Source organism: Blautia sp. AF19-10LB (assembly GCF_003461245.1).
Taxonomy (GTDB): Bacteria; Bacillota; Clostridia; order Lachnospirales; family Lachnospiraceae; genus Blautia_A; species Blautia_A intestinihominis.
In genome coordinates this window covers 1-57,671 of record NZ_QTWS01000003.1, presented here as the reverse complement: position 1 = coordinate 57,671, position 57,671 = coordinate 1, and the positions used below count along the sequence as shown (strand labels likewise).

55 protein-coding genes and 3 pseudogenes (1 of these 58 running past the window's edge) are annotated in these 57,671 nt (G+C 40.3%); 48 read left to right on the top strand and 10 right to left on the bottom strand.

The window, feature by feature from the left end; translation table 11 throughout:
- The 20 genes from DWX28_RS03115 to DWX28_RS03020 form a co-directional block, all read left to right on the top strand.
- Positions 1-693, top strand: the 3' portion of a protein-coding gene (locus tag DWX28_RS03115) for an ABC transporter permease (protein WP_022213809.1). 243 nt of this gene lie to the left of the window's left edge; 693 of the gene's 936 nt are visible here — the last part of the coding sequence; its start codon lies beyond the left edge, outside the window; its stop codon occupies positions 691-693.
- A gap of 175 nt (positions 694-868) precedes the next feature.
- On the top strand, positions 869-2,413 hold the full coding sequence (locus DWX28_RS03110; RefSeq protein ID WP_022213810.1) for a YjjI family glycine radical enzyme: 1,545 nt from the start codon (positions 869-871) through the stop codon (positions 2,411-2,413).
- Positions 2,414-3,256, top strand: a complete 843-nt coding sequence (locus tag DWX28_RS03105; RefSeq protein WP_022213811.1) for a YjjW family glycine radical enzyme activase — start codon at positions 2,414-2,416, stop codon at positions 3,254-3,256.
- Between the two features lie 74 nt (positions 3,257-3,330).
- Complete coding sequence (gene deoD / locus DWX28_RS03100) at positions 3,331-4,041, top strand: purine-nucleoside phosphorylase (RefSeq protein WP_022213812.1); 711 nt, start codon at positions 3,331-3,333, stop codon at positions 4,039-4,041.
- Positions 4,042-4,221: 180 nt separating this feature from the next.
- On the top strand, positions 4,222-4,887 hold the full coding sequence (gene deoC, locus DWX28_RS03095; protein WP_022213813.1) for a deoxyribose-phosphate aldolase: 666 nt from the start codon (positions 4,222-4,224) through the stop codon (positions 4,885-4,887).
- Positions 4,888-4,915: 28 nt separating this feature from the next.
- Positions 4,916-5,338: a cytidine deaminase gene (locus DWX28_RS03090; RefSeq protein ID WP_118251875.1), complete on the top strand. Its 423-nt coding sequence runs from the start codon at positions 4,916-4,918 to the stop codon at positions 5,336-5,338.
- Positions 5,339-5,547: 209 nt separating this feature from the next.
- Positions 5,548-6,033 carry a YbaK/EbsC family protein gene (locus tag DWX28_RS03080; protein WP_118251822.1) on the top strand — a complete coding sequence of 162 codons (486 nt, stop codon included), beginning with the start codon at positions 5,548-5,550 and terminating at the stop codon, positions 6,031-6,033.
- Entirely contained in the window at positions 5,978-6,709 is a 732-nt protein-coding gene (locus DWX28_RS03075) for an alpha/beta hydrolase (protein WP_118251821.1), read from the top strand. The genes DWX28_RS03080 and DWX28_RS03075 overlap by 56 nt, the downstream gene beginning before the upstream one ends.
- 106 nt (positions 6,710-6,815) lie before the next feature.
- On the top strand, positions 6,816-7,310 hold the full coding sequence (locus DWX28_RS03070) for an RNA polymerase sigma factor (RefSeq protein WP_118251820.1): 495 nt from the start codon (positions 6,816-6,818) through the stop codon (positions 7,308-7,310).
- Entirely contained in the window at positions 7,294-8,058 is a 765-nt protein-coding gene (locus tag DWX28_RS03065; RefSeq protein WP_118251819.1) for a zf-HC2 domain-containing protein, read from the top strand. The genes DWX28_RS03070 and DWX28_RS03065 overlap by 17 nt, the downstream gene beginning before the upstream one ends.
- 101 nt (positions 8,059-8,159) lie before the next feature.
- Entirely contained in the window at positions 8,160-9,491 is a 1,332-nt protein-coding gene (locus tag DWX28_RS03060) for an MATE family efflux transporter (protein WP_118251818.1), read from the top strand.
- A 15-nt stretch (positions 9,492-9,506) separates the two neighbouring features.
- The gene (locus tag DWX28_RS03055) at positions 9,507-9,932 is read left to right on the top strand and encodes a MarR family winged helix-turn-helix transcriptional regulator (RefSeq protein WP_118251817.1); all 426 of its coding nucleotides are present in this window, start codon (positions 9,507-9,509) and stop codon (positions 9,930-9,932) included.
- Between the two features lie 103 nt (positions 9,933-10,035).
- Positions 10,036-10,491, top strand: a complete 456-nt coding sequence (locus DWX28_RS03050) for an amino acid permease (protein ID WP_022213823.1) — start codon at positions 10,036-10,038, stop codon at positions 10,489-10,491.
- On the top strand, positions 10,484-10,834 hold the full coding sequence (locus DWX28_RS19795; RefSeq protein ID WP_022213824.1) for a serine hydrolase: 351 nt from the start codon (positions 10,484-10,486) through the stop codon (positions 10,832-10,834). Before DWX28_RS03050 ends, DWX28_RS19795 begins: the two co-directional genes overlap by 8 nt.
- Before the next feature lie 35 nt (positions 10,835-10,869).
- Positions 10,870-11,688 (top strand): hypothetical protein, encoded by an 819-nt coding sequence (locus DWX28_RS03045; protein WP_243002311.1) that lies wholly within the window; start codon positions 10,870-10,872, stop codon positions 11,686-11,688.
- Between the two features lie 115 nt (positions 11,689-11,803).
- The gene (locus DWX28_RS03040) at positions 11,804-13,375 is read left to right on the top strand and encodes an AAA family ATPase (protein WP_022213826.1); all 1,572 of its coding nucleotides are present in this window, start codon (positions 11,804-11,806) and stop codon (positions 13,373-13,375) included.
- Between the two features lie 46 nt (positions 13,376-13,421).
- Positions 13,422-13,712 (top strand): hypothetical protein, encoded by a 291-nt coding sequence (locus DWX28_RS03035; RefSeq protein ID WP_158565274.1) that lies wholly within the window; start codon positions 13,422-13,424, stop codon positions 13,710-13,712.
- Positions 13,713-13,721: 9 nt separating this feature from the next.
- Positions 13,722-14,549: a TrmH family RNA methyltransferase gene (locus DWX28_RS03030; RefSeq protein WP_022213828.1), complete on the top strand. Its 828-nt coding sequence runs from the start codon at positions 13,722-13,724 to the stop codon at positions 14,547-14,549.
- 86 nt (positions 14,550-14,635) lie between these two features.
- Positions 14,636-15,940 carry an MATE family efflux transporter gene (locus tag DWX28_RS03025; RefSeq protein WP_022213829.1) on the top strand — a complete coding sequence of 435 codons (1,305 nt, stop codon included), beginning with the start codon at positions 14,636-14,638 and terminating at the stop codon, positions 15,938-15,940.
- Positions 15,927-16,856, top strand: a complete 930-nt coding sequence (locus DWX28_RS03020) for an AEC family transporter (RefSeq protein ID WP_022213830.1) — start codon at positions 15,927-15,929, stop codon at positions 16,854-16,856. The genes DWX28_RS03025 and DWX28_RS03020 overlap by 14 nt, the downstream gene beginning before the upstream one ends.
- A gap of 97 nt (positions 16,857-16,953) precedes the next feature.
- Here the strand turns inward: DWX28_RS03020 and DWX28_RS03015 are convergent, their stop codons facing one another.
- Positions 16,954-17,595, bottom strand: coding sequence for a GDSL-type esterase/lipase family protein (locus DWX28_RS03015; protein WP_022213831.1), 642 nt, complete (start codon positions 17,593-17,595; stop codon positions 16,954-16,956).
- 108 nt (positions 17,596-17,703) lie between these two features.
- A pseudogene (locus DWX28_RS03010) lies at positions 17,704-17,907 on the bottom strand (UTRA domain-containing protein); the annotation flags it as partial.
- Between DWX28_RS03010 and DWX28_RS20490 the strand changes: the two are divergent.
- A pseudogene (locus tag DWX28_RS20490) lies at positions 17,906-18,325 on the top strand (alpha-amylase family glycosyl hydrolase); the annotation flags it as partial. The pseudogenes DWX28_RS03010 and DWX28_RS20490 sit on opposite strands and share 2 nt — an antisense overlap.
- A gap of 2 nt (positions 18,326-18,327) precedes the next feature.
- Here the strand turns inward: DWX28_RS20490 and DWX28_RS03000 are convergent.
- Positions 18,328-18,912, bottom strand: coding sequence for a manganese efflux pump MntP (locus DWX28_RS03000; protein ID WP_022213832.1), 585 nt, complete (start codon positions 18,910-18,912; stop codon positions 18,328-18,330).
- Between the two features lie 402 nt (positions 18,913-19,314).
- Between DWX28_RS03000 and DWX28_RS02995 the strand changes: the two genes are divergently transcribed.
- Positions 19,315-20,097, top strand: coding sequence for a ZIP family metal transporter (locus DWX28_RS02995; RefSeq protein ID WP_022213833.1), 783 nt, complete (start codon positions 19,315-19,317; stop codon positions 20,095-20,097).
- Between the two features lie 93 nt (positions 20,098-20,190).
- Here DWX28_RS02995 and DWX28_RS02990 read toward each other — a convergent pair whose 3' ends face one another.
- Positions 20,191-20,484, bottom strand: a complete 294-nt coding sequence (locus DWX28_RS02990) for a hypothetical protein (protein ID WP_022213834.1) — start codon at positions 20,482-20,484, stop codon at positions 20,191-20,193.
- A 406-nt stretch (positions 20,485-20,890) separates the two neighbouring features.
- Here DWX28_RS02990 and DWX28_RS02985 point away from each other — a divergent pair, with 406 nt between their 5' ends.
- From DWX28_RS02985 to DWX28_RS02965, 5 genes are all read left to right on the top strand, one after another.
- Positions 20,891-22,612, top strand: a complete 1,722-nt coding sequence (locus DWX28_RS02985) for a S8 family peptidase (RefSeq protein ID WP_022213835.1) — start codon at positions 20,891-20,893, stop codon at positions 22,610-22,612.
- A 195-nt stretch (positions 22,613-22,807) separates the two neighbouring features.
- Positions 22,808-23,155, top strand: coding sequence for a TnpV protein (locus DWX28_RS02980; RefSeq protein WP_118251815.1), 348 nt, complete (start codon positions 22,808-22,810; stop codon positions 23,153-23,155).
- A gap of 111 nt (positions 23,156-23,266) precedes the next feature.
- Positions 23,267-25,105 carry a DNA primase family protein gene (locus DWX28_RS02975; protein ID WP_243002310.1) on the top strand — a complete coding sequence of 613 codons (1,839 nt, stop codon included), beginning with the start codon at positions 23,267-23,269 and terminating at the stop codon, positions 25,103-25,105.
- Between the two features lie 196 nt (positions 25,106-25,301).
- A complete protein-coding gene (locus DWX28_RS02970; RefSeq protein ID WP_186855957.1) occupies positions 25,302-26,246 on the top strand; it encodes a ParM/StbA family protein in 945 nt (314 codons plus the stop codon).
- Complete coding sequence (locus DWX28_RS02965; protein ID WP_055146809.1) at positions 26,243-26,695, top strand: hypothetical protein; 453 nt, start codon at positions 26,243-26,245, stop codon at positions 26,693-26,695. The genes DWX28_RS02970 and DWX28_RS02965 overlap by 4 nt, the downstream gene beginning before the upstream one ends.
- A gap of 51 nt (positions 26,696-26,746) precedes the next feature.
- On the opposite strand, the gene DWX28_RS02960 is transcribed toward DWX28_RS02965, so the two are convergent.
- Positions 26,747-26,980 (bottom strand): helix-turn-helix domain-containing protein, encoded by a 234-nt coding sequence (locus DWX28_RS02960; protein WP_015540886.1) that lies wholly within the window; start codon positions 26,978-26,980, stop codon positions 26,747-26,749.
- Positions 26,981-27,461: 481 nt separating this feature from the next.
- Here DWX28_RS02960 and DWX28_RS20230 point away from each other — a divergent pair, with 481 nt between their 5' ends.
- The 10 genes from DWX28_RS20230 (at position 27,462) to DWX28_RS02905 (ending at position 40,299) form a co-directional block, all read left to right on the top strand.
- Entirely contained in the window at positions 27,462-27,596 is a 135-nt protein-coding gene (locus tag DWX28_RS20230; RefSeq protein ID WP_015540887.1) for a hypothetical protein, read from the top strand.
- A gap of 511 nt (positions 27,597-28,107) precedes the next feature.
- Positions 28,108-28,488: a plasmid mobilization protein gene (locus DWX28_RS02945; protein WP_172733519.1), complete on the top strand. Its 381-nt coding sequence runs from the start codon at positions 28,108-28,110 to the stop codon at positions 28,486-28,488.
- A complete protein-coding gene (locus DWX28_RS02940) occupies positions 28,437-29,678 on the top strand; it encodes a relaxase/mobilization nuclease domain-containing protein (RefSeq protein ID WP_186855956.1) in 1,242 nt (413 codons plus the stop codon). The genes DWX28_RS02945 and DWX28_RS02940 overlap by 52 nt, the downstream gene beginning before the upstream one ends.
- Before the next feature lie 13 nt (positions 29,679-29,691).
- Positions 29,692-30,297: a DUF6040 family protein gene (locus tag DWX28_RS02935; protein WP_118251871.1), complete on the top strand. Its 606-nt coding sequence runs from the start codon at positions 29,692-29,694 to the stop codon at positions 30,295-30,297.
- 248 nt (positions 30,298-30,545) lie between these two features.
- Positions 30,546-30,785 (top strand): helix-turn-helix domain-containing protein, encoded by a 240-nt coding sequence (locus DWX28_RS02930; RefSeq protein WP_118251812.1) that lies wholly within the window; start codon positions 30,546-30,548, stop codon positions 30,783-30,785.
- Positions 30,772-32,088, top strand: a complete 1,317-nt coding sequence (locus DWX28_RS02925; RefSeq protein WP_158565273.1) for a DNA cytosine methyltransferase — start codon at positions 30,772-30,774, stop codon at positions 32,086-32,088. The genes DWX28_RS02930 and DWX28_RS02925 overlap by 14 nt, the downstream gene beginning before the upstream one ends.
- Entirely contained in the window at positions 32,081-33,136 is a 1,056-nt protein-coding gene (locus DWX28_RS02920; RefSeq protein ID WP_118251810.1) for a DNA cytosine methyltransferase, read from the top strand. The genes DWX28_RS02925 and DWX28_RS02920 overlap by 8 nt, the downstream gene beginning before the upstream one ends.
- A complete protein-coding gene (locus DWX28_RS02915; protein WP_118251809.1) occupies positions 33,136-36,378 on the top strand; it encodes a type ISP restriction/modification enzyme in 3,243 nt (1,080 codons plus the stop codon). The genes DWX28_RS02920 and DWX28_RS02915 overlap by 1 nt, the downstream gene beginning before the upstream one ends.
- A gap of 171 nt (positions 36,379-36,549) precedes the next feature.
- On the top strand, positions 36,550-38,538 hold the full coding sequence (locus DWX28_RS02910; protein WP_118251808.1) for an ATP-dependent nuclease: 1,989 nt from the start codon (positions 36,550-36,552) through the stop codon (positions 38,536-38,538).
- A gap of 15 nt (positions 38,539-38,553) precedes the next feature.
- Positions 38,554-40,299: a UvrD-helicase domain-containing protein gene (locus DWX28_RS02905; protein WP_118251807.1), complete on the top strand. Its 1,746-nt coding sequence runs from the start codon at positions 38,554-38,556 to the stop codon at positions 40,297-40,299.
- Positions 40,300-40,387: 88 nt separating this feature from the next.
- Here the strand turns inward: DWX28_RS02905 and DWX28_RS02900 are convergent, their stop codons facing one another.
- On the bottom strand, positions 40,388-40,948 hold the full coding sequence (locus DWX28_RS02900; protein WP_118251804.1) for a helix-turn-helix domain-containing protein: 561 nt from the start codon (positions 40,946-40,948) through the stop codon (positions 40,388-40,390).
- A gap of 643 nt (positions 40,949-41,591) precedes the next feature.
- Here DWX28_RS02900 and DWX28_RS02895 point away from each other — a divergent pair.
- The 4 genes from DWX28_RS02895 to DWX28_RS02880 all read left to right on the top strand — a co-directional run bounded on the left by DWX28_RS02895 (position 41,592) and on the right by DWX28_RS02880 (position 46,829).
- Positions 41,592-41,837 (top strand): DUF6870 family protein, encoded by a 246-nt coding sequence (locus DWX28_RS02895; protein ID WP_118251799.1) that lies wholly within the window; start codon positions 41,592-41,594, stop codon positions 41,835-41,837.
- A 113-nt stretch (positions 41,838-41,950) separates the two neighbouring features.
- Positions 41,951-43,624: a recombinase family protein gene (locus DWX28_RS02890; protein WP_118251794.1), complete on the top strand. Its 1,674-nt coding sequence runs from the start codon at positions 41,951-41,953 to the stop codon at positions 43,622-43,624.
- A complete protein-coding gene (locus DWX28_RS02885) occupies positions 43,625-45,280 on the top strand; it encodes a recombinase family protein (protein WP_118251792.1) in 1,656 nt (551 codons plus the stop codon).
- Entirely contained in the window at positions 45,273-46,829 is a 1,557-nt protein-coding gene (locus DWX28_RS02880; protein WP_118251789.1) for a recombinase family protein, read from the top strand. Before DWX28_RS02885 ends, DWX28_RS02880 begins: the two co-directional genes overlap by 8 nt.
- Positions 46,830-46,918: 89 nt before the next feature.
- On the opposite strand, the gene DWX28_RS02875 is transcribed toward DWX28_RS02880, so the two are convergent.
- Positions 46,919-47,344, bottom strand: a complete 426-nt coding sequence (locus DWX28_RS02875; protein WP_118251786.1) for a hypothetical protein — start codon at positions 47,342-47,344, stop codon at positions 46,919-46,921.
- A gap of 221 nt (positions 47,345-47,565) precedes the next feature.
- On the opposite strand from DWX28_RS02875, the gene DWX28_RS02870 reads away from it, so the two are divergent.
- The 4 genes and pseudogenes from DWX28_RS02870 to DWX28_RS02855 form a co-directional block, all read left to right on the top strand.
- Positions 47,566-48,489 (top strand): ABC-three component system protein, encoded by a 924-nt coding sequence (locus DWX28_RS02870; protein ID WP_118251783.1) that lies wholly within the window; start codon positions 47,566-47,568, stop codon positions 48,487-48,489.
- Between the two features lie 32 nt (positions 48,490-48,521).
- Entirely contained in the window at positions 48,522-48,770 is a 249-nt protein-coding gene (locus DWX28_RS02865) for an ABC-three component system middle component 6 (RefSeq protein ID WP_118251780.1), read from the top strand.
- Positions 48,757-50,511 (top strand): DUF2326 domain-containing protein, encoded by a 1,755-nt coding sequence (locus DWX28_RS02860; protein WP_118251778.1) that lies wholly within the window; start codon positions 48,757-48,759, stop codon positions 50,509-50,511. Before DWX28_RS02865 ends, DWX28_RS02860 begins: the two co-directional genes overlap by 14 nt.
- A 395-nt stretch (positions 50,512-50,906) precedes the next feature.
- Positions 50,907-51,578 (top strand): annotated as a pseudogene (locus DWX28_RS02855) (transposase); the annotation flags it as partial.
- A gap of 99 nt (positions 51,579-51,677) precedes the next feature.
- On the opposite strand, the gene DWX28_RS02850 reads toward DWX28_RS02855, so the two are convergent.
- Positions 51,678-52,532 carry an AraC family transcriptional regulator gene (locus DWX28_RS02850; protein ID WP_330417593.1) on the bottom strand — a complete coding sequence of 285 codons (855 nt, stop codon included), beginning with the start codon at positions 52,530-52,532 and terminating at the stop codon, positions 51,678-51,680.
- Between the two features lie 444 nt (positions 52,533-52,976).
- On the opposite strand from DWX28_RS02850, the gene DWX28_RS02840 reads away from it, so the two are divergent.
- Entirely contained in the window at positions 52,977-54,155 is a 1,179-nt protein-coding gene (locus tag DWX28_RS02840; RefSeq protein ID WP_118251766.1) for an MFS transporter, read from the top strand.
- Positions 54,156-54,406: 251 nt separating this feature from the next.
- Here DWX28_RS02840 and DWX28_RS19790 read toward each other — a convergent pair whose 3' ends face one another.
- Positions 54,407-54,775, bottom strand: coding sequence for a hypothetical protein (locus DWX28_RS19790; protein WP_243002308.1), 369 nt, complete (start codon positions 54,773-54,775; stop codon positions 54,407-54,409).
- A gap of 56 nt (positions 54,776-54,831) precedes the next feature.
- On the bottom strand, positions 54,832-55,425 hold the full coding sequence (locus tag DWX28_RS19785) for a hypothetical protein (RefSeq protein ID WP_243002306.1): 594 nt from the start codon (positions 55,423-55,425) through the stop codon (positions 54,832-54,834).
- Between the two features lie 120 nt (positions 55,426-55,545).
- Here DWX28_RS19785 and DWX28_RS02830 point away from each other — a divergent pair, with 120 nt between their 5' ends.
- The gene (locus DWX28_RS02830; RefSeq protein WP_255420395.1) at positions 55,546-56,103 is read left to right on the top strand and encodes a zinc ribbon domain-containing protein; all 558 of its coding nucleotides are present in this window, start codon (positions 55,546-55,548) and stop codon (positions 56,101-56,103) included.
- Between the two features lie 369 nt (positions 56,104-56,472).
- The coding region (locus tag DWX28_RS02825) for a methylenetetrahydrofolate reductase C-terminal domain-containing protein (protein ID WP_199611787.1) at positions 56,473-57,671 on the top strand (1,199 nt) is incomplete at its 3' end.

The window sequence follows — 57,671 nt, the reverse complement described above, 5'->3', positions numbered from 1 at the left end:
GCATTTGTATGTATTTCCTGCCACGCAGACCAGACGATCGCCGGTACAGCGATCAACTTCCTGGGACCTGGACTTGCACTGTTTCTCTGCAAGGCAATGTATAATAACTCATCAGATACACCGGCTATGGACCCAAGCTGCAAGCTTCCGAAGCTGTTTGAGGGTGTCTTCCCGACAGGTTCATTCTGGAACAACGTATTAAATGTTTACGCAGTAGCGTATCTGGTATTCATTCTTGCATTTGTGTGCTGGTTTGTATTTTACAAGACAAAATTCGGAGCACACCTCCGTGCAGTCGGAGAACATCCGGAAGCATGTGAATCTCTGGGAATCGATGTTTACAAAGTTCGTTATACCTGTGTGATCCTGTCAGGATTTTTTGCAGGACTTGGCGGCGCATTCGTAACTCTGGCAACCATCAACCAGTTCCGTCCAAGCGTTATTGTAGGACAGGGATTTATTGCGATCGCAGCTGTAATCTTTGGTAAATTCTCACCGGAGGGCGCAACAAAGGCATGCCTTCTGTTTGGTCTCTGCAGTGGTATCAAATCTCTGGCAGCACAGAGCAATGTGGTATCCCCGAACCTGATTTCCATGATTCCATATGTGGTAACGATCATTGCACTGGTACTGTTTGTTGGTAAGGCTCACACACCGGCAGCCAACGGAAAGATTTTTGTAAAATCCAAATAAACGGTACAAGTGGAGCAAAGAGTGCTGTAAAAGACTGAAAACAGTTTTTGCAGCACTTTTTTTGACAGCAAAAAAAGACATTTGTTCTTTTTTGTTTACAGGAAATATGGTATAAATAAGATAAGACAACTGAGGGAAAATAATAGTTTTTTATAGTATTTTAGGAGGAATTACTATGCGTGACATTTCTATGGAAAGAGTCAATGAAACAAGAAAAAACATTCTGGAAATTATAGAGAGCGCAACGCTGACTCATGAACAGAAGCTGACCTGCCTTGCAAATCAGGCAGATTCTCTGATGGAAGTACTTGATCTTCCGGAAGGACTGGATGAGCTTCTGAATGTACCGATCGACCGCAAATGTATCTGCGACCTGTCTGAAGGACATGCGCCGATGCGTCCGCGTTACATTATCCCGGATTATGCGAAATTCCTGAAAGAAGGAAGCAAATTCTTGCAGCTCGATCCGCCGACCGATCTCTATGAGGCACTGAACAGCCTGATGATCTTTTATAAACATGTACCGAGTGTTACCAATTACCCGGTTTACGTAGGACAGCTGGATGAATTACTGGAGCCATACATCGATACCGTCGATGAAGCTCAGGCAAAAAAGATGCTGAAGCTGTTCCTGACACAGATGGACCGCACGATCCTCGATTCCTTCTCACATGCAAACATCGGACCGAGAGAGACCAAGGCAGGACGTCTGCTTCTGGAAGCTGAGAAAGAACTGGAAAATGCAGTTCCGAACTTAAGCTTCAAATATGACGAAGACATTACTCCGGATGATTTTGCTCTCAAAGCGATCGACTGTGCAATGCACAGCGCAAAACCAAGCTTTGCCAACCACAAGATGTTCAAGAGCGAGCTTGGTGAGAATTATGTGATCGCCAGCTGCTACAATGGCCTTCTGCTTGGCGGCGGTGCGTATACCCTCTGCCGTCTGGTCCTTGGAAACATTGCCAAGAGAGCAAAGAACATCCAGGATTTCAAAGAACGTGAACTTCCATATGTACTGGATATCATGGCTCGTTACATGGATGCAAGAATCAAGTTCGAGGTAGAAGAGAGCGGATTCTTTGAGAATAACTTCCTGGCAAAAGAAGGATTTATCCACAGAGATCGTTTCTCCGGCATGTATGGTCTGGTAGGTCTTGCTGACTGTGTCAATATCCTTTTCGAAAAAGAAGGTCTCAAGGGACGTTTCGGACATGATGAAGCAGCCAATGATCTGGGTGTGGAGATCATGGAGATCATCAAGGAATTTAATCTGAACCACAAGAATAAATATTGTGAAGGAACCGGCGGACATTTCCTCCTTCATGCACAGGTAGGACTTGCTGAGGATGAGAATGTAACTCCGGGAACACGTATCCCGATCGGCGAGGAACCGGAAGAACTGATCGATCAGCTCAACGTGCTGAGAAAGTTCCACAAATACTTTACTTCAGGAACCGGCGATATCTTCCCGATCGATATGACTGTTCATCGCAATCCGGAGTATGTACTGGATATCATCAAGGGCTCCTTCAAGATGGATCTTCGTTACCTGTCCTTCTATTCCAGCGACAGCGATGTGATCCGTGTCACAGGATATCTTGTAAAACGTTCTGAACTTGAGAAACTTGCAAACGGAGAGGCTGTTCTGCAGGATACCACAGCTCTGGGGCTTGGTGCTGCAAGAAACGGACATATCCTGGAGAGAAAGGTACGTTAAATGAAAGCAGTAGTGAACCGGATCATCCCGTTCAGCAGTGTGGATGGTCCGGGTAACCGGACGGCAGTGTTCCTGCAGGGATGTAATATCAACTGCAAATACTGCCACAATCCGGAAACAAGGAAATTATGTGTACAATGCGGTACCTGTGTGAAACAGTGCCCGGCAGGTGCACTGTCTTTTGATGAGAATGGCAAAGTGGCGTTCGATCCATCGAAATGTGTACAGTGTGATACCTGCATCCACGTCTGTCCCAACGACAGTTCTCCGAGAACCTTTGAGATGACACCGGAAGAAGTCTATGCAAAAGTTAAGAAGCAGATTCCGTTCATCCGAGGTCTTAGTGTTTCAGGGGGAGAGTGCATGCTCTGGCCGGAGTTCCTGACAGAGTTGTTCCGCCTGGCAAAGAAGGACGGACTGGGGACACTGATCGACAGCAACGGCATGATCCCGTTTGAGGATTATCCGGAACTGATGGAAGTATCAGACGGCGTAATGCTGGATATCAAAGCGTTTGAAGCTGCCGAGCACAGGAAGGTCACCGATTTTACAAATGAAATGGTGTTGAAGAATGCTGTATATCTGGCAAAAACTTCCAAGCTTTATGAAGTAAGAGCGGTCATCGTACCGGATCTTTATGATACAGAGAGAAGTATCCGTGAGATGGGAGATTTTCTTGCACCATATCTCAAGATCAACGATATCCGCGTAAAGATCATTGCATACCGTCCGATGGGAGTCAGGGAGCAGTATTCGCATTACCAGGTTCCAAACCAGGAGTATCTGGCTTACCTGGCTGATATATTAAGGGAAAAAGGATTTCAGCACATTACGCTGATCTGACGGATTATAAATATCCGCCTAATCTGGGGAATGATATTACAGCAAAAACGAAATTAATATAAAGGAGGAGTAAGATGACAAATATTCCAACTGCACACAACAGTGCCAAAGCAGGAGATTTTGCAAAAACTGTACTGATGCCGGGAGATCCGCTCCGTGCAAAATATATTGCAGAGACATATCTGGAGAATCCAAGACAGGTGAATGCTGTCAGAAACATGTTCGGATATACAGGAACCTATAAAGGAAAGGAAATTTCTGTTATGGGAGGCGGTATGGGGATGCCGTCTATCGGAATCTATTCTTACGAGCTGTTCAATTTTTATGATGTAGATCAGGTCATCCGTATCGGTTCTGCCGGAGCTTTCCAGGACAACATCAAACTGATGGATGTGGTGATCGGTATGGGTGCCTGCACAGATTCCAATTATGCGTATCAGTATGGCCTGCCGGGAACTTTCGCACCGATCGCAGATTACGAACTGCTGAACAGAGCTGTAGAGACTGCGAAACGTCAGGGCACGAATGTGGTTGTAGGTAATGTTCTGTCTTCCGATGTATTCTACAATGCCATGAGCAATGTAAACGACCTGTGGCGCGATATGGGCGTGCTGGCAGTGGAGATGGAAGCAGCGGCATTATATATGAATGCTGCCAAAGCAGGAAAGAAAGCACTCTGCATGCTGACAATTTCGGATCATCTGTATACGGGAGAATCCTTAAGTGCCGAGGACCGTCAGCTTGGATTCGGCAAAATGATGGAAATTGCACTGGAACTGGCATAATGAATAATAAGAGTTACTGTTCACAGGTAGTATCTCGCGAGGTGTTTTGCCATGAATATGGCAAAATCCCGAGATATACAGGGCAAAATTCCATCACCGTAGGTGATGTGGAATGGATTTTGACCAAGTTACTGTGAACGGAGTGAACAGTAACTAATAAGAATGGAGAATAATAAAAACATGGATGTAAAAGAAATTTTAAAACACGTAGATCATACTTTACTGACACAGACTGCTACATGGGAAGAGATCAAACAGATCTGTGACGACGCAATCAAATATGGAACAGCCTCCGTCTGCATTCCGCCTGCATATGTAAAACAGGTCAAAGAATATGTGCAGGACAAAATGGCAGTCTGCACTGTTATCGGTTTCCCGAACGGATACATGACTACAGCAACAAAAGAATTCGAAACAAAAGATGCTCTGGCAAATGGTGCAGATGAGATTGATATGGTCATCAACATCGGCTGGGCAAAAGACGGCAAGTTTGACGCGATCGAAGAAGAGATCCGCACTCTCAAAAAAGTCTGCGGTTCCAAGATCCTCAAAGTGATCATCGAGACCTGCCTTCTGACCGATGAAGAAAAGATCAAAATGTGTGAGGCAGTTACCAAAGCAGGAGCAGATTATATCAAAACCTCTACCGGATTTTCCAAGGCAGGTGCGACTTTTGATGATATCAAACTGTTTTCCGAGCACATCGGCCCGAATGTAAAGATGAAAGCAGCCGGAGGAATCTCTTCTCTGGATGATGCAGAAAAATTCTTAAGCCTTGGAGCAGATCGTCTCGGCACAAGCCGTATTGTCAAAATCATCAAAAACGAAGAAGCTACAGGCTATTAAGAAAGAGTTGAGCAGAAATATGAAGAAAATGGAACAGAAACAGATTCAGGAACTGATCGAAAAAGCGATCGGTATGATGGATTATTCTTATGTACCGTATTCACATTTTCATGTAGGTGCGGCATTGCTGGCAAAGAACGGTAAGGTTTATGGCGGCTGTAACATCGAAAATGCGGGATACACACCAAGTAACTGTGCGGAGAGAACTGCATTTTTTAAGGCAGTCAGTGAAGGCGTAATGGAGTTTGACGCTATCTGTGTGGTTGGTGGTATGAATAAAATTATGAAAGAATACGCAGCTCCATGTGGTGTTTGCCGCCAGGTTATGATGGAATTCTGCAATCCTGAAGAATTCCAGATTATTCTCGCAACCAGCAAGGACCAGTATGAGATTTTCACGCTGAAAGAACTTCTTCCGCTTGGATTTGGTCCAGATAATCTGAATAAATAAAAAAGCTGGAATAAAAATCCACGGCGTGATTGACGAAAACGCTTCAACGTGGTATACAGATAGAGTGACAACTGTAAGGAATAAAATACAGATGTCACTCTATTTTTGATTTTAAGAAACTTGGCGTGATCCCCGGTGGGTTCCGTCTGCCAGATGGCCATTATGAGGATATCATTCCACATTATTATGTACTGTAAAAGGAGGACATCATGTCATTAAAAAGAGCAGAAGAATATCTGGAAAATAAGGGATTTCTGGATCATGTGATCGAACTTGAGGAATCCACAGCAACGGTTGCGATGGCAGCAGAAGCACTCGGTGTAGAGCCGGGAATGATCGCTAAGACGATGTCCTTTTTGCAGGGAGAAAATGCGGTTCTGATCCTCACAGAAGGCACTGCAAGAGTCGATAATCGTAAGTATAAAGATACCTTTCATGTCAAAGCAAAAATGATCCCGTTCGATCAGGTAGAGGAAGTGATCGGACATGCCCCGGGCGGCGTGTGCCCGTTTGGAATCAACGATGATATTGAGGTTTATCTGGACGAAAGCTTAAAGAAATTTGACACCGTATACCCGGCAGCAGGCAACGACCACAGCGCAGTAAAACTCACGATCCCGGAACTTGAACAGGTCGCAGATGCAAACGGACAGGAAGCGTCCGGTCGTTGTGATCTGCCCGGGCGGTGGTTATGAAATGACCTCCGACAGAGAGGCAGAATCAATCGCCATGCAGTATCTTGCAAGAGGATATCATGCGGTGATCCTGCGCTACAGTGTAGCTCCGGCGAGGTATCCGCTGGCGTTAATGCAGCTTGCAAAAACGGTCGCATATTTAAGAGAACATGCAGGAGAATTCCATATTGATACGGACAAGATCATCCTCCAGGGCTTTTCTGCGGGAGGTCATCTGGCAGCGAGTCTTGGCGTATTCTGGAGGGAAAAATTCATCTCAGAAGCTCTGCATACAGATGCGGAAATGGTGAAGCCAAATGGAATGATCCTCAGTTATCCGGTCATTACATCTGGAAAATTTGCGCATATGGGTTCTTTTGAAGCTCTGCTCGGAGAGAACAGTAATGATTCGGAAAAGAGAAAAAAACAGTCCCTGGAATTCCAGGTAACAGAGGATACTCCGCCGACTTTTCTGTGGCATACCGTTACAGATGATACCGTTCCGGTTGAGAATTCCATGCTGTTTTTTGAAGCATTGCGCAAACACAGAGTACCCGTAGAACTGCATCTATATCCGTCAGGCGGTCACGGCCTCAGTCTCGCAAACGAAGAAACCAGCCACGAAGATGGCGGCTGCATCCAGCCAGAATGCCAGTCATGGATAGAACTTGCGTGCACGTGGATTGGGAATTTATAAAAGAGAAAAAGGTGTTCCATAGATCGGAATGCCTTTTTCTTTTGTGAGATTTTTTGTAACGTTTCTGATACATACATCGTCATATATGTGAAGGAGGAAAACACCAATGCTGAATATTCAGGAGATATACGAACAATATTTCACCATCGTATACCGTTATCTGCTTTCGCTTTCGCATAATACCCATATCGCAGAGGAACTCACACAGGAAACATTCTTCAAAGCCCTGAAAAAAGTCGACGATTTCAGAGGCGACTGTGACCTGCGAGTGTGGCTTTGTCAGATCTCCAAAAACACATATTATGACTATCTGAAGAAAAATAAAAAGTATGCACCGGAATCTCAGGAAGAAACAGAGGATACTTTTGTACCGGATCTGCTTCAGAATTTTTCGGATAAAGAAACGGCATTTCAGGTTCACAAAGTACTGCACAGACTTGCAGAGCCGTACAAAGAAGTCTTTTCCCTTCGTGTGTTCGGAGAACTGTCATTTACCACAATCTCCTCGCTGTTTGGCAAAAGCGAAAGCTGGGCAAGAGTCACTTATCACAGAGCATGTAAGAAGATCAGGGAGGAATTAAACCATGAAGATCACCTGTAATATCATAGAAGACCTACTTCCGCTTTATGTGGACGATATGGTCAGTGAAGACAGCCGCCAGCTTGTAGAAGAACATCTCAAGACGTGTCCCGCCTGCAGAAAGATGCAGGAAGAAATGATGAGAGAAAATCGTCTGACAGCCACCGCGAAAGGAAACAATTTGACACAGACAAACAAAACAGAGGCAGAACCACTCCGAAAGATCCGCCGAAAGATCCGTAAGAAACGGATTGCATCTGTCCTTCTGGCGGTCATTCTCGTAGTGGCAGCAGGCGGAATCGGACATTACTGGTACTATGACAAAGAGAATTATATTTCCTGGGACGAGGCAGATATTTCCGTAAAAGACGGGAAAGTATATTCTACAGTCAATCCACTGGGACGGATGAAATCGATTCTGTCGGTGGATCAGAAAAACATGTTCTATATGCTGTCAGAAACCATGTGGACCCGCAAAGAATACCCATCCGATCCGAATACAGAAAATGAGCTTTGGAATCTGCAGGATTTTCAGGAAGCATATGAGCGCGGAGCGGACGAATCTACAGATGAAACCTCGTTTCCAACAGGGATTGAACATGTCTATTATGTTGACCCGGAGAATGTAAAAGAAACTTTTGCACTTTGGGATTACCAGGATGAACCAGAGAAAGCGCAGCAGAAAGAAGAAGTGCTCGCAGCGAAATGTCATTTGATCTGGAGCGCAGATAACACGGAATCAGTGGATGCAGAAAGCACGGCGAAATAGGAATTGTTTGTGAATGTATAAAATTCTTCTTGCATTATGTACGAAATCGTACTATGCTATCAAGTACGATTTCGTACATTTTTTATATCAGGAGGATTTTTATGCATATTGAATTATCGGAGCATTTCACTTACAGCAAACTGCTCCGCTTCACATTCCCATCCATCATTATGATGGTGCTGACCTCCATCTATGGTGTTGTAGATGGATTTTTTATCTCAAACTTTATCGGCGCAGAGCCTTTTGCTGCGGTCAACATTGTCATGCCGTTCCTGATGATCTTCGGTGCGGTCGGATTTATGATTGGAACCGGAGGCAGTGCCCTCGTTGCCTACACTCTGGGCGTTGGCGATAAGAAGAAAGCGAACGAGATCTTTTCTCTGCTTGTTTATCTGCTGGTCGGTCTGGGACTTCTGTTTACCGTAATTGGTGAGATCTTTGTCGGACCGATCTCGCAGTTTCTGGGTGCAGATGCCGAAATGCTCCCATATTGTGTGACTTACGGCAGGATCCTGATGCTTGCCCTTGTTCCGTTTATGCTTCAGAATGTATTTCAGAGTTTTCTTGTCACAGCGGAGCGTCCGCAGCTTGGACTTGTTACAACATTGGTATCTGGTGTGTTAAACATCGTGCTGGATGCATTATTTATCGCAGTATTTCGATGGGGAGTGGCAGGTGCCGCATCTGCTACAGCACTCAGCCAGACGATCGGCGGCATTGTACCACTGACCTTTTTTATCATGTCAAGGAGCAGTAAACTTCGTCTTGGAAAAACACATATGGATCTGCGTGCGATCACAAAAGCCTGTACAAACGGTGCTTCCGAGTTTATGACAAATGTGTCTATGTCAATCGTAAATATGCTGTATAACTGGCAGCTGATGCGAATGCTCGGCACAAATGGTGTTGCGGCATATGGCGTGATCATGTATGTGAACTTTATTTTTCTGTCTATTTATATCGGCTATTCGATGGGAAGCGCACCGATCGTAGGCTACCATTATGGCGCAGGAAACAGAAACGAACTGAAGAATCTCTTCAAAAAAAGCCTCAGGATCATTCTGGTCATGAGCATAGTTCTGACCATAGCGGCAGAACTTCTGGCAAGACCGCTGTCGATGATCTTTGTAAGCTACGATACGGAACTTTTGGAAATGACAACCTATGCATTTGCCGTATATTCCATTTCCTTCCTTGTTTCAGGATATAATATCTATGCCTCATCGTTCTTCACGGCATTGAACGACGGATTTACTTCCGCGATGATTTCTTTTGGAAGAACGCTGATTTTTGAAGTGATCTGTGTTCTGGTACTTCCGATCCTGTTCGGACCATATGGGATCTGGTATGCAGTGATCGCGGCAGAAATTTTTGCACTGATCCTGTCGATCTTCTTCCTGATGCGCAACAGGAAAAAATACGGTTATATTTGATGGGAGGCGTAGTTCATGGAATCAAGATTTAAAGAATGGGTTTATATTGAAGGTCTGATGCAGAGTGCCTACCATGAGTCTGCACTCAAGATGAATCTCTCAGACAGTGAATTCTGGATTTTGTATGTTTTTAATTTTCATCAGGAAGGCTGCAACCAGAGCGTTCTCTACAAAGAAGCCTGCCTGACAAAATCCACCGTAAATTCAGCAATCCGCAAGATGGAGCAGAAAGACCTCCTCTACCTTACCCCAGGAGAAGGCCGCAATACAATGGTCTTCCTCACCGAAAAAGGCCGTAAACTGATGGAAGACACCGTCTACAAAGTCATCCAGATCGAAAACACGATCTACGATACCTGGACACCTGAGGAACAGAAACTTTTTATGAAACTCAACTGTGATTTCGCCGAGAAACTGCGGGATAAAATAAACGAACTTTGATAGCAGGGGCTGCCATATGGCAGTCCTGTTTTGACAACTCTAAGCTGCCTGTTTACAACAAACAAAAACTACGATAAAATATTCTTCTAAGAGCAAAGTTGAGGTGGCTGGTGTAGAGACGATTCTTCCGGCAGCACAGGCAATCCTGCCGTCCGTAGTCTACAAGATTTTTATGATCGGTGGACCGATTATGGCAATCATCACAACACTGAACGGAGTATTCAATGATGTCAGATATCCAATCGCACAGGCTGCAAAGGATGGCTGGCTTCCAAAAGGAATCCTGAAGGAAAATCGTTTTGGTGCACCATTTCTGATCTATACATACACATTGATCGTAGTACTGCTTCCGATCATTTTTGATATGAGCATCGTAACGATCACAAATATTTTCCAGGTGATCACATTTTTTATGAACGTAACAGTTGTATATGCGATCTCACGTCTTCCGCAGAAATATCCGGATGCCTGGAGCAAAAATAAATTCCATCTTAAAAAAGGCGGTATCCGTATTGAAACATCTATCTGGCAGCCGTCTGAAGAGGAGAAAAATGACTGATACATTTACAAGAACTGAACTTAATCCAATAAAACTGGCAGAAATGCTGGAAGAACTTGAGAATACAGTTGAACTGCACAGTATATCTGTTCGCTACAAAGGCGAGACTGTTCTGGAAGGAGCCTGGGCACCTTTTTCACTGAATGATCCGCAGATGATGCATTCCCTGTCAAAGATCGGAACCAGTATCTGTGTTGGTTTTGCTGTAGACGAAGGAAAACTTCATCTGGAAGATCATCTTCTGGATTATGTGAGAGAAGAGTTACCGGCGGCGTATGATGAAGCACTGGAAGATATTACAATTTATGATCTGCTTACCATGCAGGCAGGATCAACTGGCTGACAAGTCCGGAAGGACACAATACCGGCGGATGGGGAATGTATCTGACTGCGCCGCAGATTTCCGCACTGGCACAGCTTCTGCTTCAGAAAGGAAACTGGAAAGGCGGGCAGCTTGTACCATCCTGGTGGATAGAAGAAATGGGAAAACCGAGAGTAGAAATTCCGGGAGATGAAAAGAAAGCACTGACACATTATGCTTATCACATAAAAGCAGGAAAAGAAATCTTTGCGGCCGAGGGAGCATTTGGTCAGTATCTGATCTGTTTCCGTGATCTTCCGGTGGCAATTGGAATCACAGCAGGTGCGAGAGAATATTTTGCCGCAGATATCTGTCTGAAATATATAAAGGAAGCAGTTTCTGAACCATGCAAAGAGGAACAGCTGGAAGCAGCAGAGAAAGCACTTCGGACCAAGATAAACAGCCTGTCACTTGTACAGCCGGAAGGTGCATTTCGAACTGCCAGACAGGAGGCTGCAAGATTATTTGATCGCAAGATTCTTTTTACAGAAAATCCACGAAAGATCGAGAGCGCAGTGCTTACGAAAGAGGGATATAGAATTAAGATTGAAGCTGTGATCGACGGCGAACAGAAAGTGCTTTATGCTGGCTACAAAGCATGGAAATGTAATGATCTTTACCCGTCTGATTTTACAAAAAGATATCACAGCGTGGCTTATGCAATGGATGCAGAAGCACTGTATCTGTCCGTAGGACTTATAAATACTTCCTATAAAGAAGAATATTGTCTGTGGGTAAATTCAGAAGACAAAGTTATTGCAACCTGGCGTCCAAACGTAACTTATCTCCCGGAAGAACCGGATATGGTCTGGAAATTTACCGGAACCTTCGAATAAAAAATTAAAATACAGATCCGCAGAAATTGTGGGTCTGTATTTTTTTCACAAATCATAGAATCCAGCACGGCTTTGTGGTAAGATAAAACAAAAAGCAAGAAAGGACTGCACCAGAATGGGAAATTATCTGAATCCGGATAACAGTAAATTTCAGAGAGCTGTAAATTCTGATATTTATGTGGATAAAACAGGGTTGATAAAATATACAAATCGTGTGATAAATACCATGCAGGCATATGTCTGTGTCAGTAGACCGAGACGTTTCGGGAAATCTATGGCGGCAGATATGCTGACTGCGTATTACAGCAGAGGCTGTGATTCCAGAGAGTTATTTGCAGGTCTGGAAATTGCGGAAGACAAAAATTTTACCAGATATCTGAATAAATATGATACAATTTTTCTTAACGTGCAGGAATTTTTAAGCCGAAGCGCTAATGTGCAGGAACTGCTTACCAGAATAAAACAGAGAGTGATCCGAGAACTTGCAAGACTGTATCCGGATGTGGAGTTGTTTGATCCGGAAGATCTGGCAGAGACCATGCAGGATATTTATGCAGAAAGTAAATGCCCATTTATTCTTATTATAGATGAATGGGATTGCATTTTTCGAGAATTTAAGAATGACAAAGAAGCACAGGAGAAATATCTGGATTTTTTGCGTGATTTGATCAAAGACAAAAGTTATATCCATCTTGCATATATGACGGGGATTCTTCCTATCAAAAAATATGGCACACACAGTGCGCTGAATATGTTTGATGAATTTTCTATGATAGACCCGGGACCATTGGCTTCTTATGTTGGTTTTACAGAAGCGGAAGTAAAAAAACTCTGTGAAGAGTATCATATGGAACTTAGTGAGATCAGAAACTGGTATGATGGATATTCTTTTGAGGAAGTTTCTTCTGTATACAGCCCCAAATCTGTAGTCAGCTGTATGAGGCTTGGAAAGCTGGGAAATTACTGGAACCAGACAGAAACGTTTGAGGCTTTGCAGATTTATATTGATATGAACTTTGAAGGACTGAGAGACGATATCCTGAGCATGCTTGCCGGAGAGGAAGTTCCGGTAAATACTGGAAGTTTTACAAATGATATGACAACTTTCCGTACCGAAGACGATGTTTTGACCTTGTTGATCCACCTTGGATATTTGGGGTATCATTATTCTGCAAGATCTGTGTTTATTCCTAATGATGAAATCCGGGCAGAATATGTGAATGCAGTATCCGTATCAGATTGGGGAGAAGTATCGAAAGCACTCAAAAATTCAGCAGATACCCTGCAGGCAATCTGGCAGGGACGTGAAAAACAGGTCGCGGAGGGGATTCGGCAGGCACACTTTGAGACTTCGCATATTCAGTACAATGATGAAAATGCATTAAGTTATACGATTTCGCTTGCACTTTATGCCGCGCGGAATTTTTATACAGTTCATCGGGAACTCTCTGGTGGAAAGGGCTTTGCAGATTTGGTTTTTATTCCAAGAAAGCGATTTGCAGATAAACCGGCGTTGGTAGTAGAATTGAAATGGAACAAAGATGCAGTCGGTGCTATAGCACAGATCAAGGAAAGAGAATATTGTCAGAGCCTTGAAGAATATCATGGAAATTTGTTGCTTGTCGGAGTTAATTATGATAAAAAAACACAGGAACATAGCTGTAAAATAGAAGAGTACAGGAAGTAGATATCTTATCAGAAATTGTGGGGTGACGGCGATGGATGCGGCTACAATGGTAGCAATCAATAATCTGAATATGCTGACGGTGATGTCAGCAATGCAGCAGACACAGAATTTTATTACATTCATTGATAGTGAAAAGGAGTATGAGGATATGAGCGGTTCGATGTTAGATCAGTATGTAGGACGGGATTGTGTAGTAAGTCTTTTTAACGAAGTTGGTGCGATCAAGGGCAGATTCGTCGAGGCAGATGCCCAGTGGGTCAAAGTCGAAACACCAAAGAAAGGCACACAGCTTATCAACCGAAATATGATCCGAAATATTACGTTTGATAATAAATAGGAGAACACCGTGAACAATATAATCGAAATCAACGACATCACCGCGCCAGAATTAGACGTATACGCGCGGACATCGGAAGTGCAGCTTCTGCGGTATTATGAGCCGGAGCCGGGGCTGTTTATTGCGGAGAGTCCGAAGGTGATCGAGCGGGCATTAAATGCAGGGTATGAGCCGCTTTCTTTTCTGGTTGAGCATAAAGACCTGGAGGCTGAGGCGAAGCAGATCCTGGAGCGATATCCGGAAATTCCGGTCTATACAGCAGAATATGATGTCCTTGTGGGAATGACCGGCTACGCACTGGCACGCGGCATGCTCTGTGCCATGAAACGCCGCCGTCTTCCGTCTGTAGAAGGAATCTGCCAGAATACCAGCCGCATCGCAATCCTGGAGAATGTCGTGAATCCGACAAATATCGGAGCCATTTTCCGCAGCGCAGCGGCACTTCATATGGATGCGGTCCTTCTGACCAGCGGGTGCAGTGACCCGCTCTATCGAAGAGCCGCCCGCGTAAGCATGGGAACGATATTCCAGATTCCGTGGACATATTTTGACAAAAAATCCTCCTGGCCGGAAGAAGGAATGAAATCGATCCAGAACCTTGGCTTCAAAACCGTGGCAATGGCACTTCGTGACGATTCTTTCAGCATCGATGATCCGAAGCTCCTCGCGGAAGAAAAACTTGCCATCGTTCTCGGCACAGAAGGAGACGGTCTGGCATCTCAGACCATTGCAGACTGTGACTACACAGTAAAGATCCCAATGTCACACGGCGTCGATTCCCTGAATGTAGCAGCCGCAAGTGCCGTAGCATTCTGGGAACTTGGCAGGAAACGCTGAATATAAAAAGTTCTTGAAAAGTCTATTGTCTTTTCGAGAACTTTTTACTATAATGCAGAGGACAGTCTGTGAAATGGAGAAAAATTATGCTAAAAAAATTTACAAAATATGTTTTCCAAAGTGTAGCAAGTATGATGGGGCAATCCGTGTATATTCTTGCAGACACTTTTTTTATATCGGTCAGCTCAGGAGCAAATGGACTGGCAGTCCTCAACCTGATCCTGCCGGTTTTTGGAATCATGTTCGCAATAGGATCCATGATCGGGATCGGTTCTGCGACGAGATACGGGATCCGCAGAGCCAAAGGTGAAGAGGCGGATCATTATTTTACACAGTCGATCAGCTGGGCGGTACTTTTCAGCATTCCATTTATGCTGATTGGGATTTTCTTCCCGGATAAATTTCTGGCGCTCCTTGGAGCAGATGCAGAGCTGATCGCGCTTGGCAAAACTTATCTGCGGATCGTTCTTGTTTTTGCACCGTTTTTTATGTGCAATTATTCCGTTACCGCATTTGCACGAAACGATTATGCAACCTCAACCGTAATGGCAGGTTCCCTTGCCGGCAGTGCCTTCAATATCGTGTTTGATTACATTTTTATTTTCCCGGCAGGGCTTGGATTTTCCGGTGCGGCGCTGGCAACTGCTTTTTGTCCGTGTGTTACGATGCTGGTATGTTCCACGCATTATTTCAGCAAAAAATGCAACATCGGTTTCAAATGGAAAAAACTGTCTGTGCGGCATCTGATCTCCTGTTGTCAGCTTGGCGTGTCCGCGTTTGTGGGCGAAATTTCCTCCGCAGTGATCACGTTCATATTTAATATGCTGATCCTTGGACTTACTGGAAGCACCGGAGTTGCTGCATATGGAGTAGTAGCAAACCTCTCGCTTGTGGGAATGGCGATCATGAACGGTATGGCACAGGGCGCGCAGCCTCTGATCAGCGAAAGCTTCGGCAAAGGTGCATCTGGCGATGTAAAAAAACTTCTCCGCTGGGCACTGACCTGCGCAGCAGCAATAGAAATCGTCATGGTCGCACTGGTCTGGACCTTTACAGATCCGTTTATTGCAGTATTCAACAGTGAAAACAACCAGCTTCTTCTGGAATATGCACACACAGGTCTTCGGTTATACTTCCTGGGATTTTTGTTCGCAGGAGTCAATATCATGCTCGTTGCATATTTTTCCGCAACAGCAAACCCACGTCCGGCAATCATCGGCTCTCTGCTCCGAGGCGCGATCGCGATCGGAATCTGTGCGATCATACTTTCCAGGATTCTGGGAATGAATGGTGTATGGCTGTCCTTCCTGGCATCTGAAATGATCACCTTCGCAGTTATTCTGATTTTGTCGAAGTACAAGGAAAGCAGGAAAACAAATGAATACGCTTGAGATCCTGCTTCAGCAGATCGGCCTGTTTGTGATCTACATTCTGGCAGGCATGATCCTGGTAAAAACAAAAGTACTGAACAGTGAAACTCTTGATCCGATCTCAAGATTTGTGATCAAGATGGCACTGCCGGTGATGATTTTTGTCAATATCATAGACGGTGTGGAGCGGGATACACTTTTTCATTCCTTATCTATTCTGGTGATCGCAGCAGTGTTTTATATCTGCACGTTCATCATAAGTCTGGGAATGACAAAAATATTTCACCTGGGAGGCGACCAGGCGGGAATCTACCAGGCGATGTTTTTGTTTGGAAATGTCGGTTTCATGGGAATCCCGATCATCACGAGTATTTTTCCACAGAATGGAATTCTTTATGTTTCAGTATTTACCGTGATCGACCAGTTCATGTTGTGGACAATGGGAGTAAAACTGACCACTCCATGTGGAAAAGGGAAGTTTGATCCTCGGAAACTGGTCAATCCGGCAACGGTGGCGATTTTTGCGGCACTTTTTCTCGTAGTAACAGGGATTAAGATTCCGCAGCTTCTGGATACAGGACTGCAGAAGATAGGTGCGACCGCATCTCCACTTGCCATGATCTATGTGGGCGGCGTATTTGCGTGCATCGATATCCGCAGATATATAAAAGAACTTTCCCTTTACGGAATCGTACTGGTCAAGATGCTTCTGATCCCGGTCATCATGTATGGAGTTTTGAATCTATTTCCGATTTCAGAAGAGATCCATCTGACAATGGCTCTGATCGCAGGAATGCCGGCGATGACTTCTGTAGTTATGATGGCAAACAGCGCTGGCTCAGATGGAGACTATGCACTGGGCGGTGTGTTCGTGACGACGATATGCAGCATTGTGACACTGCCGTTTATCTGCTGGCTTTTGCAGTACATATTATAAGAAAAAAGAAGAAGATCAAACTTTGCCGAAATGGTTCTGGTAAGAGATTGATCTTCTTCTTTTGTCATTTGCGGGATATTACAGGTGAACAGTAATCTCAGATCACATTTGCAAGTCCCTTCTCAAGTGCAGTGATCTTATCATAAATAGCATCAGCGAGTGCAGCATGTCCAACTTCATCCATATGTTCACGGTCCGTAGTGCTTGGAGAAGCAAAATCAGCGGCATTCAAAAAAGCAGCATGATTTTGGAGTGCAACTTTACGGTATTCATTTGCGAGATTTCTGGAAACGACCTCAGATCTCTCATCGAATTCCGGGTCAAAATCCGCTTCTCCGACACCATGACCAAGATGGATCGGAGAGACGACAAGCAGATCAAAGTGCTGAGATGCATTGAGCCGTGCTTTACGGATCACCTGATCCAGACCTCGGGCGATTACACTGGCGGATGCACCATAGCGGGTCTTGCAGTCGTTCGTTCCGAGCATGATGATTACGAGATCGAGAGGATTGTGCATTTCCACAGTGACACCGATCATATCCAGCCCCCGGCGGCTCTCGCGGAGCTCATCCTGAAAGACAGTAGTCCTGCCGCAAAGTCCTTCCTCTATAATATGATATTCTGGACCAAGCTTCTTCTGAAGAAGAGCAGTCCATCTTGTATTTTCATCAAAGCGTCCGGTCTTATCCGGCTTGTATCCCCAGGTATTAGAATCGCCAAAGCATAAGATATTCATGAGATCACACTCCTTAATCAAACAAAAACCATATAAACATACTAAATAAATATGTTATATATAATAAACGCTTTTTCAGGAAATGTCAATGTACTTTCCGTCAATATTTTATTTTCTCACCGCATTATCATAGAAACGGAAATGATCCGGGCGGTGGCGGGACTGGGTGTACTCAAACATTACGCCGTCACTGTTATACGTCTGGCTGCTGACGACAGCGACACAGTTGTAGTCCCGGATATTCAGGTCGAGATATTTTTCATCGATCTCTGTCACTTTTTCGACGGTCATGATCCTTTTGCTGTTGACGATTCATATGATGCGCGGAACTCCTTATATTTATCAGGGAGAAGAGCTTGGAATGACAAATGCTCATTACAGCGATATTTCCCAGTATCGTGATGTGGAAAGTCTGAACTATTATGAGATCCTTCTTTCAGAAGGAAAGTCAAAGGAGGAAGCACTGGAAATCCTTGCAGCAAAATCCAGAGACAACAGTAGAACTCCAATGCAGTGGTCGGCAGATGTAAATGCAGGTTTTTCAGAAGCGGAACCATGGATTTCTGTAATTGATAATTATAAAGAAATCAATGCGGAAAAAGAAATGCAGGATCCGGATTCTATTTACTCTTTCTATAAGAAACTGGTCGGACTCCGCAAAGAGAAAGCAGTGATCTCTGAGGGAACGATTGAATTTTTTGAGAGAGAAAATGCAGATGTTTTATTATTTCATCAGAAAACCAGGATACCGAGGTGCTCCAGAAGGATCTTGAGCCCAAGGAGAACAAGGATCAGGCCGCCGATAAACTCAGCTTTGCTCTTGTATCTGCTTCCGAAGAAGTTTCCAACAACAACTCCGGCGATGGAGATGACCATGGTTGTGATCCCGATGATGGTGATCGCTTCTACGATCGGAGTTCCGAGGAAAGCAAATGTGATTCCGACAGTGAGTGCGTCAATACTGGTTGCGACAGCGAGAACAAGCATGTTTTTGTGGTCGATCGGTGCGTCCATGACATCGACAACTTCCTCTTCGTTCCATTCCCGGACTGCTTCGATCATCATTTTGCCGCCGATGAAGCCAAGCAGGATGAATGCGATCCAGTGGTCAATGCTTGTGATATATTTCTGGAACTGGCTGCCGAGGAGCCAGCCGACAAACGGCATCAATGCCTGAAATCCGCCGAAGTAAAGCCCGATGATGAGTGCCTGTTTCTTGTTCAGCTTTCTCATACCGAGCCCCTTACAGACAGAAACTGCAAAAGCATCCATAGAAAGCCCAACACCTAACAAAAATAGTTCAATAACGAGTGCCATAACAAAATCTCCTTTTCCTTTTTTCTTAAGAAAGTATCTGAACACGCAAAAAGACTCATGTATGCAGCAAAACAGTACAGACGTACAAAAGCGCTGTATGTATTGTTTTGCTGCATACATGAGTCTCATTCATTAAGATTTGCCAGGTACAAAATACCAGTATGTTGACAAATCACACGTTCTTCGTGCAAATTACTCCCTCACGTAAACTGATTGAGTTTATTTATATCCTGAGATTTGACCTCAGTCGATTGCTCCAACTATAACAAATACGGTGACTCCTGTCAATAAATTTTTTCAATAAAAAAGAAGCAATTGCATAAAGTATGGCATGTGGTTATACTGTTTATGAATAAAGTTAAATAAAACTAACTTAAAATATAAATAAGGAGGAATTAAGTGATGGATATGAATGCGTTTTACGGGATACTGATCCCGTTCATAGGTACCTCGGCGGGAGCCGCCTGCGTCTTTTTTATGAAAAAAGATCTCAACGCCTATGTGCAGCGGTGTCTAACCGGTTTTGCAGCAGGGGTGATGGTAGCGGCTTCGATATGGAGCCTTTTAATTCCGGCGATCGATCAGTCAGTGGAAATGGGAAAATTTTCATTTGTTCCGGCACTGATCGGTTTCTGGATAGGGGTACTTTTTCTGCTGATGCTGGATCACATCGTGCCGCATCTGCATCAGCACAGTGACCAGGCAGAGGAACCAAAAAGCTGTCAGCAGAGGACGACCATGCTGGTGCTTGCGGTCACGCTTCACAATATCCCGGAAGGAATGGCGGTGGGCGTAGTCTATGCCGGATATCTGACAGGGAAAGCGCAGATCACCATGATGGGAGCGCTGGCACTTTCTCTTGGAATTGCGATCCAGAACTTCCCGGAAGGTGCGATCATCTCCATGCCGCTTCGCTCTGAAGAAATGGGAAAAACAAAAGCTTTTGTCGGCGGTGTGTTATCAGGAATCGTGGAGCCGATCGGAGCAGTGCTGACAATTCTTGCAGCCGGGCTGATCGTTCCGGCACTGCCGTATCTTCTGAGCTTTGCGGCAGGAGCCATGCTCTATGTTGTTGTCGAGGAACTGATCCCTGAAATGTCTGTGGGAGAGCATTCGAATATCGGAACGATCTTCTTTGCGGTGGGATTTTCACTGATGATGGTTCTGGATGTGGCATTGGGATGAGCGTAGAATGGAATCACTGATGGTTTTTCTTTTTGACATGCGGGCAATAAAAAAGCTGCCACAGAGGGCAGCTTGCAGGTGTGTTTTGTTGTCTTATCTGAAGGAAATGGACGGTACTGAATTGACAGCAGTGTGAGATTTTTTTACAGTACCGCGATAGATATAGAAGATACCGCCGAAGAATCCGAAGATCAATCCCGCATATCCACCGGTGCAAAGAACAACTGTTGCTTTGACAAGCACAGCCACCTGGAGGAACGGACAGATCAGAGCACCAGCAAGAAGTCCGATCACTGTCCATCCAAGCACCAGAACAGGGAGAAAAACGGATGCGGTAGTATGTTTCTTTGTATTTTTTTTGATATGATTCCATAAAGTCTTATACATTGTAATCCCTCATTTCTTAATGAAAGCAGTTGTTTTTTTGATTTGTTTTCATTATAAAGAGAAATTGTAAAATGCAAATGCAGAGTAATGCAAAATCTATGTAAAATTATGGGTTTTGATCAAATCAGGTAAGCAGTGAAGCAGACCTCGGGTTAGTTTATTAGCATCGGATATAAGAGAAGAAAGATTTTTCGATGCAGAAATCCAGGATAACCATTGTTTCTCTGATTGTATATGATCAATTATTCACAGAGAATTGATAATCTATTAAATCTTGCTGTGGAGGTTATAACGCAGAAACGGGTGAAGCAGAAAATGGAAATCAATGTATTGGAAAACTGCTAGAATATACTGGAAAAAGAGGAGCATATAATAAAGTAAATGTGCTATCTGAAATGAGATCTTTATGCCGGATCAGAAAATAGATAATCTTCTTAATCTTGCAATGGAGGCAACGCCACAGGAACGGGCAAAATCGGAAAATCTGAATGTTGGGTACGATTCAGCCACAAAAGTATGGGATGTGATCATAAAATACAGCGGACCGGAAAGTGGCCTTGGCGGTGATGGAATTCAGGTAGTTCCGCTGTTTGGAGGTTATGCAGTAGTGACTTTACCGGAATCAGAAATTGATGCATACTCAGACAGAGAACAGATTGAATTTATAGAAAAGCCCAAGCGACTTTATTTTGAGACGCTTCAGGCGAGAGAGGCGAGCTGCATCCTGCCGGTACAGGCTGGTGCAAACGGATTGACCGGCGAAGGGATTCTGGTTGGCGTTGTGGATTCCGGAGTGGACTATTTTCATCCGGATTTCAGAAATGAGGATGGCAGCAGCCGGATCCTGCGATTATGGGATCAGAGTCTGGATGGAAAGCCACCAAGAGGTTATGTGACAGGAACTGAATATACGAAAGAAGAAATAGATAAGGCGCTTGTACTTGGGGAAACTGAGGGCAGGCGCCTTGTTCCATCCAGAGATTTCAGTGGACATGGGACAGCAGTTCTTGGAATCGCGGCGGGAAATGGGAGAGCATCAGGAGGAGTAAATCGCGGTGTGGCCTATGAAAGTGATCTACTCGTTGTAAAAATGGGAAATGCACGGGAAAATTCTTTTCCACGGACAACGGAACTGATGGAGGGGATTGATTATCTGATCCGGCAGGCGGTGAAGATGGGAAGACCGATTGCTATAAATATCAGCTTTGGGAATAACTACGGTTCACATCAAGGGGATTCTCTGCTGGAAACATATCTCAGCAACGCAGCGAATGTAGGACGTTCTGTCATCTGTGTAGGAAGCGGAAATAATGGAAATGACCGGATCCATACGGCGGGACAGCTTCGACAGGGACAGACAGAAACTGTGGAAATGAGTATTGGGACTTATGAGACAACTTTGAATCTGCAGTTATGGAAAGCCTATGCAGATGAGATCGAGATTTCCATAGAAACGCCATCTGGCGAAAGACTGCCAACACTTTCGGAAAAAATCGGCACACAGAGATACCGTGCAGGGGAAACAGATTTATTGATTTACTACGGAAAGCCGGGACCTTTTCAGGTAACGCAGGAGATTTATTTTGATTTTATCCCTGTAGAGACATACCTCACCAGTGGAATCTGGAAGATTCATCTGCATGGCAGACGAATCCGGGAGGGTAATTATAACCTGTGGCTTCCGGGGGGAAATGTCCTGAACCCAGTGACCGGATTTTACCGTCCGATCGCTGCAGAAACACTCACGATCCCATCCACTGCAGCCAAAGTGATCACCGTAGGAGCCTATGACTCCAGACTAAACGCCTACGCCGATTTCTCCGGCCGCGGCGGATCGAATCTCTCATTCCCCAAACCGGATCTCGTCGCCCCCGGAGTAAACATCACCGCCCCCACTCCCGGCGGTGCCTATACCACTGTCACCGGAACTTCTTTCTCCACTCCCTTCGTCACCGGCTCCGCCGCCCTCCTGATGGAATGGGGCATCATACAACGAAACGACCCATTCCTCTGGGGCGAGAAAGTCAAAGCCTACTTAAGACGAGGCGCGCAGCCCCTGCCCGGATTTAATGAGTATCCGAATGAAGCGGTGGGGTGGGGGGAGGACGTTATAATAAGGTTACATTGAAGAAAGTCAGTAAAATCAAGTGTTTCCGTTCATTTTCCCAACACAGAAACGAAGCACTTTCACCATGATTTTGAAGAAAATCTGCCCGGGTTGGATTCAAAATAATATGGAAAAAAAGATTTGTAGCAATGACGTAACATGAACATCTGGTTCTGTTACAGATAAAAGTTTAAACGAAAGAGAGGTCACAGTAATATGAAACTGACTTATACAAATGTAAATGGATACCTGATTCCGAACCTCACCTATAAATCCGGTGAGCAGATGGAGCAGCTTGGCAAATATGGATTCTTACGCAGAGATTATCTGAAGAACCATCGAAATTCAACGTATCAGGTGATGCTCTTACAGGATACCATTGGAGCGCATCTTCTGGAAGTGGACAAGGCAGCCAGGGAACGGGAAGAAGTGATTCTGAAACAGTTGGAAGAAAAAGAACCACTGCCGGATAAGGAGAAAAATCAGATGGCATGGGTAAGAGCTGCCAATCAGCACAGAGCGATTGCAGAAGAGATTATCCTGAAAGAATTGATTTATGTATAAGGATTGTCAGTAACTAATCTGGCAGGTAACTGATAAAAATAGAATATTGTGAGCGAAGTAAGGCGTGAGTCATAAGATATGGCTTGCGTCTTTTTCTTTGCCTGAAAGGAAGTGATAAGTTTGAATAAGAAGTTTTTGAAGCATTATATGGAAACCAATCCGGAAGGGACAGCACAGACCTATATTTTTCTGGTGGACAATCAGGATATCGCATTGAATATTGTGATGTCAGGTTATCAGGCGCTTTGTCTGGTGCAGGAAGATGATGGATATTATTTCAGTGCAGATTCTTTTATAGAGGAAATGAGATCTATTCAGTTTACTGGAAGCTGTCAGAGTGCCTATCATTATGTGACTGCCTGTACGGTGAAGTGGATGAATGATAAGTTACAGACATTTTTCAAAGACGCTGGTCTTGATGGAAAAGCGGGCTGGCAGTTGTTCAAAGAGAAGGAGTACCTTGGCAAACTGGATAATCAGAAAGAAGTTGAGAAATTACTGGAAAAGTATATTCTTCGGTTTGAGCGAGATCCGAAAGAAGAACCGGAACTGAGCCGTTTTCACTTATTTGATGCAAAAGGAAATGTGAAAGGTGTCCGGGATATGGAGATTGTAGATTACCTGGTGGAGAATGTTCAGTTTTTTGTGGTGGGAATCACACCGTATTATTATGAGCATGGTGTTTTCCTGGAAGACCATGATGGGGTAAGAATGAAATACCGTATCCAGAAGCTGATCTATCGTGACCAGGTACAGAGTGGAGTGATCAAAAGAATCTATAATCTGCTGATCGCACAGCCAAAAGTTCACCGAGAGGCATATGAACTAAATAAACAACCTGTGAGGTGGATCAACTTCAAAAATGGATATTACGATCCGGTTACGGGTGAAATGCTGGAACACAATCCGGATTATCTGACAATCAATCAGATTCCATTTCCCTATTATCCAGAGGACTGTGAGCAGGTGTTACAAGGTGGAGAAAATATCAAAAAGTATCTTGCATCGTCTCTTCCAAATAAAGAAGAACAGCAGACATTCTGGGAGTATTTTGGATACTGCATGACACAGGATACGCAGTTTCAGAAATTCCTTACACTGAAAGGAAATGGTGGAACCGGAAAGTCTGTGGCAGTATCACTGATCCAGTATGTGGTTGGAATCACCAATATGTCCAGCATTTCTTTACAGGATTTGAACAAACGATTCTATGCCACAGGAATGTACGGAAAGCTACTAAATGCCTGTGCGGATATTCCATGTAAAGCAATGGAGAACACAGATGTATTAAAGAAAGCAGTCGGTGAAGATACACTGATCTATGAGAAAAAGGGACAGGATGCAATCCATTTTCACTCTTATGCAAAGTTACTCTTTTCTACCAATGAAATGCCGCAGAATCTTGAGGATAAGTCGGATGCTTTTTATCGCAGACTACTGATTCTTGATATGAACCGGGTAGTAAAAAGTGGTGAAAAAGATCTGCACTTAAAGGAAAAGGTACAGGCAGAATCCGATTATGCAATTCATATGGCGATGATTGCATTGAAAAATCTGTACGAACAGGGAAAGTTCACGGAGAGCGAACACAGCAAAGAATGTGTAAGAGAAGTGCAACGGACGTCAGATAGTATCTGTGCTTTTATTGATGAGTCATTGGTGCGTGCCAAAGGAAAACGTCTGAAACGAAGTGAAGTGTTCCATATGTATGAGGAATACTGCAAAGAGAATGGCCGACAGGGGCATGGTAAATCCAACTTTTTCAGGAATATGACAGATAAAGGTTTCCTTCTGAAGCAGTACAATGGTGAGTTTTATTATCAGGATATTGCAGTTAAGGAAGAAGATTTTTGTCCTGTAGATCCAGAAGAAAGAATACCTTTTGAAGAAACAGATACAGATTATAAACAGTTACAGTTAAATATGAATCAGGGAATTAAGGGCATTTAGGGCAAAATAAGCAAAAAGAAATGTTACCGGAGCAGGAGAAATAACAAAGATAGCTGCCAGAGTACATAAAATTTTGCTTTTTTTACGCTGACTGCCCTTTTTCATGTATCAATGTTCTAGCTGATACAAATATAGGTTTTTCCCGAATTTGGGAAAAAGTAAAAAAATAAAAATTAAGAAAGTGTGAGGTATGATTATGAGAATGATGAAAAACAACAATAATGAGACAGTTATGGTGATCGGGATTGATCATGGGTATGGAAACATGAAAACAGCCACCAGATGCTTTCCAGCCGGTGTAGCCAGATATGACAAGGAGCCAATCTTCCAGAATAATCTTCTTGTTTACAATGGCATGTATTACCAGATCGGAGAGGAACACAAGGAGTTCTGTGCAGAGAAAACGCAGGACGAGGACTATTATGTGCTGACACTGGCGGCTGTCGCAAGGGAACTGGATGGGAAAGGTATGAAGCGGGCAAAGGTACACATTGCAGCCGGACTTCCACTTACCTGGGTAGCTACACAGAAAGAAGATTTCCAGAAATATCTTCTCCAGAATGAATGTGTGGATTTTACATTCCGCAATAAAGAATATCATGTGGAGTTTGCAGGAGCTGATATTTACCCACAGGGATTTGCAGCAGCTTTTTACCGTTTACAGGATTTCAAAGGAATCAACATGCTGGCAGATATTGGAAATGGCACTATGAATATCATGTATATCAATAATTCCCGTCCATTAGAGAAGAAATGCTTTACAGAGAAATATGGAACGCATCAGTGTGTGCTTGCTGTAAGAGAATCCTTGCTGAAAGAACTGGGAACGGTGGTAGACGATCTGGTGATTGAGCAGGTGATCCGTACCGGGACAGCAGATATTGGTGAGAAATATCTGACAGTCATTCGTAAAGCTGCCAGAGATTATACGAAAGAAATCTTCCATAAGCTGAGAGAACGGGAATATAATCCAGAACTGATGCGTCTGTATGTGGTCGGCGGTGGCGGTTGTATGATCCAGAATTTTGGAGAATATGACAAGAGCCGGGTAACGATTGTACGGGACATCTGTGCCACAGCGAAAGGCTATGAAGCAATGACCGTAAGGAAGATCCAGAGAAACGGAGGGATGCTTGTATGAGAAAAGAACGGAAAATCATCAATACAAATATCCGTTTGAACCTTTGTGATGAACAGGACAGGCAGGCATGGGAATATTTGCAGACGATGGACAGGAAAAAATATAAATCGTACACCAGAGCAGTTGTAGTTGCTTTAAACGATTATTTTTCCAGAGAGTACAGGAATGAAGCAGATCCGTATCTGGAAACCAGAGAAAAGGAAGATGCATTTCTGGAAAGAGTGGAAACAGCTGTCCGGGATGGGGTGAAAGAATCTGTCCCGATGGCTATAGCGAAGAATCTGATGGAAATGCTTGTACCGTTTGTAAAAGAATCGGTGGGAGAAATTAATTTGCCGGACAGAACACTAACAATGGAGAAAACGGATGAAGAGATCGCAGAAGATAATCTGGACTGGGAGAAAGAAGCTGATATGGATGCAGCACTGGATTTTGCAGACAGTTTTTAGCTGATTATAAAAGAAAAGCAGTCTGGCTTACATAAAATAAATCAGACTGCTTTAAGTGGAGCTATTCTTTTTTCTTGGGTAAGGACGTTTATCATCTGTCAGGTTTAGCAGATAATCAACGCTGGTATTATGAAATTCAGCCAGTTTAATCAGAATGTGAGTAGGGATATCGACATCACCACATTCATAATTACTGTAAATACGCTGACTGCAATTTAGGATTTCACCCATATTCTTCTGCGTAAGGTCACGATCTTCACGCAGATCCCGTATTCTCTGATACATGTGTTTCACCTCTAGCATAATAATAACTTAGCGAGATATTCACTATTGAAATATAGCGAGAAATTCGCTACACTGAATTTAAAAATGTAGGAGGGAGAAGTACAGAGTGAAAGAGAAAGTGAAAAAGGTGCTGGTGTGGATTTTTGAGTTTGTCTTATTTTGTGGATATTTCTATGTTTTATTCGTGAATCTGGTATGTGGATTTGGATATGGAGGGATAAGCAGCAGAGGACAGGCAATAAAGATTTTGTGTGCTTCGTTCTTTCTTGCAGCGGGATTGCCAGGATTGATCTGGTATCAGCATCGCAGACTTATGAAACTGGAGAATTTATTACATGACCTGCTTGAAATTTGCGATAAAATAAAATAGCAGTAACAGGAAAAAGGACTGACAGTAAAGAATAGTTTTACGAAAACAGAATAGCAGAAAAAGACAATAGCAGTGATAGCATTTCAGACATTATGAGTTGGAGAAATGTTCATGACTGCTATTTTTATGCCTTTCAGCAGAAATAGAAAGCAGTTCAGAAAAAGAAAGACAGAAATAACAGGGAAATATGGCAGAAAGGTGTTTGCAGATGAGAGGGGTGTACAAACAGGCAAAGAAAAGATATAGGGTGCCGGATACGGCACATGATTGTCCGATACTTCGCATCGGAGTGGTGCATGACTAGCCTGTTTCAGAAAGGGAAAATCTATGAAAGGTGGAGCTTTTCTTTTTCTTCCGCAGTCGGCTCCTGCACCACAAACCCACCGTCATCTCCATTTGGATTTGATAATGTAGGGTGGAAAATATTGCCTGGCGGGTGTCGATTCAGTGGTGGGGAGATGACAGGCAAGTTTCGCAGAGTGGCAAGCCACTCTGCACCGGAACCAGCCTTTGGGCTGTTCCTAAACTTGCCAGAGGGCTCTGCCCCTTGGAACCCCGGTACGCCAATTAGTAAGTATTCCTGCGAAATGTCCACCGGACATTCCTACGGAACACTTACTAATTGACTAGGACGCTGTCCTGCACCTGTATAAGAGAGCGTTGCACTCTCTTATAAATCTCCTGCAAATATGCCACCAGAATGCTGTGTCTGTTAATAAAGAATGAAAAATCAAGCAAAGAAAGGAGATAAAAGCCTATGAGAAAACGAAATCATACAGTAACTATACGAATGAATAAAGCGGAATACAATCTGCTTCAAAACAAAGTGAAAGAATCTGGAAGAACACAGCAGGAAGTTGTGATAAAAGCAATCGCAGACTTGAAGATAGCATCGGCAGAGGAAGTGGAAGAACTGAAAAGATTGAACCAGATGTTTGCAGATATTCTTTGCCAGCTCCGGGGAGCAACTACAAATATCAATCAGATTGCAAGGAAGCTGCATACAGATGGAGAAATCCCAAATGACAGTATGCTGTATTTCCTCAATAAAAATATTCTCAAGTATCGGAAGGAGAGTGAGAGGATATGGCAGTTAATAAGACGATTAATAAGCGGACAAATACACATGGAGCAATGAGAAACTGTATCGAATATGTGTTACGACAGGATAAGACCAGCGAACCGCTTACCTATGTAACAGGCCCGTACCGCCATGATGAGATTATCTATGATCTGGTGTACAGAACCTTTCTGGAAGAAAAGAAGTTGTGGGATAAAGACACCGGGAGAATGTACGCCCACAACATTATTTCCTGGCATAAGGACGAGCAGATCACCCCAGAGCAGGCATTTAAATTTGGAAAAGAGTTTGCGGAAAAATGGTTCAGTGGATTCCAGACTTTAGTAGCGGTACATAAGGATAAAGACCATATCCATTGCCATCTGGTTACAAATTCGGTGAGTTATGAAGATGGAAGAAAGCTGCATAACACCAGAAAAGATCTGGAACGTATGAAACAGCTTACCAACCAGATGTGCCGGGAGCGAGGGCTGACCGTTGCCGAAAAAGGAAAGCACTTTGATGGAAGCCAGATTGAAAAAGGGGAAGTCATTGCATGGAGCAAAGACAAATATAATTTGTTCCGTCAGCAGGTAAAGGATAGCTTTGTAGCGGACTGTGCAATGGCGGTGCTAAAAGCACTGGAAAATTGTATCAGTAAGGAAAAATTTATAGAAAAAATGAAGCAGTTCGGGTGGAACGTAAACTGGACAGAGAAACGGAAACACATCACATTTCAGAATCAGGATGGGAAGAAAGTACGTGATAGTAATCTGTCCAAAACATTCCATCTGGACATCAGCAAGGAGGGCTTAGAGAATGAATTTAATGGAAATAGGCAAAAAGCCAGAGATGCATCCGACAGGAACAGCAGATCAGACGAAGAACTCAGAAACTATTACAGAGAGCTTGACGCAGCCATCGCAGACGCCAGAGGAATCACTGATCAAGCTCAAAGTAGAGAGGGATATTCTCGTACAGAGTTTCGAGAAGGCGAAAGAGTTCATGCGAAAACAAAAACAGCAAATACAGATGCTGGAAGAAGAGAAACAGACGATCTCATCCGACAGGCAGAGATTGCGAGAAGAAGTTCGGAAATCAACCGTAGAAATTCAGCGTCTGACAACCGAGCTGTCCGAAACGCAGAAACTGAATCAATCGCTTCAGCAGAGCAACGACGATCTGAGGAACAGAAACGGTTTGCAGAGCAGGAGCGAGCAAGAGCAGCTCGAAGAAGAGATAAAAGACGTTCGGGACCAGAACTCTAAATTGCAGATACAGGTGAACAAATCATCTGTTGAAGCAGTGGATGATGCACAGAAGAAACAAAAAGAAGCGGAGAAAAAGACAGAGCAGGCAGAAACCAAAGTACGCAATGAAAAGAAACGGGCAGAGCTGGAAATCCGTAAAGCCAGAAAGAAAGCAAAAAGAGAAATTAATGATATGAAAGAAAATATGTACGTTTGGAGTTGGGGATATATTATGATTATTGTTTGTTCACTTGTTCAGAATGGGGCATTTCAAAGGGATATTCTTCAACTAGGAAAAAAAACAATTGAATGGTGGCTGGAATATGCAGAGTGGTTTGAGAACTTGGAGTATCTCGGATATTCAGCAGGAGAAGTGTTATTTGAACGTAGTTTTACAATGATTCTTATTATTTTTGGAATTATGGGAAGTGTTTTTCTTGTCTGGAAAGCAACTATACAGTACAAAAAAATATGGGATAGTATGTATAAAACAGTTCTTATCTTGAGTGTTTCGTTTATTGCAGTTTTGGGAAATATGATTCGTGAAGTTATTCCCATTAATTTATTAGTTATTGTTTGCTTTATTAATATTGGGACTGTTTGGATTAGGAAGTATTTAGAAAATAAATATTCCTAAAAAATTTGCAGGTATAGACAGGGAATAGGATGTGTTTATATTTCCTGTCTTTTATATAACCAGTTAATATATATTGCTATAAAATAAAATTGAGATGAAAGAATTAAGTGACTAATAGCTGTTGGAATTGAAAAAATAGACAAAAAATTGTAGATTACAATTTAAAATTGACGGAACGATAAAATTGAGATATACTTTTATAGGTTATACTAAGGCGATTTTCGCATTTTGAAATGGAGGATTAATCGATGGCTGTTAGCTATAGAAAACTTTGGAAACTTCTTATAGATAAAGATATGAAGAAAAAAGATCTTCGTTTATCTTCTGGAATTAGTACAAATGCATTAGCTAAATTAGGAAAAAATGAAAGAGTAACAACAGATGTAATTGATAAAATATGCTGTGCACTTAATTGTGATGTTGGAGATGTGATGGAGATCGTTGAGGGTGAAGAAAATATGAATGGAGGACATCATGATGAACATTGAGTTTCTCCAAAAGTATGCGATGACTGGAATATGGGAAACGGAAGATCTTAGATCATATAAGACAGATCTTTTACTTATGGCACAGCAAGAACAAAAGAAATTTAAACCTTTGAAAAAAGAAATGTATTCGGGTAACAAGATACAGATTATAGATTTTTTTAGTGGGGCAGGAGGAACTTCACTTGGATTTGCTGCGGTTAATGACATTATCCCCATATTTGATTTTTTGGGAGGCTGTGATATAAATAAGTTTTCGGCAGAAAGTTATGCACATAATTTTGATACACCTGTTATAAATAGAGATATTATTGAATTGGCAGAAGATAAGGAAGAATTAATCAAAGTACTTGATACTATAGGATATGATAAAATGAAACCAACAATTTTAATTGGTTGTGCACCATGTCAAGGATTTACGTCTCATAGAAAAAAGCATTGGAATGAAGAAGATGATCATAGAAACAATCTTGTGAATGTGTTTGCTGATATTGTGAGTTTTATTCAGCCCATAGCTTTTGTAATGGAAAATGTACCAGAGTTCTTATCAAATAGATATTGGAAATATTTTTATGCAGCAAAAAATAGGTATGAACAGGAAGGATACATTGTTAAAGAAAATATATACAATGCTGCATCTTTTGGGGTTCCACAAGAAAGATTCCGATCTGTTGTAATAGGAATGAAAAAAGAATTTATATTACCAGAAGGATATTTGGAACCTAAAAATTATAAAACTGTTAGAGAGGCGATAGGAGCATTAAAACCTGTTGCTGCGGGAGTTGCAGATCCATCGGATCCTATGCATAAAAGTGCAGCACATAAAAAAAGTACCATTGCTGTTTTAAAACAGGTACCTCATGATGGAGGAAACAGACCAGCAGGTGTTGGTCCAGCGTGCCTTGATCGCACAAAGGGATTTTCGGATACCTATGGGAGATTGTATTGGGATCGACCATCAATTACTATAACACATTATGCTCGTAATCCTGCAAGTGGAAGATATACACATCCAGAACAGGATAGAGGACTTACTGCTAGGGAAGCGGCATTGCTTCAGAGTTTTCCAATTGGATTTGAATTTTTAGGGAAATCAGATGATGTATATCGCCAGATAGGAGAAGCAGTTCCCCCGCTTTTTTCAGCCGGGATAGCGATAGACATGTTAATAGAAATATTGTCAGTAGAGCCAACAAAGCAACAATTGAAAGAAGGTCCACAATCAATAGAGAAACCTGTCAGTAGTTCTTACTCAAGTGTTATTGCGGGAATAAAAACAAAACGAAAAGAGGAACTATATGGTTAAATATACATGTATAGATAGCTTTTGCGGAGCTGGTGGTTTGGGGCTTGGGTTACAGCAAGCGGGATTTGATATTCGTTTGAGCTTTGATATTGATAATCGGTGTATTAAAACAATAGAAGCAAATAAAAAATATTTTAGTCATCCAGCATTTACTGCAGATATAAATGATATGTTGGATGGAAGAGCTTTGAATATTTGTAAAATGCAACGAGGAGAATTGTTTCTTCTTGCAGGAGGGCCACCTTGCCAAGGATTTTCGGTGCAGAGACGAGGTGCAGATGAGGATCCGAGAAACCAGCTTGTTTTTAAGTATGCACAATTGGTAGATGAATTATACCCTCGATATTTTGTTATGGAAAATGTTTCAGGAATTGCGGGAAAAAGAGGGAAAACAATTCTGGAGGAACTTCTTGATAAACTAAAAAACATTGGATATACAGTTCATATTAAGCTTTTGGATGCCCAGAATTATGGAGTTGCACAAAGAAGAAAAAGATATATTATTATTGGTGAACGAAGTGATATGGGAGTAAATTACGAATATCCGAAAGAAATGGAGAAACATTACACGGTTAGAGATGTTATAGGAAGTTTGCCAGAGCCGCCTGAAGATGGAAGTGATTATCCCGGTATTTCGTTGCATAGGCGTGATAGGTTGTCGGAAATTAACCTTAAAAGGATTAGAGCTTTAAAACCGGGACAAGGACGAGAGTATCTTCCTAAAGAGCTTTTAGCTGATTGCCATAAAATAGATAGTTCTGTGATTGGATACAGAAATGTTTATGGAAGGATGGCGTGGGATGAGGTTTCGCCAACCATTACAGCAAGATTTGATAGCTTTACAAGAGGAAAGTTTGGTCATCCAGAACAGGACAGAAGTATTTCTCTTAGAGAAGGTGCAATGCTACAAACTTTTCCTAAAGACTTTCTTTTTACTGGAAGTAAAGTTGATATGGCAAGACAAATAGGTAATGCAGTGCCGCCATTGCTTGCTAAACAGATTGGAACTAGTATTATTGATTGTTATAAAAGGAGTGGTAAAATCTAATGTCATACAATGCTATTATGAAGACGTATTTGAAAGCACTTCAGAATCAATATAAAAATGCTATGAACAGTGGCCAGTACACTGCAGAATTATCCTATAGAATGCCACTGGATGCAATGGAAAAAGCACTAGCTAAAGAATTCAATCCAAATGAGGAGATAGATGTTATTCTTGAACCTACAACACAGGGGAGAGTTGGCCGTCCAGATTGGCGAATCCATAATAAACAGACTATGGGGATATATGGATACATTGAGGGAAAAGGACTTTCAGAGGAAGAATTTGATACAAAACCTTATGCAACACAAATAGAAAAATACCTTACACTGGGGCATAAGCTTATTATTACTGATGGGTTGGAATTTGTATTTTGTATGAGTAAGGACAGTGAACCGGCTGTTATATCTGTTATAGAAAAAGAGAAAATGCATACGAAAGATTGGTCTGCTCAAACGCTTAATCCACGTTTTGAAGTTTATATGAGAGAATTCTTCAAAAACCCATCAGCACAGCAGATGAATGAATCAAAATTGGTAGAACTAGTTGCTGTGAGAACAAGAATGTTGGCAGATGATATTTTAGAATTGGCAAATATTCCAGTTGAGGAAGCAATGAATGATAATGAAAGAGAAGTTATTATCTTGCTTCAACAAATGCGAAAATTGGTTTATAACCATAATGACTCGAAGTTGAGAACGGCAGACGTATTTGCTGATTTTACAGCACAAGTTATTATGTTCTGTCTTTTATATGCTCATAGAGTTTTGTGTTTACCAGAAGATACTCCAACTGAAAAAGAAAGAAAAATTATAGCCTATATTAAGGAAGATTTATCAGAGGGTGAAGCATTAACACCATTTAGAAATCTTATGCTTTATTTAAGAGATCATTCAGACAAGAATTTTTTTATTAATCAACGGATAGATGAATGTATTAAGTTTTTGTCTTTTATAAAAATGACAGATCAGCAATTAGTTAATCCAGATTATCATCAATTGTTTGAGCTGTTTTTGTCAAAATACGATGCAAAATCAAGATTCGATTTTGGTGCTTATTATACACCTAAAGCACTTGCAGATTTCGTGGTGAAATTGACAAATTATGTTGTGTCAAAGAATTTTTCGGGAAAAAGTATTTATGATGATGGAAATACCATTATAGATCCTTGTTGTGGAACAGGATCATTTATGGAAGAAGTGATTAACCATGACCCAGGAAATGGTGCATATACACTTTGCGGAATAGAAATTCTTCCAGCACCATATATGTTGGCGAATTATAGAATGGCTGTTTTGAAAAAGCAAGATGAAACGAAAAGAAACAGCGTGCATATTTTACTGGCAAATACATTGAGTAATAGTGTATTTAACGGAGATGCAAATAAAGATTCTATTGAAGGCAGAGAATTATTGGAAGCAAGTCGTATCTCTAATATGCCATTGAAATTAGTTATAGGAAATCCCCCATGTTCGGATACGATAAGAGATAATACAGATAAAGACTTTTCTATTATAAATCATCTTATGGAGGACTTTAGACCACCAAAAGAATTGAGAAGAGGTAGACAAAATATTCAGAAACAGATTAATAATCCATTTATGCAATTTTTAAGATGGAGTTGTAAAAAACTGTTGGATTCACCGAATCATTCAGTACTTTCATTAGTGGTGCCATTGTCTTTTTTGGAAGCAGAATCATATAAATATGCTAGAAAATATTTGTGTGAAAATTTTTCTGATGTATGGATTGTATCTGTAGATGCAGATGCAAGAACAGGAGCCAGAAGTGATAGTTTATTTCACACACTTCAAGGGCGTGCAGTTATTGTTTTGACGAGAAAATATGGAGATGATACATCAATAACAAAGCTTCATTATTGCGATTATTCACATTGCATGCGAATAAATAAAGAACAATTATTAAATGAGAGTATTGAGAAAATTGTATCGAGATTTGACACATATGATATTGCTAATGATACATTCGCATTTTCTCCAGCAAAGCCATTTAATACGGAAATGTATAAAAAATTTTGGCCTGTTAGTGGAGAAAAAAAACAAGCAGCAATTTTTATTAATCACTGTTCTGGAATAAAGCTTGCACCAACCGCAATGTTTACGCATGTTAAGGCTCCTATGTTAAAAAGACGGAGTCGCGATATAGCTATAAATGGAGCAACAGAGGCAAGTGCATGGTTTGCAAAGCAGGATAAACCACCTAAAATTGAAAAAATAATGGCATTTGAAAATGCATTGAATGAATGCGAGAACAGAAGTGTGATGGATCAGACTCTTGCTGATAATATAAAGCCATATTCATTCCGGCCATTTTTTACATCTAATGTGTTGTTATGGAAAGAATTATTGGTTAAATATAGCCATATCGGAGGTGGAGGAACACGTCTTAGACCGGAAATAATAAGTGCATATAATCATAAAGATACAATTGGATTTGCTATGGCACATGCTCCCAAAGATTTGAATCCTACATTGTCACAGTTTGTTTCATTTTGTTGGTATTATCCAGATAATGATATGTGTACGCGTGGCAACTCTCACATTTATGTGAATCAATATCCAGATAAAAAAAGTGGAAAAATGTTATCCAATATATCTGCTGATATTCTTCATAGGGTTATGATGATGCTTGGAAAGAATGAGCATGAAAGTGCTAGAGATCTGGTGTTTTATATCTACGCAGTATTATGTTCGCAAGTTTATCTCGATGAATTTGAAGGGGCACTTTTTACTGTAAATCAGTCAGATAAGCGAGCAAGAGTCCCTGTTGTAGCTGATAAGGATATTTTTCTTAAAATTGCTCGAATTGGAGAAAAAATTGCCGAATTAGAAAAAGTAGACTATGTTCCGGAGAATATTTTGAACTATGATTATGACCAAATTATGGAAGAAGTGCCGGTGGGATTTGAATTAAAGAATGTTGCACATCCATTTGATGCCGAAAATGAACAATTATTGCTCACGGATGGGAAAGAAACAATAAGAATTAAATGTCCCTTATCATTACAGAGGTTAAATATATCAGGATATGATGTTATAAAGTCAGTATGGTTAAAATTTAATTCTTATGATTTTACTCATTGTGAATTTAATCGGGAGGATATGAAGAAACTTTTAAATTTCCTTAATACAATTGCAACTCATGAGAAAATGGTCAAAAAATTGGATGAGGAGATTGCTCTGGTTCTAGCTGGAGAAGTGAAGTTGATTGAATATCAAAATTGATCTGTAATACTGGAAAGTCACAATGGAAATATGTTCTTTTGTGATTTTCCACATATTATGAGGGAAAGTTATTAAAAAAATATGAGGCAGGATACTTCTGATAAAAAAGTATTTTAAGATAAAGATAGTACACAAATTAATTCGGTGTGTATCATTGGAAAGGATGTAAATATGTATATATCGAAAATAAAAATTAAAAACTACAGATTGCTTATAGATGCTGAATTAGAAGTTGATGCTAAGACTACGTTAATTGTTGGTCGAAATAATACAGCTAAGACATCATGTTTGGCATGTATAGAAAATGTATTGAATGGACGTCCATTTTCCTTTGATGACTATCCGTTGGTTAAAAGAAAAACATTGTATGAAATAATAGCTTCATTTATGTCAAAAGAAATTTCTTTTGAATCGTTATGCGAGCAATTAGAACCAATATCTATAGAGTTCCTTGTAGATTATTCTTTAGAAGATTCAGAGGATAATTTAGGGGCACTGTCGCCTTTTATTATAGATGTGGATATAGATACTACCACTGCATTAATTCGTGTGGAATTTCGCTTAAAGCCAGATGAAAAAGTGTTATGGAAAACTTTGGAAGAAAGCTATTACCAAAATGGTGTTTTTGCACCATCAGATGAGGCCCGGGATGTTATCAGTACTAATTTTTCAAAACTTTTTGAATTAGTAATTTATGCAGTGAATCCTAAAAATCCAAAGGAAACACAGATAAAGAAACATAAAGAATTGGAAGAACTTTTCCCATTTCATATTATTCCGGCAGAACGTCTCCTTGGAGAGGACGGAACACAGAATAGTTCTCTTTCTTCGCTTATTTCAGAATTTTTTGAAATGAATGAAGAAGAACTGGATCCAAATGTTGCAGAAAAAGTCAAGGAGTTGCGTGCTATTGTAGAGAACGCAAATAAAAATGTTCAGAAACAAAGTGATAGCATTTTAAGTTCACTTGTAAATGATTCAGTTGGGTTTGGGTATCCAAATGGAGAAGAACTTCAACTAGGAGTTACTACTCAATTAAGTATTGATGATCAGATAAAAAATCAAACCCAGCTTTCATACACCGCAGGTACAAGTAATGAATGTCTTCCTAGTGCATATAATGGATTGGGATATAAAAATCTAATTAAAATGGAGTTTCTTCTTGCGGCATTTGCGAAGAAGATAGAAAAGTGCGGAAATGCTTGTATACCATTACTTTTTATTGAGGAACCGGAATCTCATATGCATCCACAGATGCAACATGCTTTTGCGGAATATTTAGAAGCGTTCCTTGGAAAAATTACTTCTGTAGGAATTCAGACTCTTTTAACTTCACATTCTGCTCATGTTGCTAATACTATGGCTTTCTCAAAAATTCGATATGCACAAAAAACAAAAGAAGGCGTTATTTATAGAAATTTAAATTCATTTGCACAGGAGAATCCAGATAATAGTGATTTTATTAGGAAATATCTTACATTAACCAAATGTGATTTGTTTTTTGCGGATAAAGCAATTTTGGTTGAAGGAGCAACAGAACGGTTATTAATACCTGATATGATAGATAAGTGCGATAAGTCAGGAGATTTTAGTTCACAGAAATATAAATTACCAGCTCAATATTATACTTTAATTGAAATCGGTGGTGCGTATGCTTATAAGTTTATTCCATTTATTGAGTTTTTAGGTATTCCGTGTCTTATACTTACGGATGTAGATTCTGTATTGGGGCAAGAAGGTAAAAATGGACAAATATATTATAGATCTGTTCCGGTTTCGTGTGGTGAAACGACATCTAACGAAACTTTAAAATGGTGGATTCGAAAGAATAAAGGGTTGTCACATGATGATAAAACCAAAATTAATTTGGCAGATATAATATCAATGTCTTCTGACGATAAAACCAGAGGAAAATGTCATATTGAATTCCAAACAAAAGAGAATGAATTATGTGGACATTCTTTAGAAGAAGCTATTCGGAATGTCAATCGTTCACATTATGGATTAAGTGATAGCCCGACTGAAGGTGATCTTGAGTTCTCTGGAAAATGTAAAACAGATTTTGCACTTAAACTCATTTATGAGTGTACTGATTATAACATTCCGGAATACATTAAATCTGGATTAATATGGCTTAATAACCAAAAGGTACTTGAATAAAAAGGATGATGGAGTATGTGTGAAAATTATCATGGTGCAAATTATGAATTAGCAAAAGCTGAGGCTGATAAAGTAGACGAGCAAATTATTGAAGCATTACGAGAGGGGCATAGTTTTCGAGTTGAAGCAGGTGCTGGTTCGGGAAAGACTTATTCGCTTAATAGAGTCATTGAATGGATACAAGAAAATATGTGGTTTAAATATAGCCGAAAAAAGCAAAATGTAGCTTGTATTACATATACGAACGCTGCTGTAGAGGTAATCACAGAAAGATTATCAAAAGATTCATTTATTATTCCATCTACAATTCATTCGTTTGCTTGGAATGCAATCAAACAATATCAAAGTTATCTTGTGGATGTTGTAACAACAGAACCTGATTTTTTAGCAGATGAAGGTGATTTTTTTAAGATTAATGAAGTTACATATACTTTAGGGCACCGGTATAAGGAAAATGGAGTTCAGTACCTTTATCATGATGATGTCCTTAAGCTGTTTTGCAAACTCTTGGATAATGCAAAATTTCGACGTGTATTTTCTGATAAATATCCTTTGATTTTGATTGATGAATATCAAGACTCCTATAAACCAATCATCGAACGCTTTGTTAAATATTTTATTGCAGAAAAGAAATCTCCACAATTTGCTTTTTTTGGAGATGCGTGGCAAACAATTTATCAGTCAAATAAAGCTTGTGGGATTATAGAACATAAAAATTTGGAAGTGATAAAAAAAGGTGCAAATTTTAGATCTTCGCCAAGAATTGTTCAACTTCTGAATGATATACGGCCAGATTTGCCACAAACATCTGCAATAGATAACTTTCAAGGGGAAGTAGTTGTAATCACATGTGAGGATTATGATGGAGAACGTCGTACTGATCGTAATTTTCAAGGCGAATTGCCTCCAGAAGAGTTAAAAATACGTTTAAATAAAATCTCCGAAGAAATAAAACAAAATACAGCGGATACTGATACATTAAAAATTTTAATGATTACACATAAAGTATTGGCTGCACAACAGGGATATGAACGACTTTTAAGTATCATTAACGATGGTTTACGTGACAAGGAAGATCCCTTTCTTTTGTTTTTTATGGATACCGTTGAACCAATCTACCATGCATTAGAAACGTTAAATATGCAGTTGCTTTTTGATACTCTAGGAATTAAGAGATATCCTATTACTAAAAAATCGGAGAAAGAGAAGTGGAAAATTTTTCAAGAGAAATTACGAGAAGCAAGAGAGAAAAGAGCAATTGATGTTATTGAGGTTATAAATGAAACAAAATTAATTCCTTTTCCACCTAAATTGGATGGATGGTATCATTTGTATCATAATGCACCGGGAACAATATATTCATCGAATACGTCAATTCAAGCATTTTTGGAGTTGGATTATACGCAATTCATTTCAGCAATAGAATTTTTATATCCTGAAGCGTTATTTTCCACAGAACATGGAGTCAAAGGAGAAGAATATGACAATGTTATTTTTGTCATTAGTAGGGGCTGGAATATGTACCAGTTTGAAACATATGCACCTATGATAACTGGAAAGGCTTCCATTCCGAGTGGAAAGCAGATTTCTTTTGAACGAAATCGTAATTTGTTTTATGTTTGTTGTTCAAGGCCAAGAAAACGGTTATTTTTCTTTGTGACGATTCCTATAGATCAGACTTTTAAAGAATTTTTAATGGAACTTGTTGGAACAGAAAATTATTATACCTATAGCCAATATATTAAAATGGATGAAGAGTAAACATTGTGCAATATTAAAAGGTCGAAGAAATTAAATGAATAAGGCTCATAGTCACTACATAAAGTAGAGGATTATGAGCCGATTTGGGTTAATACGAACATGTTCGCCATTGTCTCTTGGGTTCAACTTTTCCGCACCCGTCACAGGTCTGTGGCCAGTTGATTTTCCACTCAAAATATTCATCTCTGGTAATCTTACCGGATTTCAATTCTTCTTTTCTGAGAATCCATTCTTTCATAAAATCATTGAGAAGCCCATAATTGAACCACATACCAACAGGTGGATGAGCAGGCCAGTTATCAGAATCGTGATAACGGACAGCGGTATCCTCATTAGAATTGCATTTTTCACCCGGATAGGTTTCTAACTGAAAGAGATTGATAGCTGCCGGGTTAAATTCATCAATCCAGAACAGGATTTCCATAAGTTCAGAAGCATCCATAGTAGTAGGCTCATGCAGTGCCAGTGGATTTACGTCCAGAATCTTAGCCATTTCTGTTACCAGATCCTTACGGGGAACCCTGTAATTCGTTTCGTACTGGGCAAGGCGGTTTGCCCCTTTATCGCCCCAACCGAGGGCAGCACCAAGTTCTGCCTGTGTCATATTCCGGAATGTCCGGATTTTTTTTATTTTATCACCGATTGTCATATCAGATTTCCAACTTTCTTTTTGATAAATCTATTTTACTACCAAAAACATGGAATGTAAACAGAAAGATTCGCATTGAAGCGAATAAAACACTTGACATTCGCATGAATGCGAATTAAAATGACAGTACGATAAAGGTTCGCATGAAAGCGAATGTACAGATGAGGATAAATACATTTTGCAAATTATTGCAAAATGAGGTTGGTAAAATCCTTCTGTCAGGCTTTATTAGTGAGAGGATTTTTTTGAATAGAACAACATTTTGGTGTTTCTAGGCTGTAATAAGTGAAAGGGCATTCAAAAAATCTCTTTTGTACCTTGAAAATTACATGAGCTGTATAATCTGATTCCACAGATGCCATAACCCTGTAAATGATTTTACAGGCGAGCGTCGAAGATACTCCGGAAACGACTGGTAAGTTTGCGAAGAAGCTGCCAGTATTCAGAAATACTCTGATAGAGGTTAGATGTAACGCTGACAACAGGTTATACGAATGGAAGCCAACACGCCGAACAGAATACGCAATGCCATAGTCATAGATAAATTTTGAGAACAAATGCGAAAGGTAAGGTGATGCGGTTGAGAAAATTGCAGGTATAGGACAACTGATACAAAGAATATGTTGGAAAAGAGGTGAGCATCATGGGGAATCAGTCAGTAATAGATTCCAGTGTTGATCTGGAGCAGTTAAAGGACATTGAAGATTTAATTCCTGATATGGATAAAGCTATTTCTGAAAAAGTGGAAACTTTTCTGGATAAATCCGGCGATCAGCCGTATGCTCACTTGAATGAAGGGTATGTGGTGGTCGTGGAGATGACAGGAGAAATGGATGCTACAGATGCGATCAGTGATTATCTGAGAAAAAGGACGGAGCTGATGTATTAAAATGTCTTGCAAAGGTACAGATGTTATGTTAATGTGAGGTCAGGGAAAATGAACGTGATACATGGTTTCTGACTTCACATTCAATGGAATAAGTAAGTTGGGAGCGATGTAAAATGGAACAGATGCAAATGAATATGCCAGATATATACGATGCTGCATTGTATCTTCGATTATCGAAAGATGATATGGAAGAGGGTGATGCGAAGTCAGAGAGCAACAGCATTGCAAATCAGAGAGAGTTACTTCGGAGCTTTGTAAAAAGCCAGCCGGATATTCAGATCTTTGATATATATGTGGATGACGGATACTCAGGAGGAAATTTTGACCGACCTGAGTTTAAACGAATGACAACTGATATAGAAGCTGGAAAAGTAAACTGCGTGATTGTAAAAGACTTATCCAGATTCGGAAGAGAATATATAGAAGCCGGGCGATGGATCGAAAAGACCTACCCGGCTTTAAATGTGCGTTTTATTTCAGTTACAGACCAGTTTGACAGTAAAACAGCAGATTTTTCAGAAAAGTCATTTGTAGTTCCAATCAAAAATTTCGTAAATGAAAGTTATTGTCGGGACATTTCAGGTAAAGTGCGAAGCCACCAGAAAATCAAACGTGAAAAAGGTGAATTTATTGGAGCGTTTGCCCCGTATGGTTACTGCAAAGATCCAGAGAATAAGAATTGTCTGGTGATTGATTCTTATGCATCAGATATTGTAAGAAAAATATTTTCGTGGAAAATTGATGGATTCAGTCTTGGAGCAATCGCAGAAAAACTGAATGTACGTCATGTGCAGTCGCCAAAAGAATATAAAAAGGCAAATGGCGAGAATTACAATTCTGGATTTCACAGCTCAGACACACCGAAATGGTCGGCAGTGCAGATTAAAAGGATTCTGACCAACGAGGTTTACATTGGAAACATGGTGCAGGGCAAGCAGGAACGAATCAGCTATAAGGTAAAGCAACGTCTGGATAAGCCAGAATCAGAGTGGGTGAAAGTAGAAAATACGCATCCGGCAATAATCAGGCAGAATGATTTTGATGTGGTGCAGAAGCTACTTCAGTATGATGGCAGGGCATCGAAAACATCGGACAGTGCAAACTTTTTTTCAGGTTTTGTATTTTGCGGAGATTGCCATACACCGATGATACGCAGGGTAAATCAGTATAAGGGAAAGAAAAAAGCCTTTTATATTTGCCAGACAAAAAATAAAGGTGGAGATTGCACCAGACACAGTATTCCGGAAGAGGTGCTGAAAAGGATTGTATTGAAAGAGATTCAGGCATATACGGCACTTTTCGTAGACTATCAGATGATTATGGAAGAACTTTGTGAAATGAAAGTCAGTTACGATCAGGTAATCGGTTATGATACGCAGATTAGTAAGTTGCAGGAAGAATATAACCGTTATTACAGCCTGAAAGCATCTTTGGGTGATGACTTGAAAGAGGGATTGATCAGCAAAGAGGAGTTCGATGATTTTCGGGAAAGTTACGGAAGAAAATGTGAAGAACTGGAGCAGATGATTGAAAACCAGAAAAAACTGGTAAAGCAAATGTTTGAGGGTGGAGTGTCTGCAACTGTTCAGTTGGAGGACTGGAAGAAATCACTGGAAATCAAAGAACTGGATCGCACATTGCTGGCACTGACTGTAGATAAAATCTATATTTATGAGAACAAGCAAATTAAAATTCACATCCGCTATCAGGATATGATTGAGAAGATGAAAGTCATAAGACGGTTTTATGCGGAACACAGGACAGAGTACAGGAAAGAGGTGGGATAAATGGCAAGAACAGCAAAAAGATATAAGAAAAACACAGAGAAGAAGATTCCTGGTATTCCGGTATGTATGGCTGCAATTTATGCCAGATTATCCGTAGACAATGATGAAAAAAAGTCAGAATCTATTGAAACACAGGTTACGCTGATAAAAGAATTCATTCAGAAGCACAATGAAAATCCGGACAAAGAGTATGAGATTGCTGTATATGATATTTATTCTGATTTGGGAAAAACCGGAACAAATTTTGACAGACCGGGATTTGAACGGATGATGAATGATGTCAGGGCAGGTAAACTAAACTGTATTCTGGTAAAGGATTTCTCACGATTTGGAAGAAATTATATCGAAACTGGCAACTATCTGGAAAAGATTCTTCCTTTTATGAAAGTGCGGTTTATTTCTGTATGTGACAACTATGATTCATTTGCACCGGATGCCAAGAATCAGGAATTATCCATGAATATCAAGAATCTGGTGAATGATGCTTATGCGAAAGACATTTCCGCAAAAGAACGGGCAGCGAAACGTATTGCACAGAAAAATGGTGAGTATGTGGGATCTACAGCTCCATATGGATATTGTGTGGAAAAGATAAATGGAATTTATAAGTTGATGGTGGAACCGGAAGCTGCAAAGATTGTCCGCAGGATTTTTGAAGAATATGCTTCGGGAGATGGCATACAGAGCATTATTGACAGGCTGTTTGAGGATAGGGTACATCGGATTTCAGATTATAACCAATATCATCATGTGTACTGTCAGGATGGAGAGAACCTTCATCAGTGGGGGAATTCTTCGATACGTGCAGTGCTGAACCGAAATAATTATTATGGTGATCTGGTTCAGAGGAAATACGAATCCAGATTTCAAAGAGGGGAAAAATGGTGTGACATATTGGACGAGAGCCAGTGGATTATTACGCCAAATGCCCATGAACCGATTATCAGCCGAGAACTGTTTGAAAAAGCACAGGTCAGGCTAAAAGCAGCACAACAGAAAGCAACAAAAACTACTGCAGGGTGGGAAGATGATGAAAGAGCATTTTACAATGTATTCTATTGTGGTGATTGTAAGCGGAAAATGTGTACACGTAGATACAGAGGCAATGTGTATTACTTTTGCAATGCTGCCTGGTATCGGGATGAAAGAAAATGTAGTCACAAATCTATTTCCGAAGAGAAATTGCAGAAAATTGTCCGTTCGGAGCTGACCAGACAGTTTCAGTTATCTGGATTGCGGAAAAAGGATATGTCTGCTATAAGCAGTGCGGTATTTCTTTCCAAAATCAATGAGATTCAAACTGAGATCAGAAAACTGAATATAGATATGGAAAGACGTTCAGAAAAACTGGCACAGGCATTTATGAAATATAAAGAGGGTGAACTTTCCAAAGAAGCCTATATAGAAATGAAAGATGACCGTAATAGCTGGAAAGAGTTCTGCGAAGAGAGAAAGAAGTCTTTAGAGCAGACCATACGAAAGCTGGAAAAACAGCAGAAAGAAGAAGCCAGATTTTTACGAAGCCTGCTGGAGCTGGATGGGACAACCAGAATCAATGCGGAACTTGCAGAAGGCTTGATTGAAAGTATGTATCTATATGGTGATGGCAAACTGGAAATCAACTTCGGGTTTAAGGGGGTGGTAGAACATGAGTGATCAGAAACTGATTATTGGATATTACCGCCTTTCCATGGAAGATGACTCAGAGGGAGAAAGTAACAGCATTATTAATCAGAGAAAACTGGTAAAAGATTATATTTCCAATATTCCTGAACTGGTGGCTATGCCCTTTCAGGAGTTCTACGACGATGGATATTCTGGTTCCAGTATGGAACGTCCGGCAATTAAGCAGGTTCTGGAACTTGCCAGGGAGAATAAAGTGCAGTGTATCGTAGTAAAAGATTTTTCACGTTTTGCCAGAAACTATATTGAGATGGGAACTTATCTGGAACAGATTTTTCCATTCCTGGGAGTACGATTTATTTCTATTTCAGACCGATATGATTCTAAAGATTATAAAGGAAAGAGTTCAGACATCGAAGTACAGTTTAAAGGATTGATCGCAGACTTCTATGTGAAAGATCAGTCTGTAAAGGTAAAGGCAGCAGTCAGCACCAGACGGGGAAAAGGTGAGTATTGTTGTGGTTCTGCACCTTATGGGTATCGAATCAATCCAGAAAATAAGAAAGAACTGGTGATTGTAGAGGACGAAGCGGAAGTGATTCGCAGAGTATTTGAACTGACCAATCAGCGATATTCCAAGATGGAGATTTGTAAGTTATTCAATGAAGAGGGTGTATTGACTCCCTTGCAGTCTATGAGCAGACGACAGAAATCAGACAGCAAGAAAGCTGCATCAAGAGGATTGCAGTGGACGAGTGATATGATACGGAAGATTGTGGATGATAAGACCTATATAGGCTGTATGGTCTATGGAAAGACAAAGATTCCAGATCCCGGAACAGGGAAAGAAGTACCAGTGCCGAGAAATCAGTGGAAAGTGATGGAAAATCACCATGAGCCGATCGTATCAAAAGAAGTTTTTGAAAAAGCACAGTCCCTGCAGATCAGATACACCAAGAAAAGCAAATTCGACAGGGAAACAACACTGTTAGGTGGCTATGTGAAGTGTGGAAATTGTCGCAGAAGCTTGACTTCAAGCAGTCCGGTTCATGGTCATATCCTTTATAGCTGTGCTTACAGTAAAGGAAAAGAAGATACAGGATGTTTTGCCGGGAAAGCGGATAACAAAATGCTGGAGTATATCGTGCTGGCAGAAATAAAGGCTTACTTACGTCAGAATATCAGCCAAGAACAGATGCAGCAATCTATGAGAAAACAGCATGAGGACAGTATAGAAGCCTATAAGATGGAAAGTGCAGACTGCGAAAAACGTCAGGAGCAGATAAAGATTCAGAACCGACAGAACTATGAGAAGTATCACGAGGGACAGATGAACCAGAAACAGTTCATGGAAGCCAAGAAGCAGTTGGAAGAAAAAAGAGAACGACTGCAGAAACGTGTACAGGAACTGGATGAGTTGATAAACGACGAGAAAGAAATCCTGATGAAAAAGAATGTTCCGGTGGAGCAAATGTTGAAGTATTTAGGCTATGAGAAGCTGACACGAGAAATGCTGGAAGAATATGTGCAGGGAATATATGTGTATGATGACGGGAGAGTGGAGGTGGAGTGGAAAGAGTGAAATAAAGAAATCATAATGATATAGATAAATTTGAAGCCACTGTTCAGAGATGGTTTAATGTTAAACAGTGGCTTTAGAATTTAAATAATTTAGTCTATTAGAGAATCTGTAAAATCAAAAGAAAGACAAACATTATCATTGATAATTTGAGATTCAACACCGAAATGACAAGTGCGAGTTAAATTAGGATAAGCATTAAATATATCATTTATTAGTGATTTTGAGTGTACAACTGCTCCATTTGTATAGTTTCCTTTATATTTTTTCCTGGAAAGAGGAATGCTTTTAAAAGTTTTTTCGTTGGTGAATTGCAAACGAATTTTTTTGAGTTTTCCATCAATGGATCCACAATAAATTTCAGCAAATTTATATGAATAAATATCTGGAACTAGTTCGCAGGCAGCAGAATTTAAAGCAATACGTCCGTTATCTTTAGCAATAGTAATTTGCGGAAGAGATTGAGATGCCTTGTGTGCACGAGTGGAAATATATGGTTCCCAGTTTATATCAGCCATGGCAAATTCCTTTCTTTTGTTTGATTGATATTATGATATTATAAAAAGCATACAAAGTCAATGATTAGTGATAAAGTTGAGCGTTTGAGCGTTTGAAAAATTTGTTTGATGTTAAATCTGAGCTTTTGTGTGAAAAAGAATGAAAAAAGAGTAACATTACAATGTAAACTGTGATATACTAAACACAGATGTATGCATAACTGAAGAAAGGAGTTATACTGTTGAAAAAAGAAGATAAATATATTGCAAGAATACAGTTCAAATTAAAAGTATTACAAAGTAAAGGCCAGACTTTTGAAGATTTCTTTGTTTCAGTTATGACAAAGGCTGATAAAGATTTTCAACCAGTGAAAGCATATGGAAATATTGGTGATCAAAAAAATGATGGGTTTAATAAAAAAACGGGAACGTATTACCAAGTATTTGCGCCGGAAGATATAACAAAGGACAAAACGATTTATGATGCGGCTAAGAAATTAGAACAAGACTTTCGAGGCTTGTACGAAAAATGGAATAATCTTTGTCAAATAAAAAATTATTTTTTTGTTGTGAACGACAAATATGAGGGCGTAGATCCTATAATAACCAAGAAAATATTGGAATTAAATAAAGAATTTTCCGAAGTGGATATTGAAGCCTTTTTAGCTAAAGATTTACAATACAAGTTTGAAAAGTTAGATGAAGATGATGTACAGGAACTTATTGGATTTATACCAAGTGCTTCCTCTACATTGATTGAATATGGAACTCTTGGTGAAGTTGTAGATTATTTAATGAAGACAGAATTGCCAAAAGTAAAAAATGATAAGTTGATTGTACCTGATTTTGATGAAAAAATTACATTTAATGGACTAAGTGTAGAAGTAAAATCAAAATTGTTGACAGGAAGTTATCAAGAAGGAGCATTAGAGCGGTATTTTAATGAGAATCCGGGAACGCGAGAGATATTACAAGAAAAGTTCCATGCATTATATCAAATGGCCGGTGAAGAAATATTAAGTACCCAGGATGATGAAGCTGATTGTAAATTTTATTATATTTTGGATAGGGCTTGCCCTAAAAAGACTGCAGGAACAGTTTCGTGTGTCGAAGTATTAATGGCGTATTATTTTTCGAGTTGCGATATTTTTGAGGAGCCACGATAATATTTCAAACTATAATTTTATTGGAGGAGAATATGATTTTACCAAAAAAACAATTATCTATAGAGGAATCTTTTTGGGGATTTGGTGGCTTTTTATTGAAACAGCTTCAAAAGCCTATGTTGGTAGATGAATTATGGGAATGTTATAAAGAATTTTATTCAAATGGTAAATATTCAGTAAGATTTTCGTTTGATCAGTTTATTATGGCGTTAGATTACTTGTATATTATTGGAGCAATAAAGAAGGATGAAAGGGGGAAAATTAGTTATGAAATTAATTAGTTTAACGGCAAACAAGGAAACGTTTCATCCAGTCTATTTTGACGATGGTATAAATATAATTGTTGGTAAACAAGTTGCACCACATAATGAAAATGATGGAAATACATATAATGGAGTAGGTAAATCATTGACATTACATCTGATCCATTTTTGTTTGGGATCTAATAAAATTGATTCATTTACAAAAAAAATCCCGGATTGGGAGTTTGTTTTGCGGTTTATAATAGATAACCAAGAATATTATTGCAAAAGATCCACAAATAATCAAGGAACTATAGAATTTAATGGGGAAGAGTTAAAACCAAGAGTATTACATGACAAATTATTGAAGTTATGCTTTGGATTAGCAAATACACCACAAAGTATGACATGGACAACTTTATTTTCAAGATTTGTACGTAGATATCGTTCAAGTTATGCTACATTTGATGCATTTGTTCCAAAAGAAAGCGATTATAGTAAAATTTTAAATAATTGCTATTTGTTAGGAATAGATACGGAATTGATTGTAGATAAAAAGGAATTAAGAGATCGGCAGCTTTCGGCAGCAGCAACAGAAAAGGCAATAAAAAAAGATCCGTTATTTCGTCAGTATTATTTGGGAAAAAATGACGCAGAATTAGATGAAGCTGATTTAGAGTATCGAATACATCTGTTAGAAAAAGAAATATCTGAATTCAAGGTATCTAATAATTATCATGAGCTTGAAGTAGAAGCAGATGAGAAAAGTTATCAGAAAAAAGAACTCGAGAATAAACGTGTGCTTGTGAGTAATTATATAAAAAATATAGAAGATTCAGAAAAAGAAACAGAAGATGTAAAAGAAGAAAAGCTGCTTAAAGTATATGAGGCTGCTCATGTTGAAATCCCAGATATGGTTAGAAAGAGTTTAGATGAAGTATCAAAGTTTCATCAAGAATTATTAGCTACCAGAAATACTAGACTTCGTAAAGAGTTATTAAAACAAAAACAGCGATTAAAAGAAATTGATGCAGAGATTGTCCAAATTGGAAAAAGAATGGATGAATTGTTGGAATATTTGAATTCTCATGGTGCATTAGAAGAATATGTTGCATTGACAAAACAGTTATCAGCATTAAGGAATGAATTGAATAGAATACATGAGTATCAACAAATTTTGAAAGCATACCGTGATACGAAATTGGATATTAAGGCATCTATGATTGAACAAGATAAAGCAACGGACTTGTACTTGGAAGAAAATAATGTTTATTTAGATACTTTAAGAACTAAATTTTGGGAATATGCAAAGCGGTTTTATCCGAAGAAAAAAAGCGGTCTTGTTATAAGAAATAATTCAGGTGAAAATACATTGAGGTACAGCTTGGAAGCAAGAATCGAAGACGATTCTTCGGATGGTGTAAACGAAGTTCGTATGTTTTGCTTTGATTGGCTTTTGCTAAATTGCCAAGTGAGCAAAATAAAATTTATAGCACATGATAGTAGAATGTTTGCAAATATGGATCCTAGACAGCGAGAGACATTATTTAGAATCGTTAATGAATGTTGCCAGAATACGGATTTTCAATATATATGTTCTATTAATGAAGATGCGCTATTATCATTTCAGTCAATGATGGGAGAAGAAGAATATAAAAATATTATACAGGATAATATTATTATGGAATTAAATGATGATGATCCTTCTAGTAAATTACTTGGAGTACAAATTGATATTGACTTGGAAGATAAAGGAAAATCATCGGAGGATATGAAATAAATAATTTGTAGCAATGACGTAACATCTTCCCCACCTACTTTGTGACAATTATATAACGTCCTCTATACAGAAATATGCGGTTTTAAGCCATTTTCGTGGTAAAAAAGCCGCATATTTTTTGTAGCAATGACTTGACATCCTCGGGAAAGCTGTGCGTAGCACAAAGTCTTCCTAAAATATGAAAATATAAAATTTTTACAATTGCTGTCAGAAGAAAAATAGTATAATAAGCCTGAATTATTCACGGCAAAGCCGTGATCGTGGCTGAAAGCCACATAGTTACTGTATTTTAATTGCATATTGCTTTTCACTTGTTAAGTGAATAAAAAAAGAGCATCCATTTGTGGTAAAATTAAGGTATTTAATCAAAATAAATACCAACAAAGAAGCCCTTTATGAGTATTGTAAACACCTTTTCACTTCAAAGCAATAGGCAAATTAAAATAAATTTTGATGGAGGCGACTTGTCCTCCGATGCAGGCTTACTCCTCATCAAAGAGTTCATAAGCAAACTTGGCATTGAACGGCTTTTAAACCGTTCATTTAAGACCAATGATTCTGCAGTGTTTCGATATCATACGGACAGGGATAACCTTCTCCAGATGATATATATGATCATGGCCGGTTACTTCGAAGATGATGTTTCGGATGAACTGACCAAGGATCCTGTTTTTAAAGCTGTACTTGAAAAATCCGCATTAGCATCTCAGCCAACAGTATCAAGATTCTTTAATCGCATGGATGAAGACACTTTAAAACAGTTCCAGGAAATCAGCCAGATACTTAGAAAAAGGATCTACAGCATCCAGATGCCTCAGGCAGTGATCCTGGATCTGGATTCCACGCTCCTCGCAGCATATGGCAAACAGGAAGGCAGGGCATTTAACTTCCATTATCGGAGTAATGGCTACCATCCGCTCGTTTGTTATGACGGAATCACTGGTGATCTGATAAAAATCCAACTCTGTGATGGAGCAGCTTATTCCTGTACCGGTGTAACCGATTTCCTGCAGCCGATTCTCGACGAGTACCTGAATGATTATCCAACCATCCATCTCCTGCTTCGTGATTTGTAATAATATTATGAGGAAGATGAATCATATCAAAAAGGCGTCTCCATAAAACCGTGGAGGTGCCTTTTCTTTCGGGAAATATGGCAAACGGGTTTACAGAAAGTGTTTCTGTTTCCGGTATTCTGTTGGGGTTAACTTGTAGCGTTTTTTGAATAATCTGCAGAAATAGTTAACGTTATGAAATCCTGTCTCAGAAGAAATGAGACTGACTTTTTTCTCGGTTTTTGAAAGTAACTGACCGGCCTGTTTTAAACGGTAATTAATGAGATAGTTAACCGGCGTTATATGTAAATATTTCCGAAACAGATTCAAAGCGGTACTCTTACTGACCATTGCCTGTTTTGCAATGTCATCCAATGAGATACTCCGTGAGTAATTCAGGTGGATAAATTGCATCATGAGCTGTAAACGGGCTTGAGAAGCAGTGGAATACTCCTGGTGTTTTTTCGGGTATGAAATGTCGGTATTTTCAGATATCTCCAGCCAGAGATTCTGAAGGAGAGAACTGGTAAGGAGTTCTTTGGTTGAAACGGAATCCTGTGCAGAAATAATTTGCCGCATGACAGATAAAACCTTTGCCTGCCAGCATATTTCTTTATGAAATATGAGAAATGGCAGTGGGGAAGAAATAATCGGAAGAATATATTTCTGATAAATCAGGCTGTCGCGAGGGGCAATAAAAGAAGGCATAAATACGAAATTGGGAATGATGGCTTTTGATGGAGAATAAAGGCGATGGAGTACCTTTGTATTAATGAAGATCCCATTTCCTTCGGTTAAATTAAATCGGTCTTCTCCAATCCATAAAGTAACGGTTCCGGATTCAATAAAAATAAATTCCAATTCTGTATGCCAGTGCCATTCGATACAGTTGAAATCAAAAACTGACAGATCTTCATAATAAAACTGGAAAGGATAGCTATTGCTTCCGTGCAAAACTGCCTCCATCAGATCTTCATCTGTAATGATTTTCGTATAGGTTGTATTTATATTCATAGAAATTTCCTTCTTTGAAACATACTTTACGATATTATACAATAAATATCAGAAATAATTCAATGAAAACAATAGAATTATAATATATAATTCAATAAGAAATGAGGTGAAAGGGCATGATGTTCAAATGGTTACATAAAAGTAAAATAAGGATGGTGATTCTTGATATTTTATGAAAACAAAGGTGAAGATAGAGAATTCTGTATCTGGAAAGAGTCTTTCTATGTATGTAGACAGTACGAATAAAGTAAATGAATTAATGCTCGATCTGATAGAGGCAGGATTTACCGTTAACTATGAGCCTCGTTATATATCGGGAAATTATGAAGGATGCTTTCTGTGTGAGGATGGAAATGTGATTAAAATATGTTGTAGAAAACAAAAGGAGTGATGACTATGCCAAATTATCAGAAAACAAAAAGAGCCTGTTATATGGGATTTATTACACAGGCAATTGCAGCTAATTTTGCACCATTGTTATTTTTAAAATTTCATCATGATTATCAGATTACACTTGGAAAAATCGCATTGATTTCTACCTGCTTTTTCCTTACACAGTTGTTGGTAGACCTGTTTTGTGCAAAGTTTGTGGACAAAATAGGGTATCGTATCTGTATTGTTGCTTCTGAGGTATGTTCCGCAGCAGGATTGGTGGGTCTGGCTTTTATGCCGGATCTTTTGCCGGAACCGTTTGTCGGAATTATCCTGAGTGTGATTGTATATGCAGTCGGAAGTGGTCTGATTGAAGTGCTTTGCAGCCCGATCGTGGAGGCGTGTCCATTTGATAACAAAGAGGCAACGATGAGTCTGCTTCACTCTTTTTATTGTTGGGGAGCAGTGGGTACGATTGTGATCTCCACACTGTTTTTTGCAGTGTTTGGCATGGACAACTGGAAATGGCTGGCTGTCTTATGGGCACTTGTTCCGGCCATAAATATCTATAATTTTGCAACCTGCCCGATTGAGCATTTTGTAGATGAGGGGCAGGGGATGGGAATAAAGGAACTGTTTCGCAAATCTTTTTTCTGGCTTTCTATATGCTTAATGATCTGCTCCGGTGCATCAGAACTGGCTATGGCACAATGGGCATCTGCTTATGCAGAGGCTGCCCTGGGGCTGTCAAAGACAATTGGCGATCTGGCCGGTCCCTGCATGTTTGCTGTTACAATGGGAATCAGTCGTGTGATTTTCGGAAAATATGGTGCGAAAATGGATCTGATGAAATTTATGACCGGATCCGGAATTTTATGTGTGATATGCTACCTGCTGGCTTCTGTTTCGTCGAATCCGATAACAGGTTTGATTGGATGTATTATCTGTGGCTTTTCTGTTGGGATTATGTGGCCCGGCACAATCAGTATTTCATCAGAAAGATTTCCGGCAGGTGGAACGGCTATGTTTGCTTTGCTTGCTATGGCGGGGGATCTGGGTGGAAGCATAGGTCCGGGGATTGTTGGACGTGTTACACAAAGTGCTGGAGACAATATTCGTGCGGGTATGGGGGTTGGACTTTTGTTCCCGGTTACTTTATTAATCATGCTTTTTATTTTTGCAAGGCAAAAGAATCATAAATGAAATCTTTTTCCCAAAAGTGGGAAAAAGGCTGAGAATAGTCAACGGCGGATAATGATGTCCGCCGTAAATTTATTCCTGTTTATTTATTGAAGCCAAGATACCTTTGGCCAGTGCGATACTAATCTGTGGGTACAATTCCTGAATTTCCTGATATTTTTCTTCGATCAATTCCGGCTCATCTGCCCAGACATCCTCATAGATTTTTATAGCCTTTTTGAAATGGGTTTTAGCCTGTGAGATATTTGCTGTAATCAGGCGGCGTAATTGTTGATCTGCGGGATACTGTCATTGGTGTAAAGCAGCTTATACTGTTCCAGTAGCAAGATACCCTTTTCCATATGTCCTTTTGCAAATTCTGTCTGACCGTTTATGCGATAAAGACCTCCAAGATTGGCATGAAGGTTGGAAACAAGGTGGGCATTACCGTCTGTGGTTTCTTTGATTTGCGCAAGTGCTTCTTTTCCCAGCTTGATGGCTTTTTCTGGTTTTGTTTCCATTGTTGCCTGGTAATCCAGCAACAGTGCACGGTCAGAAGAGGTGCCATGATTATTTCCTTTCAAAAGTTGTTTCAATTCCCGGATAATTTCTTTCATATCTTTCTGGTAGTGGTATTTCTCCATATATGGGAAGACATCCTCTAAAAATAGAAGGTATTTGGACATATCATCTTTATCAATCAGGTGAATGATATTTTCCGCTGTCTGGAACATTTTTTGTAATAGTTGACTTCCGTGCCGTGCATCAAACATATTTTTTGAAGAGAATCCAATAAAGTGTGGCAGGTTGTGACGGAAGGTCTGGTTTCAGAAAGGGCGATTTCCTGAATCATTGGGTGCAGGGAAGTGGTATGCCGGGTGTTTGCCTGTATAAAACCTGTCTCAATCAGGTCATTGATGTCATTTAAAGTAGTTTGTCCAAGCCAGTCAGCAAAGATACGGGCGGAAATACCGGCAGGAGGCAGAAAACACAGATCACGCATAATATCCTGTTGTTCTTGTGAAATGGAATAAAGGGAGAACAGGGTGAGAATATGGTTATAGTAAGTTGCCTTGCTGCAGTCGGTCATCAGTGGCAGAAGATTTTGCTGTATTGTTTCAGCCAGTTTTTCCTGCTTACTTGGTTTGACATAGTAAGTAGAGATTTTAGGGCTGATCTTCGCCTGTCCTGTCATCCACCGGCAGACAAGCCCATTATCAAAAGAAAAATCTTTGCTTTCCGGGCTGTCCATAAAATCCTCAAATATTTCATATAAAAATTCAGGCTGGCTCATCTGGTTACTTTCGCTGATATGATTTTTTAAACATGTCATTATAGAGCTAAAATCGCATCGATCCAATTGCAATCCCACCTTTCTGTTATGATTAAAACACCAATAACGGAGGTGTATGCAATGGAAACAAGAAAAGTTATTTTAGAACTGCGCACAAAAAGAGGCTTATCCCAGGACGAACTGGCTGAGAAGGTTATGGTCACGAGGCAGGCGGTATCTCGCTGGGAAAACGGTGAGACAGTTCCAAACACAGAAACTCTCAAACTTTTATCCAAGGAATTTGATGTTTCGATCAACACACTGCTTGGTGAGCCAAGAAAGCTTATCTGTCAGTGCTGCGGAATGCCGCTTGAAGATGATTCGATCATAGGCCGTGACAGCGATGGCAGCCTGAATGAAGATTACTGCAAATGGTGCTACGCTGACGGTACCTATACCTACAGTGATATGGACGAACTGATCGATGTCTGTGTCAGAAATATGGTAAGCGAAAATTTCACAGAAGAACAGGCGCGCTCATACATGAAGGAACTGCTCCCGAAGCTGGATTACTGGAAACGATATGAAGAACTCAGCGATAATGGGCAGTTCGAGGCGTTCAAGAAACAGCTGATAAAAGAGATCAATGATCTGCACATACGATGCCAAAGGAGCTGCTCCCGAACTGGTTCTCTATAAAAAAAGGTAAGCTGCCGTAAACAGCAGAAGAGCTACAAACTACCCAATTGTTCTACTGATAGCATAAGGTTATGAATAGAAAAAGTCTAAGTTATCACTTATGATAAAAAAATAACAATAATGATAAAAAAATAACAGATAAATTTCTAGTGAAAAAGCCTTGTTTCATAAAAAAAGCCATTCTTTTTGATAAAAATATACAATAATAGCTGGATAAAATAAATGATTTGTGCTACATTTATATAGACAGTAATTATAGAACCAAATTATCGAAATTTTATTGTTTTTTTCTTAACAGTGCAGAGGGGGAAAGAAAGGATAAAAAAGATAAGTATGCAGGTTCAAATATTTCATAAGGAAGGTGAGCAATTGGAAAACTATACTAAGTACAAGCTGAAAAGCAGTGATGAACTCACATCAGTGCTGAACGGCAGGGACAACCTGTTTGTGATTGCCTGCAACAAGTGTTTCAAAGAATTTGAAACCGTTGACGAACCAGATTGCGGAGAGTTCCTGGAATTTGCTGCGGAGCAGGGAAAAACCGTCACAGGCAGTGCAAAATTTGATTTCTTATGCAATAAGATGCACACAGAAAGAAAATTACAGGATCTGATTCCAGAAGGTACAGAGAATGTAGTAGTAATTTCCTGTGGTCTTGGTATTCAGACTGTTGCGGATCTGGCTGGCAAGCCGGTTATTGCCGCAAGCAATACCCTTAACTACAGAGGCCATCATGGCATGGCACTTACGAAGAAGAGCTGTGATGCATGTGCACAGTGTTATCTGAACGTTACCGGAGGCGTCTGTCCTATCGTCGACTGTTCTAAGAGTCTTGTAAATGGACAGTGCGGCGGAGCAAAGAACGGAAAATGCGAAGTGGATCCGAACAAGGACTGTGCATGGGAAAAGATCTACCAGAGACTGGCAAAACAGGGCCGTCTGGAAGAATTCCTCAATCAGCCGGTGCAGGTTCGTGATTTCTCCAAAGTTAATTTCAAGGTTATCAATGATTATGTCAAATCTATCAGAGATAACAGACTGAACGGATACTATGGCGGTGTTCATCCATCAGAACACAAGGAATTCAGTGAGCATATCGATCTGAAGAGATTCCCGGATCCGAAGACCGTTGTGATCTCCATGTCACAGCATCTGGGAGCTCCGGCTAACCCGATCGTTCAGGTAGGCGACACAGTGAAAGTCGGCCAGAAGATCGCTGAAGCAGCCGGATTTATCAGTGCGCCGGTACATTCCAGCGTAAGCGGAACTGTAGTAGCTGTTGAACCTCGTATGCATGGTACAAGAGGCAGTGAAGTGATGGCAGTTGTCATCGAATCAGACGGAAAGAATACTCTGCACGAATCCGTACAGCCTCATAAACCTTTAGATGAACTTACACCAGATGAGATCATTGAGATTGTAAAAGAAGCAGGAATCGTTGGTATGGGTGGAGCAGGTTTTCCGACCTGTGTCAAACTGAAACCAGCCAAACCAGTTGATACCATTCTCCTCAATGGATGCGAATGTGAGCCATATTTAACAGCAGACCACAAGGTTCTCCTTGAGTT

Excerpts from the sequence above, each read along its gene's own strand:
- DWX28_RS03110 (WP_022213810.1), top strand. The coding sequence starts at position 869 with ATGCGTGACATTTCTATGGAAAGAGTCAATGAAACAAGAAAAAACATT.
- DWX28_RS03105 (WP_022213811.1), top strand. The coding sequence starts at position 2,414 with ATGAAAGCAGTAGTGAACCGGATCATCCCGTTCAGCAGTGTGGATGGT.
- deoD (WP_022213812.1), top strand. The coding sequence starts at position 3,331 with ATGACAAATATTCCAACTGCACACAACAGTGCCAAAGCAGGAGATTTT.
- deoC (WP_022213813.1), top strand. The coding sequence starts at position 4,222 with ATGGATGTAAAAGAAATTTTAAAACACGTAGATCATACTTTACTGACA.
- DWX28_RS03090 (WP_118251875.1), top strand. The coding sequence starts at position 4,916 with ATGGAACAGAAACAGATTCAGGAACTGATCGAAAAAGCGATCGGTATG.
- DWX28_RS03080 (WP_118251822.1), top strand. The coding sequence starts at position 5,548 with ATGTCATTAAAAAGAGCAGAAGAATATCTGGAAAATAAGGGATTTCTG.
- DWX28_RS03075 (WP_118251821.1), top strand. The coding sequence starts at position 5,978 with ATGCAAACGGACAGGAAGCGTCCGGTCGTTGTGATCTGCCCGGGCGGT.
- DWX28_RS03070 (WP_118251820.1), top strand. The coding sequence starts at position 6,816 with ATGCTGAATATTCAGGAGATATACGAACAATATTTCACCATCGTATAC.
- DWX28_RS03065 (WP_118251819.1), top strand. The coding sequence starts at position 7,294 with ATGAAGATCACCTGTAATATCATAGAAGACCTACTTCCGCTTTATGTG.
- DWX28_RS03060 (WP_118251818.1), top strand. The coding sequence starts at position 8,160 with ATGCATATTGAATTATCGGAGCATTTCACTTACAGCAAACTGCTCCGC.
- DWX28_RS03055 (WP_118251817.1), top strand. The coding sequence starts at position 9,507 with ATGGAATCAAGATTTAAAGAATGGGTTTATATTGAAGGTCTGATGCAG.
- DWX28_RS19795 (WP_022213824.1), top strand. The coding sequence starts at position 10,484 with ATGACTGATACATTTACAAGAACTGAACTTAATCCAATAAAACTGGCA.
- DWX28_RS03045 (WP_243002311.1), top strand. The coding sequence starts at position 10,870 with ATGTATCTGACTGCGCCGCAGATTTCCGCACTGGCACAGCTTCTGCTT.
- DWX28_RS03040 (WP_022213826.1), top strand. The coding sequence starts at position 11,804 with ATGGGAAATTATCTGAATCCGGATAACAGTAAATTTCAGAGAGCTGTA.
- DWX28_RS03035 (WP_158565274.1), top strand. The coding sequence starts at position 13,422 with ATGGTAGCAATCAATAATCTGAATATGCTGACGGTGATGTCAGCAATG.
- DWX28_RS03025 (WP_022213829.1), top strand. The coding sequence starts at position 14,636 with ATGCTAAAAAAATTTACAAAATATGTTTTCCAAAGTGTAGCAAGTATG.
- DWX28_RS03020 (WP_022213830.1), top strand. The coding sequence starts at position 15,927 with ATGAATACGCTTGAGATCCTGCTTCAGCAGATCGGCCTGTTTGTGATC.
- DWX28_RS03015 (WP_022213831.1), bottom strand. The coding sequence starts at position 17,595 with ATGAATATCTTATGCTTTGGCGATTCTAATACCTGGGGATACAAGCCG.
- DWX28_RS03000 (WP_022213832.1), bottom strand. The coding sequence starts at position 18,912 with ATGGCACTCGTTATTGAACTATTTTTGTTAGGTGTTGGGCTTTCTATG.
- DWX28_RS02995 (WP_022213833.1), top strand. The coding sequence starts at position 19,315 with ATGGATATGAATGCGTTTTACGGGATACTGATCCCGTTCATAGGTACC.
- DWX28_RS02990 (WP_022213834.1), bottom strand. The coding sequence starts at position 20,484 with ATGTATAAGACTTTATGGAATCATATCAAAAAAAATACAAAGAAACAT.
- DWX28_RS02985 (WP_022213835.1), top strand. The coding sequence starts at position 20,891 with ATGCCGGATCAGAAAATAGATAATCTTCTTAATCTTGCAATGGAGGCA.
- DWX28_RS02980 (WP_118251815.1), top strand. The coding sequence starts at position 22,808 with ATGAAACTGACTTATACAAATGTAAATGGATACCTGATTCCGAACCTC.
- DWX28_RS02970 (WP_186855957.1), top strand. The coding sequence starts at position 25,302 with ATGAGAATGATGAAAAACAACAATAATGAGACAGTTATGGTGATCGGG.
- DWX28_RS02965 (WP_055146809.1), top strand. The coding sequence starts at position 26,243 with ATGAGAAAAGAACGGAAAATCATCAATACAAATATCCGTTTGAACCTT.
- DWX28_RS02960 (WP_015540886.1), bottom strand. The coding sequence starts at position 26,980 with ATGTATCAGAGAATACGGGATCTGCGTGAAGATCGTGACCTTACGCAG.
- DWX28_RS20230 (WP_015540887.1), top strand. The coding sequence starts at position 27,462 with ATGACTGCTATTTTTATGCCTTTCAGCAGAAATAGAAAGCAGTTCAGA.
- DWX28_RS02945 (WP_172733519.1), top strand. The coding sequence starts at position 28,108 with ATGAGAAAACGAAATCATACAGTAACTATACGAATGAATAAAGCGGAA.
- DWX28_RS02940 (WP_186855956.1), top strand. The coding sequence starts at position 28,437 with ATGGCAGTTAATAAGACGATTAATAAGCGGACAAATACACATGGAGCA.
- DWX28_RS02930 (WP_118251812.1), top strand. The coding sequence starts at position 30,546 with ATGGCTGTTAGCTATAGAAAACTTTGGAAACTTCTTATAGATAAAGAT.
- DWX28_RS02925 (WP_158565273.1), top strand. The coding sequence starts at position 30,772 with ATGATGAACATTGAGTTTCTCCAAAAGTATGCGATGACTGGAATATGG.
- DWX28_RS02920 (WP_118251810.1), top strand. The coding sequence starts at position 32,081 with ATGGTTAAATATACATGTATAGATAGCTTTTGCGGAGCTGGTGGTTTG.
- DWX28_RS02915 (WP_118251809.1), top strand. The coding sequence starts at position 33,136 with ATGTCATACAATGCTATTATGAAGACGTATTTGAAAGCACTTCAGAAT.
- DWX28_RS02910 (WP_118251808.1), top strand. The coding sequence starts at position 36,550 with ATGTATATATCGAAAATAAAAATTAAAAACTACAGATTGCTTATAGAT.
- DWX28_RS02905 (WP_118251807.1), top strand. The coding sequence starts at position 38,554 with ATGTGTGAAAATTATCATGGTGCAAATTATGAATTAGCAAAAGCTGAG.
- DWX28_RS02900 (WP_118251804.1), bottom strand. The coding sequence starts at position 40,948 with ATGACAATCGGTGATAAAATAAAAAAAATCCGGACATTCCGGAATATG.
- DWX28_RS02895 (WP_118251799.1), top strand. The coding sequence starts at position 41,592 with ATGGGGAATCAGTCAGTAATAGATTCCAGTGTTGATCTGGAGCAGTTA.
- DWX28_RS02890 (WP_118251794.1), top strand. The coding sequence starts at position 41,951 with ATGGAACAGATGCAAATGAATATGCCAGATATATACGATGCTGCATTG.
- DWX28_RS02885 (WP_118251792.1), top strand. The coding sequence starts at position 43,625 with ATGGCAAGAACAGCAAAAAGATATAAGAAAAACACAGAGAAGAAGATT.
- DWX28_RS02880 (WP_118251789.1), top strand. The coding sequence starts at position 45,273 with ATGAGTGATCAGAAACTGATTATTGGATATTACCGCCTTTCCATGGAA.
- DWX28_RS02875 (WP_118251786.1), bottom strand. The coding sequence starts at position 47,344 with ATGGCTGATATAAACTGGGAACCATATATTTCCACTCGTGCACACAAG.
- DWX28_RS02865 (WP_118251780.1), top strand. The coding sequence starts at position 48,522 with ATGATTTTACCAAAAAAACAATTATCTATAGAGGAATCTTTTTGGGGA.
- DWX28_RS02860 (WP_118251778.1), top strand. The coding sequence starts at position 48,757 with ATGAAATTAATTAGTTTAACGGCAAACAAGGAAACGTTTCATCCAGTC.
- DWX28_RS02850 (WP_330417593.1), bottom strand. The coding sequence starts at position 52,532 with ATGGAGGCAGTTTTGCACGGAAGCAATAGCTATCCTTTCCAGTTTTAT.
- DWX28_RS02840 (WP_118251766.1), top strand. The coding sequence starts at position 52,977 with ATGCCAAATTATCAGAAAACAAAAAGAGCCTGTTATATGGGATTTATT.
- DWX28_RS19790 (WP_243002308.1), bottom strand. The coding sequence starts at position 54,775 with ATGGAGAAATACCACTACCAGAAAGATATGAAAGAAATTATCCGGGAA.
- DWX28_RS19785 (WP_243002306.1), bottom strand. The coding sequence starts at position 55,425 with ATGAGCCAGCCTGAATTTTTATATGAAATATTTGAGGATTTTATGGAC.
- DWX28_RS02830 (WP_255420395.1), top strand. The coding sequence starts at position 55,546 with ATGGAAACAAGAAAAGTTATTTTAGAACTGCGCACAAAAAGAGGCTTA.